Source organism: Halolamina salina, assembly GCF_054653455.1.
In genome coordinates this window covers 1-55,573 of record NZ_BAAIGE010000004.1, presented here as the reverse complement: position 1 = coordinate 55,573, position 55,573 = coordinate 1, and the positions used below count along the sequence as shown (strand labels likewise).

The window sequence follows — 55,573 nt, the reverse complement described above, 5'->3', positions numbered from 1 at the left end:
CGTTCAAGCGCTTTTTGTCGTTGCTCGTCCCAGTTGTCCCCGTACTCGCGCCATTCGTGGACTGGTTGTTCTTTCCAGTTGTGATGGTCTTGGCCGGCTGGACGGCCAACCGGTTCGTAGCCGGCAGCTCGGATCGCAGCTTGCCAGCCCTCCCAGCGAGTAAAGTAGGGTCGATGCGAGAACTCCCCGAGGTCTTTCATTTCCTGCGCTGTTGGGACCTTTCCTAATTCGTCGGCAAGCCGATGGATCTCTTCGAGTAATTCCGCATCCGAGATCCGATGCCGATGGTTGGGGTCGTAGCCTGCTGCTTCTAGCGCTTCGTTCCAGCTCCCAAAGCGATTCTGTGCGATTGTGACCGTGAACTCGCCCTCCGAGCGCATGTCGGCCGCCGTTGGCGGTGTCTCGTCCTCCGTTGCGAGCCGTCTGATTTCGTCGATGAGTGCGTCTTTGGATACCCGGTGTTGCTTCACCGGTTCGTATCCGGCTTTCTGGAGTGCCTCTGCCCAGCTGCCGAATCGATTTTTGTACGTTCCAGCCGAATACGCTCCCGACGTATCCATCTCTGTGGTCGTTGGCGAACGGCCTAGCTCGTCTACAAGCCGGTCGAGCTCGGCCAGTAACTTCGTATCAGAGATCCGGCGGCTGTGGCTACTGTTGTGGCCGCCCAGCGCGTCCCTAGTGTCGAAGGACTTTCCACAAACACCGCAGGTTAGATCTCCTTCACCCGTCATCTGTCTACTCCGGAGCGATTGTGCGCCCGCACCCTTCTGGGGGCTCGATAAACTCGCCCAAGTCGCACACTCCTTCCCTCGGTTTGCCGGATAAATGTTGGATAGGTGAGCGAGGTCGTGGCTGCGCGCGCAGCGACGTAGGAGCGAGCACGGAGCGGAGGGTGGGGCGGTGGGGTCTGGGTTGGTCCGGCACACAGCAAAAAAGAGGGTTGCCTCGACTGGCTATTCTTCCCACCACCGACCGCGCTCCGGGAACTCGATTCGCGACCACCCGGTCAGCGCGATTGAGCACCGGCCTTCGTACCAGTTCTTGGCTGCTGCCCGAAACCGGACCGTTTCGCCTTCCCGCACCACTGTCTGCTGCGATTTCTCCCAGCAGGTGAACTTGATTTTCCCGCTATCATCCGCTATCAGCCCGACTTGCTGGATGCTTGAGGAGGAAGGCTCCCAGAGCGTCTCGATGGTTCCTTCGACCGTCACCTCACCGACCGGGACGTCCGGCACGTCCGCGATGGGCACGATCGCCCCCGGCGCCGCCTTCAGTTCCTCGAAGGTCTCCAAGACCGCCTTCGTGACGTCCCGCCCGCGCTGCACCTTCTCGGCCAGTTGCTTCGCGACGACCGCTCTCGACCAGCCGCCCGTCACCTCGTCGCTGATCCGCATCGCCTGCTCGTTGACCTCCGCGAGTTCGTCTTGCGTCAGTTTCTCTCGGGGATCCGTGCGCTCCGCCGGCGCCGGCTCGTCACGGCCACACTGCTCGCTGACGACCTCCCGCGTGCGCTGCTCGCGACCCTCCTGCGTTCCCAGCTCGGCCTGGGCACTGATGCGCTCCAGTTCGGCTTCCCGCGCCCGAATGCGCTCCTCCTGTTCGAGGGTGACACCGTGAATCCGTTCTTCGCTCGTGTCCGCGATCCCGTCCGGGTGGTTCGCATCCACCTTCGCCTGCGTCTCCTGCTCGACCGCCGCCTCGAACTCCGGCGTCTCGTCGACGACCGGGAAGCCGTCTTCATCGACCGCCTGACCGCCCGCTTTCTCGAATGCCTGTTCATCGACCGAAACGACCTTTCCGCTAGCGTTGTTACTAGACATTGGAATCACTCACAAGGTGATTTCCGACGAAGGCGCTCACGCGCCGACACCGCGATGCTCCAACATCGCGGTTTTCCGACGACAACGACCGACAGAACCATCTGCGCGCTCTCGCTCGCGCCTTCGCGAGCGCCCTACCGGGCGCGAGCGAGAGCGCGCCTGCATGAGGTGGCTCCAACCAGCACCGCGCGCCGACCCGCCCGGAGCGAGCGGCCAGCGGAGTAAGCGTGGGGGGTGAGCAGCCACGCCGCGCAACCCCCCACGCTTACCCGCTGGCGCCGAGGGCACATGCACTTTAGCCCGGAACGGGCGCGGGCGGTGCGGAGAGCGCCCGCACGCCCGGAATGGTCGGTCGCGAGCGACGCGGAGGGCGGCAGCGGCGAGCGGGGCGGGCCGGTACGTACACATCTGTCGAGCTGGCCACGTCGCTCGGTGCGTCAGCTACCGACCTGGCGGACTCAGAAAGGGCGAGACCGTCTCGGCCGTCCCCCGACCCCGCAAGCACCGCAGGGACGAGGCGCGCAGCGGTGGTCGCGGGACGTCGAGCGGTCGAGGGCTTTCAGGAACGATCCCTATCTCGGACCCGCACGTCGTTATTCGCCGACGGACTGGGACTCGTCCTCGACGATGACGTCCACACCGTCCGGTGATACTTCGAGCGGGATCTCATCGACAGTAAACTGAACGGTGATGTTCTCATCGGCGGAGGCGATCACCTGTTCGAGCGCATCGGGGTCAACGTAATCGTGGAGCTGGTAGGAATCGTCCTCGAGTCCACACGTCTCCAGTGTCTCGATGATCTCCACGAGGAGGTCCCTAGAATCATCCGAACTGTCCGATGGAGAAGAGTGCATCTGAACGCTCGGGGCTAAGAGTTGCAGGCTTGTAAAAGGTTAAGAGTCAACTACAGGAGCGCACCGATTTGCTACTTGACTTAGCGCGTTCGGGATAGTGTCGGCGCAACCAGAAGCGATTATGCGCTTTGACGCCGACTGGATGTCTCGTGCCGATGACCGCATTCTAGAGCATCTTGCTGAAGCCGGCCCCGATACCCCAAAAGAAATGGCGGACAGTGACCGGGTTCGCTTCTCCCGTCAACACATCAATGCCCGCTGCAAGACGCTGGTCGAATACGGCCTCCTCGTCCACCTCGGCAACGGCGTCTACGATATCACGCGAACGGGAGAGCAGTATCTCGCCGGCGACCTCGACGCTCGTGACCTCGACCCCGAATAGCGTCAGCTGTCGCCGGCGACCAGGTCCTCGATGAACCGGAACCCGTTCACGAACGTCACCGAGTCACCGTACCCCTCACTCGCGAGTACGGTTTCGGCTCCCTCGCCGGCCGCGATGTCGGTCGTGTAGATGTACACCTCGGTCGCCGTCCCCGCACTGAGGTGCTGGGCAGCTAGGGCGGCGAGGGCGGCGTCGGCGCGTTCGACCTCGTCGGCGGGTCGGTCGTCGGCGTTCGCGATGTACCGCTGGACGCCATCCATCACCCGCGAGACGACCGACTCGGAGAACTCCAACGGTGGCGCAACCGTCGCCCAGCCCTCGTCGATCGCGGTGTCGATGGGTGGAGCCTCGACGTCGGACTCGTCGACGGTCAGCTCCTCGTACACCCGTTCGGGCAGGACGAAGGTGACGTCGTTCCGGCGAGCGAATCGCCGAACAGCCTTGTACCGGCTGTTCGACGGCTGTCCCATCGCGACGAACAGGCCGGTGTCGGCGATGTGGAGCCGGCTCACGCGTCGTCAGCCGCGTCGCCGACGTCCAACTCGTCGAGTCCTGCCCCTCCCTCCTCGATGTCGTAGTGTTCGTGGACGACGGGCCGGAGCGCCTGCAAGATCATCTCCGCAGCCAGCGGCGAGATGTCCAGATCCTCAGCCATCAGCCGGTGGGTCACCTCGCCGCGTTCACGGGCGACGGCGTAGGTGAGCGCGGTCGCGAGGCCGGCGACGCCGTGGCGGTCGATGTAGGTGTCGATGTCGGCGTCCGTCTCGCGGCGGCCAACGGCGTCGATCAGCGCCGGCGTGATCGTGTACTCGCGGTCGCCGGCAGCCGTCGTCACGGTCAGGTCGATCTCCCGAGCAGCGTACCGGCGCGGCTGCTCGTCGTCGGTGACGTCGACGACGCCGGCGTCGACGAGCCGGTTGACGTAGCTGTAGGCGGTCCCCTGGGCGAGCTCGAGGTCGTCCATCACGTCCTGGACGGTTGCCTCGCCCTCCCGAGCAAGGTACGCGTACAGCTGGGCGAGCTGTGGCTCCTCGAGGAGGTCCGCGACCGAGAGGAAGTCCTGGACGATGTCGCCGTCGGCGCGGTTTGAGGTGCGTGACACGATTCCTTCTTGATTACAGTTTACAGCGAATCAGTAAAGAGTGTTGGGGTCACTCCGCCGGCGCCGCGACGAGATGCTCCTCGAGGTCTCGCGTCCAGTACGTCGCGAGCCCACCCGGACTACAGCGGGCGCACAGCTGCAACGGGCCTTCCAGATGCCCGAGTTCCACCCGGAACCGCGTGAGTGCCGCGAGCGTATCGACGACCAGCCCACAGCCGTCACAGGCGACGTGATCGCGCTCGTCGGGATCCAGCCGCGTCTGAATCGCACAGTCGACACAGATCGGGTGGGTGACCCGCTCGTCCTGCCCCCAGGTATGGGCCTCGCCAGTCTCGGTACCAGGCGGGGCCTCACAGAACGCACAGCCAGTGATCGTCTGCTGCATCACTCGCCCTCCCAGTCGGCGTCGCGGCCAGCCGTCCAGCCACGGTGGAAGACGGCCAGCTGCGTCGATGAGTCGAACGCGGCGCCGCTCGGTTCGTGAACCAGAACTTGGTCTTCGGGAACCGGAGTGACGACGTCCGCGTCGACGAGGTCGCTGACCAGGCGTTGGGCCGTCGTGTCGTCGACGTCCGCCGTGTCGACGTCGGTGGCGTCGCGGTCCTGGGCGAGCTGTTCTTTCTCGAACCGTTCGTAGTCGCGACTCGTGTCGTCGTGCGGATCGGGACCAGGCATGGTGAGTCACGCAGCGCACGCTATTGCGCGCTGCACGCCTCCTGGCGCCGATAAACAGTCAGGGCCGACAGTATCAGTCCGGTCGCGGGTCTCGATAGCCGATGACGGCGACGTCGTCGATGAACAGGACGCCCTTCATGAAGTCGAGCTTGGTCAGACTGTGCTGGTACAGGTTATGCCGACCCAGGTAGTTTACTGGTACCACCAGACAGCCGAACTCGATCTTTGGCCGGCCGTCCTTCTGGGTGCGGTACCCTTTCTGGAACTTGAGGAGGTCGTCGCTGACATTCTTCCGCTCGCTCTTCTCGACCTCGATGGCGATACGGGCGTCGGCGTCGTAGAGATCGACGCTGTAGTTAAACCCCTGATGCGACCAGAGCTTGCAGTTCGGGTTATAGCCGCCGGCGGCGTCCCCTTCGTACTCGTACTGCGAGAGCTTGTCGGCGATCGCGGCATCGAAGCCGCCGACCTCTGTGTGCTTCGTCGAGCCGTCGAAGACGCTTGATGGGACGGCCTCGACGGCTTCCCGAATCGACGTCAACGAATCATCCGGAAACACCTCGGACGAGGTTTGGGTACGGCGCTCGCTCAGTTTGGTGACCTCCTCGACGACGACCATACTCGCTCTCGACGAACAGTGCCCGGATAAAACCCGTCGCGACCGCCGTTCGAGTCGCCCGGCCGCCAGGATGCACTCACTCGAGGAGTCGGGCGGTGGGTGGGGGCGAGGGAGTGGATCCAGCCCCAGAGTTAACCAACACGGTGTCGGTATCGGTTCGGAATGTTGGTTAAGCCTAACCGCTACGGCGTTCGGAGCTCTCGAACTGGCTTCACGACGAAGGTGTCTGGCTCGCTGGTTGCTCCTTCACCTGATCGCTCCGCCGACGTCGAGGGCGACTGCGTGAGCTGAGTGATGAGCTCGTCGCGAACGGTTCGTCGAGGGACGGTGGTCTCGTGCCAGCCCAGTCGGTCGTCGAAGTGCCGTTTCTGGAACTGCTCGCCGACGTCGTCGGCGGCGACGTACTGTGTCCGCGTCGACCGCCCGACCTGCCGTGAGACGAAGACGGCGCCCACGGCCTCGTGCGTGAGCTCGACGAGAGCACACTCCACGAGCGCGACGACCGACGCGTGATCCCGGTCGGTCGGAACCGTCATCTCGAGGTCCGCCCACGACGCCTCAGCGTCGGGTGTGGTTTCTGCGTGATGCGCTGCTCGTGTCTTGCTGCGTCGTTCCGAAGCCATCGTCTATCGGGGGCACGTGATGCGCCCCGCCACCCCCTCGCGGGGGCAACAGACACCACCGAAACGCACCGCTCAATCTATACGCTACATCTGATACTTTCTCGGCTCTACTACCCCTGTGATGGCCCCTCGGCCTGAGAGAGCCGGCGGCCTTCGCACATTGCATATCGCCTCTTTCTTTGGACGAAATCCGCGATATGCAAGGCGAAATGACGTTCTCAAATCGGAGAAGAACCCCGTCGGGCCGATTTGAGGGCGTAGAAAGTACCTCGACGACTTCCGAGGTAATGCTGTGATTTCAAAAATTGCTCGACGCCGGGGTAACAAAGGTTATTTCGGACGTATCTGGATACCTGAGGACCGCTGGTTTACCTGTTCTGCGTCTCTCGAGGTCCTCCGGCTCGCCACTTCGAATCGTGAAATACCCCCGATTCCCTCGATACCGGTCGTGTTAGCCGCTGAAAATTGCTCGACGGGAGTCTAGAAGAACCTGATTCTAGTCCGCAGTATAATTCTCGACATACTGAGAGGAGTGGCTCTGCTGAAGCCTTCCCAACTTACACAATCGGCTTGCTGAATATAGGGGATAAATGCAGAATGGTGTTGAGATTTGTCTCGCACCTTCGATGGAGAATTGACCGTTAATTAGGTGTGCGAACATACCGCTGAGTTACCTGTCGATAAATCTTCCATACGAATATTTATCCTGTTATCAAACAGCATAGCACACATGACCGGGAGTGGAACTATTGAACGGATTTTTATCGCACCTGAAGCCGAAGCGGAGATGGAAGAACAGACCGACGTTGAAGCAGTTGCCGGACAGGGACTCCGAGGTGATCGCTACTTTAGTGAGATTGAGACGGGAACCTTCGTTGAGTGGGAGCCAGATGAGGAACGCCACGATGGGTACGACCTCACGTTGATCGAGCAAGAGGCTGTAGCAGCAATCGAACGTGAAGCGGGAATCGAACTCGCACCGGGAGAACATCGACGAAACATCGAAACCCGTGATGTAGCACTCAATCATCTCGTTGGACAACGATTCCGAGTCGGAGATGCCATCTGTCGAGGGGATCGACTGTGTGAACCGTGTAATCATCTCCAGCGCATTACCCAGGACGGCGTATTGCAGGCACTCACCCATCGAGGAGGGCTCCGAGCGGACATCATCGAAAGTGGGACAATTCGTCCCGGCGACGAAATCGAACCGCTCGAATAATCTGCATTCAGTAACGTCTTCGTCTGTACTTGCTGAAGCGGCTCATCACATCGAGGTGGATTCTCACCAGCTGATTTAGAGTGAAATAGCCGCCCAGTAGGTGTGCGAATGTACCTTGGCTGGAGTAAGTACCGCCCTCCAACAGGTCCGATCGCCCCCGAACGATCGAAATGGTACCACCTTTCAAGCGCCGTCGCATCTTGTCATCGAATATGCGAGCCGTACGCGTCTCCGAGCACGGCGGGCCAGAGGTACTGACTGTCGAGGAGATAGACCGCCCCGATCCCGACGAGGGAGAGCTGCTGGTCGAGGTCGCAGCCGCGGGCGTCAATCCCGTGGACACCTACTTCCGCGACGGCTCCTACGAGCCGGTCGGGCTCCCCTTTACGCCCGGCGTCGACGTCGCCGGGACCGTCGTCGAGATGGACGACCGTGTCGAGGGGTTCGAGGCCGGCGACCGCGTGTTCGGGGTCGGCATCGGGAACGGCGAGCACCAGGGCGCATACGCGGAGTACGCCACGATTCCTACCGACCGCGTCGTCCACCTCCCCGATGGCGCTGACCTCCAGGAGGCCGGCGCCGCGGGCGTCGCCGCGTGTACGGCCTGGCGCGCTCTGATCGATTACGCCGACCTCGACCCCGCGGAGTACTGCCTCGTCCACGGCGGCTCCGGCGGCGTCGGCCACGCCGCCGTCCAGATCGCAGACGCTGTCAGCGCACGCGTCGTCACCACGGCCGCGCCCGAGTACCACGAGGTCCTCGCCGACCTCGGCGCCGAGACCGCCCTCGACTACGACAACGGGGACCTCACCGACGCCGTCCTCGAGGCCTCCGACGGCGGCGTCGACGCGATCCTCGACCACCGACTCGACAGCTACCTCCAGTTCGACGCCGACGTCGCCGCCCAGAACGGCCGCGTCGTCGGAATCGGCGAGAACGCGCCTAACCCCGCGTTCACGAACGACGGCGCCGCACGCTCGAAGGACGTCAACTACCAGTTCATGCTCCTGTTCAACGCGCCCGACCTCCGGGAGCCCCTCCGCGGCGTCGGCCACCTCATGGGGATCGGCGAACTCTCGATCGAGATTGCCCGCACCTACGACCTCGACGAGGCCGACCTGGCCCACCGCGACGTCATGGAGGAGAGCTACCTGGGGAAGCTAGTCGTCACACCATAACACCTTTTTCTCGTCGGGTTTTCGAGCGCCGCCCGAAGCGGCGCTCACTGCACCCTTCTCGAAAAAAATCTGCAGCAAAAACGCCGACCCTGAGACCCACACGGGATTGTAAGAATCGCTGATACTGCCGCGATTAACCTTCGCCAGAATCGCCGCAAATATTCGTATACCACAAATTGATGGACGTGAATGTCGACTAACCAACTTCATTTCGTGGATGTATTCGCCCAGGGGAAGTACACAGGGAACCAACTGGCGGTCGTCCGTGACGCTTCGAACATGTCTACTGAGGAGATGCTCGCGTTCACTCGTGAGACGAACTTCTCCGAAGCGACGTTTATCGAATCGTCCGACACGACAGAGGGGGGATACGACGTCCGAATCTTCGACCCCGCCGAGGAGATCCCCTTCGCCGGCCACCCAACACTCGGAACCGCATTCGTCATTCGCGAGTACCTCCGAGACGACTATCCGGAAGAAGTTCTGCTCAACCTCGGCGTCGGCCAGATTCCCGTTTGGGTCGAAGCCCACGACGGCGACGAGACCTACTGGATGCGCCAGATCGAACCGACCTTCGAGGACGAATTTTCCCCGGAACTGCTCGCAGATATTCTCGGGCTCAACACAGCGGATATCGACGACTCCTACCCGATCAAGCTCGTCTCGACGGGACTCCCTACCGTCATTGTCCCTTTGACCTCCCTCGACGCTGTCGAGCAAGCCGAGACGCAACCGGAGCCGTACTACAATCGGCTTATCGACTCCTATGGCAACGTGAACCTGCTCGTATTTGCGCCGGAGACAGTCGAAGACAACGACCTACACGTTCGCGTATTCGCCGACGCTGCCGGTGTTCCAGAGGACCCCGCGACGGGCTCCTCGAACGGTTGTCTCGCCGCGTACCTCGTCAAGCACAGCTACTTCGACACGGACGAAATCGAAGTCACTGTCGAACAGGGCTACGAGATGGACCGCCCCTCGCTCCTCCACCTTCGAGCGGAAAAATCGCCAGACAGTATCAACATCGAAGTCGGTGGCCGGGTGAGTCCCGTCTTAGATGGACAGCTTCGATAAACACCACGAGCGTCTCACTCACCACTCTCATCTTCTCGGTTAGGAGACTCGAGAGAGCTCTAATTATTGGCCTGTTTGTGCTGATTAGCTGTAGTTTTCGATGTGGGGACCTACTCGTTCGAGGCCTCCCACAAGCTCCTCTGTGTGAAGACGGAAACTAAGGCGGAATCGGTCGGGATGGCTGAATCCACTCTCTCAGTTTAGCACGCCAATTCTGACAGGCTCTGAGGGTTTTAACAGAGCGGTGTGACCCTACGGTAGCGCCGTCCGGAGGTCCTCACAGAGGTCATCAGGATCTTCGAGGCCAACCGACACTCGGACCAACGTCTCAGGGATCTCTGCGGTAGCCTCCCCGTGGCTCACCTCGTCGGGAGTCATCAACGATGGCACTTCGATAAGGCTCTCAACCCCACCAAGACTGGCTCCCGGCGTGAATAGGTCAAGCCCCTCGATAAACGCTTCAAGCTCGAGAGGTGTGCCGTCGAACTCGAAGGACAGCATCCCGCTGTACCCCGACATCTGCTCACTCGCAAGGTCATGTTGCGGGTGACTCTCGAGACCTGGGTAGTAAACGCGGGCGACCCTATTATGGCTCTCAAGGAACCGTGCAACCGCCATCGCGTTCTCTTCGTGGTGTTTCATACGCGCCGGCAACGTCTTCACTCCTCGCGCGACCAGATAGCAGTCGAACGGCGAAAGCATATTCCCAAGCCCGACCTGCTGGGCAAACGCCAGCTGCTCGAATACCGTCTCGTCGTTGGTGATAATAGCACCGCCGATCGAGTCGGAGTGGCCGTTGAGATACTTGGTAGTGCTGTGGACAACGACGTCGGCACCTAACTCGAGTGGGGCTTGGAAGTACGGGCTCGCAAAGGTGCTATCCACCCCAAACGAGATGCCGTAGTCGTCGGCGATGTCGGCTATCGCTCGGATGTCGCACAGCCGCATCAGCGGGTTTGTTGGCGTCTCCGCCCAGATCAAGTCGGTCTCCGAATCGACTGCTGCGGAGACGTTTTCGGGGTCACGGGTGTCGACGAAGTCGACATCGACGTCGAAGTGGCCCGCCAGCATCTCCGTGAGTAGATTTTCGGTTCCGCCGTAGATGGAGTCTGAGGCGACGAGATGGCCTCCTGGGGGAACCAGCGACAGCATCGCCGTCGAGATAGCCGCCATTCCGGACGCAAAGGCCAACGCATGATCGCCGCCTTCGAGGCGGGCGAGCTGCTCTTCGAGGGCCGCCCGTGTCGGATTGCCCGCGCGTGAGTAGACGTGTTCATTGGCTTCGTCCCCGCTGGCCCACTCGAATGTGGACGAGAGGTGAATCGGCGGGACGACGTCGTTTGTTCCACCTCTGTGAGGGTGCGTCTCGATTTCTGCTGCGCCGACGGCGATAGTTGCGAATCGGTTCTTGCTGGACCGGTCATCGTATTGTGTCATAGGTTACTCGGACTCACCTGTTTAGCATACCGAGGCATTACAAAATCCGCAGACAATAGAACGGGTCGACTGGCGGAACACAACTTGTTGTTCCATCTATCGGGGATTCTCTCTTACCCATTCGAGGACTTCACTTGCGTGTTCGTCCGGTGGGAAGATCGGATAGAAGATGTGTTCAATACGTCCATCAGAGACGACCAGCGTTAACCGCTTCAGGTACTCGTCCCCCTCGATGGTGAAAGTCGGTAAATCGAGTTCACTCGCCAGTTCCCATTCAGCATCGCTGAGCATCTCGAAGGGAAGGTCTAGCCGATCACGGGCCTCACGCTGGTACTCACTCGACTGCGTAGACAGTCCAAATACTTCTCCCACTCCGTTATTTCGGAGTTTATCGTAATGACTGCGAAAGCCTCGTGATTCGGGAGTACAGCCACGGGCACCTGGAACGTCTTCCCATCCTTCTGGAATCACGTCTTTATCTGGCCGTCCCGTCAGTGGATAGACGTAGATAACAGTGCGGGGAGGGAGTTCTTGGAGGTTAACCGTAGCTCCGTCGGTGGATTCTAGAGATACGTCGACCATCTCCATCCCGGGGAGGTGGTCTGCCGCTCCATCGTCTTCCGGTTCTGGAAGGTCGTCCGGTAGCGGAAAGTCCTTTGACATCGTACTAATCAGACCACGTTACACAAATAAATATTCTCCAGAGCCTATATTTTCGAATTGAGTCCAATATACGGGGCCCTTCCCGATTTCAATTCAATATGTATAATAATTGTAAATCCCGGGTGAAATGAGACGGTCCGGTTCAACTCAGCAGAAGAATTTTTCCGCCAATGTTCGACCTTTGGTCTGGGAGAGAAAGCGTCTTGGTTGCCGAGTGAGAGAATCGGAGTGATGTATCTCGTTACGTTTCGCCTTGATCCGGGGGATTATGACGAGGAGTTCCATGAGTTAAATGACGCGATACAGGAAGCTGCGGAGGGCACAGAGGGTTACCTCGGGAAGCGGACATGGCATGATCCAGAAAGTGAGGAGGTTCTCGTCGCGTACTACTGGGAGTCCTTAGACGCGCTTGAGACGTTTGGCGCCTATTCAGAGCACAAAGAGGCGAAACGGCGATGGACAGAGTGGTACGATGCCTACGAGGTCACCGTTACGGAAGTCATCGAATCATATGGAAGTGGATTTGGTGACGACGCAGACCCGCCCGCATAGGAGTATTAATTGTCTCGTTTGATTGGAGTACGGATGCGATAAACAAGCTTTCTGTACTTAGCGATTCAACGCGATAATCGATCCGCTCTCTCTTATCAGCAGAGGCGCCAAACCAATCACTATCTAAGGATTCCACAGATTCGGGGTTGTCTATGATTCAGAATTGCTCAGTGGGGCCAGCTGATTCCTCCTCTACCTGCTCGTACATCTCATCCGGGAACGGGAGACTGCCCCAGATCGAGTAGGGGCACTGGTCTTGGCCGATGCAGTAACGCTGCAGATCGTCGTTATCGCAGTTCATCGGCAACGGCGTGTCACCGCCGATGGTGTTCGAGAACTCGTAGCGGACTTGGTACTCGGTTTCCTGCTCGTCGTACCACGGCCACCGGGAGAAGACGTCCTTGAGGTCCGCAACGATCTCGTCGAGGCTGCTGTACTGCGGGAGCCACATTACCATCCGCGCGAAGTTGTAGAGGTCCTTCCTAACCGGCTTCTTCTCGTGCAGTCGCTCCTCCATATTCGCCATACAGGGGAGTTCGAAGAGGTCCTCGATCTCTCGCACCTCGATCTGTTCGGCGCCGGTTCCGGCTCGCCCGATTCGGTACGTATTGACGCGGCCGTCGCGGTCGATCGTGACTGCCGAGTGGGACTCGTGGTCGGCCAGCGTCTTCGCGAGACTGCTCGGACTCGAAATCCAGTCCGTTACAGAGGATTCCCAGTCATCTTCAGTGTCGTATGCCTCGACGGCTCGGTAGAGCTCTTTCGCCGTGTGGAACTCGCCCGTTTGCGCGACGTCGTCCGGGGCGTCACTCAGCGCCCGTCTGAGGACGCGGATCGTCCGTTCTCCACGGTCCCAGTTCTGCCAGATTCGCTCGTGATGGCCGGTCTCGAGGAAGCGGTCGATCCGCTCCGTAATCGCCGACTCGTTCGTGGTCAACCACGATAGCTGGTCGTCGGAGAGGCCGTCCTCCTGAACCCGCAGGAGCTTCTTGAATACCCGCTCAGCATAGTCGCGATACTTGCTGTCGAAATCACCCACTGGGACGTACAGGTTGTTGTCCTTAACTCGCGTCAGTATCTCTCCGTCGTCGTCACTCCCCGTCGCCGCTTCGTTCTCCCGAACAAGGCATTTGCGTGACGCCGCCGCCATCGGGATTTCGAGGTAGAGGCCATCCCCGAACTCTGGCATCTCTGTGATACCCGTACAGACCCGACCCGGATGCGGGCCATCCTCACCGGGCTCCTTGCTGTACAGCACGTCGGCGATGTCCTGTTGGAGCGACCCATCCCCGTGGGCTCGAAGGAGGGAGGCGAGGTTGTTGACGTACAGCTCTCGAATGTCGTAAAGCACCTGGATGTTCCGGGGCGACGCGTGCTCGAACTTGGGGTGCTCTTTCACACAGATCGCACTTAGGGTCGCGAGCACAGCGAGCGTCCCCGGTTCGTCGACGAACGGCTCCTCGGCGGCGTCGGCGCGAACCTGCTCTTTGAACGCCGCTGTGCCGAACCGCTCGACGTCGTTCACGAGGTCCTCGGGTTGGTCCTCGCCGTCAACGACGTATCGATTGTAGCCACGCGTAAACAGCTGGTTGATGCGGGTCTCACCGTACTCCAGCGGGAGTGCCGCAACTCGATACGCCATGTCCTCGTCGTCGGTGGGCGTACTCGGACTCATTCGTCGATCACCTCAGGTTTCGCCGACCGAACGTCGAATGCCGGGCTCTCGATGGGTTGAACGATGCTACAGACGTCGGCGTGCAGCGAGTAGGGCAGGCGAGCGACCCGCCGGCGGTCAGCGGTCACGACGGGGTCGATCGGGATGTCGTACATCTCGAGAAGGAGGTCGTTCAACACCTCGCGACTCTGCTCGTCGTACCGGTGCGCCGGGTCGGTATCCAGCAGGTAGACGTGGACACCCTGCCCGCTGTAGACGACCATCGTCTCCTCGGCGTCGAAATCGTCCTCGAAGATGTCGCGCACTTCGAACCCGTACTCGATGGCGCGGTCGACGTCTTCGAAGGCGTACGGATACCCCTCGGGAGCAGCGTCGAGGATTCCGGCGGCGTCGAGGAGCGCATCGTCGTCCCTATCCTCGACGTCCGCCGACACCATCTCGTCCGCTCGGTCTCGGGCAATCTCTTTCGCGTCGATGTCGACTAAGAGAACCCAGGGACGTTCCCAGTGATCCAACGCGTAGTAGACGGCGTCGGGCCGTGGGTCCGGCTGCTCCAGCACCTCCGGATCAGCAAGTGCGAACTCGCTCCGCCCCAATGGGTCGTTGCGAGCTGGGTGCCGAATGAACTCAACGACGTCCTCGAGGTCGTCGAATTCTGGCGTCGTTCGGTCCCCCGAAGCATCTGTTTGCCACGTATCCCGCCGGATGAAGTCCTTGTCCGGGACCTCGTCTTTGCGAACCGGGTGGGACTCTCGAAAGGCGATGGCGTACTGTTTCGGGCCGGTCGCTGTGATGAATTCCGGCAGGTCATCCAGATAGCGGGGGAACTCCTCGGCGTAGTAGGCGTAAATCTCCTCGCGGGTCGCCTGTCGCCAAGTCATTGGTTGAGTTCTTGATCGAGATTTTTGAAGCCCCGAACGGTGGTCAGGCCCGCAGCATCGAAGTCGTCGACGGCGTCTCTGATGGTCGCGAACGACCGTGCCGCCCGCCCGCTGACCCGCTCGTCGATCCGATCCGCGTCGGCAAGGCTATCCAGGACGTCGAGCGCCGTCTCGCGATTGTTGAAGGCCCAGATCGCGTCGGCGTCCACCGCGCTGAGTTTGTCGTAATCCTCGACCGGGGCGTGCCGGTTGTTACTCGCGAGCTCTGCTTCGCCGGCCCAGACGAGATCGCTGTCCTCGTCGATGCCGGCCACGTCCAGTACGGTGCCGTCGTCGGTTTCGTAGTACGGTTCCACCCGAACGACGTCGTCCTGCTGGTGGAGCCACAGCTCGAGGAGCCGGACGCCAACCTTGTGTGGCGTTTTCTCGCCGAGATCGCCCGCTCCTGGACCCGCCTTTAATTCTCTCCCGAGGAGGTCTCGACCGTCGGGGAGGACGGTGTAGTACTTGCGCCCCGCCGCGGAGTCCGCTTCTAGGAGGTCCTGCTCCGTGAGCCGCTCTATATGGAGGTCGTCGTATTCGTCCCGGAGCTGGCTCATCCTGTCCAGTAGCGTGTACTCGTCGTCCTCTCTGTTCATCACGTCGAGGACCCGATTCAGGAACCGGACGTCGTCACGGCTGAGCCCGCGTTGTCGGAGTTCGTCATCGGGGACGGGTACGCTGCTTTCCTGGACGGGCGTTGCCCCGTTCTCCGGCTGTGTTGCTTGGTCACCAGTTGGTTCCTCGTCCGTCTCGGTGGCCTGCCCGAACAGGGGGCTCATCTCTGACTCGTCTGCATCTGGGTCGCTGTCCGTCTCGGGCTGCGTGGGCGACGTCGATGCGTCCTCGGTCGTCGATTCGCTGATGAACGCGGATTGCGTCGGGTCGGTCGCTGCATCGCCGTCGGCAGCCGAGCCCGTCGTCTCAGCCCCCGAACTCCCCCAACCAGACTCTCCCGGAGCAGTGTCCGACTCATTCGGCTCTGTCAGCCCGTACTGGGCCTGTGTCCGCTCGACCATCCGTGGCCGGGACACGGACTCGAAATGGTCTTCCTGGGGCTCTGTGAGCGGCTGGTCGCTTTCTGGATGCCCCGGCGCAATCGGGAGCGGTTGCAGCGAAAACGGCGGCGGACCAGTCTCGCCGAACGATGGACTCGGGAGTTGGGCGATCCACTCGCCACTTGGGAGCGTGTTGATTCGGTTACGGAGTTCGGTCGGGCTGAGGTCCTCATGGGCAAGCGACTCCGCGAGGTCGCGCTCGATCGAGATGTTGCCGATGAGCTTCGTCTTGATGTTGTTCAGCACCTCGTCGTAGGCCCGCTCGTTCCGGTTCCGCACCTGTTCAGGGAACTGCATCACGAGCCCCATACTCAGCCCGAACGATCGGCCCTGCGGCAGTAGCTGCTCGGAGACCAGCTTCGTCGACGCGACCGGCGCCGCCTCCTCGATGATGAGGTTCGTGAGCTTCTCGTAGTCGGTCTGACCGTCGCGACGGCGCACCTGCACGGCGTCCCAGAGGTTGCTCAACAGCAGGAGTGTGATCGCTCGCTGTGCCTCTGGCCGAAGGTCGCCGAGGTCGAAGATGATGGTGGCGTCTTCGTCGAGGAACTCGCGGAAGTCGAAGCGGTTGTCGACATATTCGCCGGCGTCGTTCTGTTCGGGGACGTGGCTAAAGATCCGCCGGAGATGCGCGTCCTCTTTGAGCTTGTCGAGGCGGTTCCCGACGGCGTCCATCGACACCTGGAACTGGTGGTTGTCCTTCGCGAAGTGGCGCGTCAGCGATTCCTCGATGTTCTGGTTGTCCGCCGAGACCGGGGGAATCGTCTGGTCGCGCTGCATCCGGAGCGCGGCGGCGAAGAGATCGTCCAGCCCGAACACGTCGCTCCCGTACTCCTCGTCGAACAGCGCCTTGATCAGATAGCTCAGAATCTCGTTCGCGACGAACGCCTGCCCGTACTGCTCGCGACCCATAATCATCCGAAGGATGTCGTGGAAGTGGTCGACCTTGTCTTGAATCGCGTCCTCACGGTTGCGACCAGCCTCGAGCGCCGGGCGGATGTCGAAGAACGAGAACGCGGGGATGGTCTCCGGGACGCGGAAGTGGTAGACGTCGTCGAGGCCACCGAACCGCTCGTAGTGGCAGCGCAGGTAGTTCTCACACATCCCGTCCCCCTTCGGGTCGACGAGGACGACGGGGCCACCCGTCGTCTCGCGGAGCGAGAGGGCGTCGTTGATGATGGCCTTCGACTTCCCGCCACCAGTCGACGCGAACCGCCCGTAATGCGTCGGCAACAGGTCCGCCGGGATCCGAATGGGGTCCGGCCGTGGCTCACCGTTTTCGTCGAGCGCGTAGCCGATGGCCATCCCGTCCTGGAACTGCTGGATCAGATCCGGATTGGGCCACGGGAGCGGATTCCGACTCTGCTGTTCGGCCCTCGTTCCCCGCGTCCCTTCGACGGTCAACTGCTCAGAGGAGGGGACGAGGACGAAGTTCGCGAGCTCCGTCCCACAGAGGACCAGCTCGGGGCGGGTCTTCCCCCGGCCCGTCGTTAACTCGCGATTGAGGAGGCGATGGAGAGCGGCCCGTGCCTTCTTCTCCTTCGTTTTCTCACGGAAGCCGCTGTCCCGGAGGCGTTGCCCCTCGACCTCGTAGAACGGTCCATCAAGCGGGTCGAACACGGGGAGGAGCGAGTCCATCCGGCCATCGAGGTCGTCGCGGGTGTCGTCGGTGGGGACGCCGACGGCGCGGATGTTGACCGTGAACGACCGTTTGGCGTTCTTCGCGTCGATGTACTCGATCCGCTTCTCGACGGCCTCGCTGAGCTGCCGGTCGTCCTGGTCGGTCCGCTGCTCCTCAACCTCGAGCAACGATCCGACGACTTCCTGGAAGAACGTATCCCGGCCGTCGACGAGGTCCTCTTTCCGCACCTCCGCGTCGGACTGCCAGCTGGCACGCCGTTGGAAGACGACTTGGAACGCTGTCGGCGCTGTCGCCTCCATCAGGTGGTCGATCAGCGACGCCAGCGCCGCGCCCGGTTCGTCGACGGACGAGAGGTCGCCGTCAGTTTCCTCTGCTGTGAACGGCGTCAGCGAGGTCATCCAGTCCTGCTTCCGTGACGCGGAGCCACACCACCGGACACCGAGCGGCGAGACAGCGTCTTGGGCCGGGCGAGCCAGAATCGTTCCCGCCGGTGTCATCGTCGGCTTCTCGATGGCCCGTCTCTCTTCCTCCTCGTCTGGAAGTGCATCGGGCGGCGCTAGTTCGAGGGCTGAGCCCCCGACAATAACGTGATGATCGGGGACGCTCGTGGCTGCCGTACCGCCGTCGACAACGGGGTCGGATTCGCCCGGCTCGGAGTCCGCTGGTTCCTCGTCGACGACGTCGTACTGTTCTGCCGGGCCAAACTCGTACTGCAGCCGCCCGGCCTCGTAGTGTTCGACGAATTCTGGCGGTGTGAACTCGACTGGCTGAATGAGCCGGGCGGCGACGTCGACGTCGACGCGCTCGATGTCGAATGTGGCCGGGTAGATTGAGCGGAGGCGCTTCTCGAGCGTATCCAGGTGGGCATCGGCCCCGTAGAAGAACTCCACCGGGTCGTCCGGGCCATCACTGATTGCGAGGAACTCGAATCGGGGTGGTGTCTCACTGTGGAGCGGGTTCAGCTTCGCCCCGAGGCCCGACGAGCCGGGCGTGGTCAGCTTGTGGAGACTGTCGAGGACGCGGGAGATGCTCTCCGGGTCAAGTCGCTCGGATGTCGGCGTGACGCGCAGGTACTCAGCCATCGTTGGCCCCCTCCGTTGACCCGCCGTCTGGCTCAGCTTCGACGGCGTCTGATTCCTCGTTCAGTTCGCTCGTTTCGTTCGTTCCGTTCGTTGCTCGGTGTTCGAGCTCTTCCTGAAACTCCTGCATCTCGGTATCGACGGCGTCGTCGCCGGCGCCGGGCAGCGAGGACCGAACTTGGGAGGTCGGGTCAAAGTCGATGACCCGCTTCTCCTTGGGCATCGCTTTGACCTGAATGCCGCGCCACTCGCCGTCGACGCCCACCAGCGCCTCGGAGAAGCCGGCGTCCTCGTTGCCGGGGACAGCGTCCTGAACGAACCGCATCTGCGCGTAGTTCAAGCCGAACTCGTCGGCCCATTCTTCGTCCATCCCGTCGAGGCGGTGGAACTGCTTAACCGCACATTGGTCCAGAATCGCCTCGGATTCGGCGTGCTCGAAGAACTCGTCGACCGTCTGGGTGACCAGACGGATCGAGAGGTCGTGATGCCGGTGGTGGCGGAACACTGTCTCGAGGAACGCCAGACTTGCGGCGTCCTGCATAATGTAACGCGCCTCGTCGATGTAGAACACGACCTCCTTCTCCGAGACTTTCGCCCGCTCATACACCAGCGAGATCAGCAGCTGCATCGTCAGCGCCGTGCTGCTGTCGACGCTGCCTTCCTGCTGGGCGAGATCGAGGTAGATCACCTTCTCGTCGCGGATGTCGAAGTCCGATTCTTGGCCGAGGTTGGCGTGCCGACCGTCGTCCTCGAAGGGGCGGAGCTGGTCGAGGAGCCACGTCGCGTCCTCCTTGATCTTCCCCGCCTCCTCGTCGGACCGGACGACGAACTCCTCGGGGTCGTCAACCATGTCCTCGAAGACGTCCATCATATCCCGAATCGTCGGGCTCGGATTGTCGTGCGTGGAGATGTCGTCGGTGATTCCGTTACGCTTGTACGCTCGCTTGAGCGCGAGTTCCAGCGTCGTCCGGCGGTCGCCCAACGAAATGCCGCGGAGCGCGAAGAAGTTCGTCAGGAAGCTCATCGCGTCGTCGAGCTTCTCGTTGAACGGGCTGGCGTCCTCGCCCATCGCGCGCTGGACGTGCTCGGGCGTCTCTCGAATCTCCAGGGGATTGAGGCCGAGCGTCCCGCCGACCGTGATGCGTTTGGCGTCGAGGGCTTCGGCGACGCCGGCCCAGTTGTTCAACGGCTCGAGGATGATGCCGATACGGTCCTTGCTCTGCTCGATGGAGCGGATGAAATTCTGCTTCGAACTGAACGACTTCCCCGAACCGGTGTCCCCGACGGTGAACATCGCGTACCCGTTGTCCCGCGCGAACGGGTCGATGACCACGGGACTCTGGTTGTCCTTGTGAATCCCGAATTCGACGCCACCTTCCTCGAGAATCGTCGCGTTGTGCGGCGAGGAGAGTAACGCACCGACGGCGCCGCCGAGCGCAATCGACGTCCGCCCGAACTCGTTGTCGCCGATGGGCGCGGCGGACTGGAGGGCGAGATCCTGGCGACAGATGGCCGTCTTCGGCGTGAGGTTCGCCGGATCGTCACGGAGCGCGCTCTTGACCTTCTGGACGGCGTCCCGGAGGTCCTCCTTCTCGTCGGCCCGGACCGTGATGAACATCCCCTGGTCGAAGACATTCGCGCCGTTCTCGACGGCCTTGTACGTCGCTGCGGCCTCGTTGGCGCGTTCCTGTAGGTAGGCACTCCGCACGCTCTGTTCAAGGTCAGCGTCCACCTGAAGGTCGTCAGCGATATCCTGCAGTTCGTTCCGGGCCCGCTCCTGGTTCTTCGGCGTGATGTGGGCCGTCAGATCGAACTGCACGTCCGTCATCTCGAAGAGCTCGGAGAGGTAGCCGTCGTTGGGGTAGTCCGGGTAGTCAGCGATGTACAGCGTCGTCGTCCACTGCTCGCCGACCCGTGCCGCGCGCGTCTCCCACTCAATCGCCGCCGGCGCGGTCACCGTTTTGTGTGACTCGGCGATGTCGTCGAGAAGTTGGCGTTCGGCCGCGCCCTGTTCGATGGTCTCCTCGTCGAGGAGATCCGAGAACTCGACCTCTTCCTCGTCGTCGTCGGTGTACCAGTCCCAGAGGAGTTTCCCGCCGATCCCGACTAGTACCGCGAGCAGGATGTAGAGAGCCGCACCTTCAGCTGAGGTCGGATTCGTGACCCACTCCGTGAGCTGGCCGACGGCTCCGCTGCCCGTCTGGAGGACGAGGTTACGCATCGTGGGCATCCTCCCGGCGCGAGTGGCCGATGATGGGTTGTTCGCGAACGACGCTCTCTGCGTCGTCGTACTCGTGTTCGCGGCCGTTCCAGAAGTCCATATTCAACACGAAGAGCTCGACCGTGCTGAGCCGGCGTGCGGACCAGCCCGACGCCTGCTGGATGAACTCCGACCGCACGTCGTTGACTCGGCTATCGAGTTTTTCGAACATCTGTGCGCGGCGCTCGACGTCGGTGAGGTCCTCGCGGCGGGTTACAAACGGGTTGAACAGGAACCCGATGACGGGGAACTGCGTCAGCTTCTCGGCCGGTGTCCCCTCGTCGCGGAAGCGGTCGTAGACCTCCAGCGGCGTAACCTCGACGCCGATGTAGTACCGCACCTGCTGGATGCCCCGTTCGCGCATCTCCTTCGGCCGCGTCTCCCGATACTCCTCGAGGAGTTCCCGGAAGATCGGGTTTTCTTTGACGTCCTCGTCGTTCAGGCGGTCTTCGATGTTCTCCGTAATCTGTTCGACCGGGAACGAGCGGGTCGTCGCGTGGAGTTTGAGCTTCGAGTCCAGTTCCTTGTTGGCGAACTCCTCGCCGGCGTCTTGGAGCTGTGCCCAGTCGTCGGACATCGCGAAGTCCATGTTTCCGGGATCGATCTCGATGAACGCCTCCATCGTGCCGTCCGCGCGCTGGATCGCGCCAGCCCCCGGCCACGCCCGCTCGATATTCGTGAGGTCCTGCGTCCGCTCGTCGGGCTTGAACGGTGTGTAGTTCGCGAGCCCGCCCTCGTTCCGCTCTGTCTCGTTGGTGCTACTGTCGGCGTCCTCCGGGGCGCTGAACGTGATCTGGGGGCGTTTGACGTAGCGATAGACGTCTTTCGTCCACGTCCACGCGTTGAGGTGGTCGGGCGAGACGTAGACGATCGCGACGCCGAACCCGAACCCACCTGCGACGAACGGGAGGGCGAGTGATTCGATGCCGGTGAGGCCAGCGATGAACAGGCCGACGATCGGGAAGGCGATCAGGACGCCGACGTCGCCTTCCTCGATGTTGAGGTAAGGGATGCGGCTCTCCTCACCGAACTGGTCCATGATGCGCCGTGCGGCTGCGTCTTCGTCGATGGACATGGATTGTTAGTAACCTCCAGGGTCGTTCTCGGTCCGCCGGTACGACGGCGTCCCGCTGTCTTCGTCGCTGTTCGCGCCCCGGGCTGCAGCTTTCTGCGCCACAGCGTGTCCCGCTGCGGCCTTCGGTCCCCACCGGGCCGCGGTCGTCGCGACGCCGGCGCCGCCGATGTAGGCTCCAGTGGCGACACCGCCGATGAGGGCCGCTCCTTTCGTCGCACCACCGATAACCTTCGCCGTCAGCGGGGTCGCGTACTTGAACGTCTTCCACGTGACATAGAGCGCAACGAGGGGAAGTGAAGCCGCAACGAGATACCTGAGGAACGCTGATCCCGGCGTCAACGTCCCTCCAGAGTAGAGTAGGTCGTATCCTTTGAGGACTATCGCCGCAGGCAGGGGTAGGATGGCCAATGGGACGAACCGTTTGCTGAACCCCATCGCGACATCAGAGAGGACAGGAATGTTGCCATAGGCGACGGCGAACGCGATGGGCATCCCGTACAGGTAGACGTAGAGGAGAATCTGCCGGATGTAGAACAGCGCCTCCAGTGCCCACATCGAAATTCCTCCGATAAGAGCAAAGAGGAGACCAAGACCGGGGTTGGTAATCGACCCCGTTATGAACTGCAGCATAGCAGAGCCCAGCGAGGACAGCTCCGGCATCAGGGCAATCGTGAACCCATCAACAAGGTAGAGCGCGAGCGCCCCAATCCAGTACCAGGTAATAATCAGAAAGGCTCCGACCCAGGCAGTCTTCTTGGTCTTCCGAGCCTCGTACGCACTCCCGATATTGAAGATGCGGATGGTGTGTCGTCCCTGAACGCTCATCACAAGTAGCAGCAGAGAAATCAACATGATCTCGCCGCCGATGAGCCCTTCTTGGATTGCTGGCCAAGGGGCGTTACTTGGTTCTCCGAAAATGAACGTCCCATCAGTCTGGGGAGTCGGAGTGCCAAACATCTCTTCGGTCAGCGTCTGATACCCCGACCGAAGCCCGTCCATGAACAGACCGATGAACCAATCGACGACGTCTTTGAATCCCTCGAGAACGACGTCTATCAGGTCCACCATCGTTAGGCCTCCGTGATTGAAACCTCGCAGTCACTCATCTCCGTGGATCCGGAGTACTGTACATCGAAGGATTTCGACACCTGGTCGCCGCCAACCTGGGTTCGGACTGTGACGGTGAACTGGCCGCTGTTCCCATTCGGGGAGCACCCCATTCCCTCCTCAGATTCGGAACCAAACGGGAACGAACTACTGAACAGGTCTGTAGTTTCTCCCGGCGAGATCACCACCTGTTCAGTTTCATACATCCCGCTACCTCGGGGATCTTCGACCGGGTTTGGAACATCACCGGTGAAAATTAACTCAACAACCGCTTCTGGTCCGCTTCCGGTGTTTTCGACGGTGACGTACGCTTCCCCGTTCTTTATCCGATCCGTCTCAGTATCTCCGTAGACTTCGTCCCACGGCTTCTCAGGGTTATTCCGGTAAAGACCGACCCCCAGAATTCCAATTTCCGGCTGAATCAGTGAGGAACTCTCAGCTAGCGTTTCTTCACCGCTGAGAGCCACGACAGTATACTCTCCAGGCTCATAGGAAGTTCCGATCTCGAAAGAGACCTGTTGTGACCCAGCAGCGGTTTCTCGTTGACCGAACAGCTCCCCATTCGGCTGGACGAGGTTGATCTGGTCGACTCCCTCCTCTGAGGAGTATTCAACGACGAGTTCTGCCCCCTCTACGGTGACTTGCTGGATGATTCCCCTTTCATCAGACGGTGTTGAGTTCCCGCCATCCGGGGAATCGTCGTTGTTGAGGCATCCGGCCACGCTCACGAGAGCGGCGCCGGTGACTGTTCGGAGGGCGGTCCGTCTACTGAGGTGGGGATTGTCCTGAGTCATGGTTTCTGTCCGAAGATGTCTTCTGGGCCGAGCATCCGCAGGAGGCGCTTGCCAGCGTAGAACATCACGAAGAACGGCAGGAGCTGCCAGCCGACCTCGAACACCAGCGCAAACCAGCCGTCGATCGTCCCGAGTGGGTGCCACCGGGCCGTCGCGGTATCACTCACGTACGCCGGGTCGTGACCGAGCCACGAGCCCGGATGGTACCGAGCCGTGTAGATGCCCGGTTCGTCGATGGTCACGATCGCCACCCCCGAGGCGTTGGTCTCAACGCGCTGATCCGCGACCGTGATGTACCCGTTTCGGGTGGTGCCGCCGATTGGATACTGACGGCTATCGTCGAGCCCGATCGGCGCGCCGGTCTGATTATCCCGCAGTTCGACCCTAAGCGTCGCTTGCGACTGATTCTGATGGATGACCTCAACAGTAAGATTGCTGCGGCGGAGCTGCCGCTCGGAGCCGGCGTCCGGCTCGACGATTGACGCATTCACGCCCCGGACGATTCCCGCAACGTGCAGCGCCTCTCGATCGACGTTCTCAGCTCGAACGGCGACGCCGTACGTCGTCGTGTACGACTGGTTGACGATGTCGATATTGATGTTCTCACCGATGGTGCCGACTGGTGACGGGCGGTCAGTCCCCCAGGTCTCGATGAGTTCCGGTCCGTCTCGAACCGGCTCGGCACGCGGCCCGATCCGTGAGGGATAGGCGTGGACGTACACCGGAATCGCGTCTGACTCGACGGTGGCGCTATCCGTGCGATTCGACCGGACGAGCGTGTCCCAGTTGGTGTTCCGAGCGGTGTAGAACCGCCAGATGCCACGGACCCGTGCCTCACCGTCCTCCGTGAGCGTGTACCCCTGCCACGGCCGCGACTGGAAGATGGCCACGCCGGCATCGCCGTTCGGATACTCGGCGTAGTAGGGGTACGCCGAGAGGTCGTAGATCTCGACGGCGATCGAATCGGAGACGTTCCGTGTTTCCGTCCGATAGGTGACGTCGACGTCCGTCCGGTCACCCAGGTCGGTCCTGACGGTCTTCTTCAGCCGCACGCTAATCTCCGCTTCCAGCGTGAGATTCGCACTCCAGTCGTCCTCGATCTGGTAGTCGAGGGCAGGCGTATGGGCCCCGTCACGCTCGGCGATGGTCTCGCCGTCCTTCTTCAACCGGACTTCTTCGATCTCGTGCTCCGTGAGCGACCACGAGATAGTCGTGTTGCCGGAGGAACTCCCGTTGGGGACGCGAACGCGGTAATCAACGAACCCGCGCATTGTCCCATTCGGCGCGATGTAGAGTGGGGTTTCACCGGACTCGAGGTGGCCACGAGTAGATGGCTGGACCGCGAAGATCGTCGCGTGAGCATCTTCGATGAAGACGCCGTCCTCGAGGTCTGCGTGCGGTGGATGCACGGACGTATCTGGGCCGCCGGCGTCGAGGTCCTCGAAGTCGTTCCGCGTCCACGTCGCCGCTGTCGCGGGCGGCCGTTTGAACGTAATGTCCGTCCCGTTCGCGACTTGATGGACAGCGGAGCGGTCCTCGCCGTAGCGCTGGCGGTACTCCTCTTGCGTGATGTAGTTGTCCGCATCACGTGACCACAGCGTTGCCGACTCGTTTTCCGTGAGCCCGTTCCCCTCCGTACCTGGTCGTGGCGGGTCAGCGGCGACGATACCCGTGACTAGGCTCGTCGCGAGCAAGCCGGCCATGAGCACGGAGAGCTCTCGATGGTTCATAGGGCTCGCACGGGGACTGCGGAGTGGTTACCAGGGGACGAGGTCGACGCACTGCGCCAGCGGGAGGCCCATCATCGACCCGGCAACCGTATAGAGCGGGCCGAGCACGACGAGGACGACCGCGGACTTCATCGCCGAGCGCTTGTGGCGCTTGAGGCCCTTCTTCTGCTCGGGATTGAGGGTGAACATCTCGATGAGGGAGTCAGCCTGCCAGACGATGGCGAGGCCGACGATCCCCAGCGCGGTGGTCAGCTGGAAGAACCCCTCAATCATACTCGGGAGGTTGTCTGCGCTACAGACCGCGTTACTCTGGGCGGCGACCGGCTGGACAGCTAACAGGCTCAGGAGGACGACAGTGAACGCTGCCTGTCGAGGGATCTTCCCGGTCAGCGGTGACTGGTTTTCGACGCTACGCTCAGGGTCGGAGGGAGTCTGGTCCTGTGACATAGCGGGCTAATCATCGGTGGCGTCTTCAGCCGTTGGCTGGCTTTGCTGCTCTTCGACGAGCGACTGGAGATCGTCGAATCGGTTGGTGTCCTCTGCGATCTCTTCGAGTGTGTAGCCCTGCTCGCGGGCCCGTTCGAGGAGGTCGCGGAGTTCATCGGGGTCAACACCGCGGACTTCCATTTCCTCGCGGAGGGCGCGGCGATAGAGGGCGGAGGCGTTGATGTGGTCGTTCCACATCAGGTACAGGTCATCGATGTCCTCGATGGTGACTGACCTCGTAATCATACATGCGGGTATGGGTATGCACCGGCTGAGTCCCGGTACATATTGGCGCGGTAGCTGGATGATACCTAAATGCTTTCTGGCTATCAACTGGTGCAAGTTTGTCGAGTAAATTATAACCAAATTACTTGTTTCTCTCGTAGAAAAAGGACTTAACCAACGAAGGCGCAGGAGGAAGAAGTCTGTTGGTTAAGAGTGAGAATCAGCTCGCTTACTCGAGCTCCACAACTTCGCCGCTCCCCTCGTCGAGGATCTCTCGCACTTCGGCCAAGAGTTCCTCACCTTCCTCGTGGAGGGCTGTACCTTCATCGAGGTCCCACTCGTCCGCGTCGAGCTGCTCAATAATCTCCTCGACGCGACTCACTCGATCGTGGATTTCGGAGTCGTTTGCCACGGTTAGATCACCCCCAGCCAAAGTCCGGTGATGACCAGCAACAGCAACAGTAGCACTACGATGGCGACCTTGTAGTAAATCGGTGGGAGGCCCTCGGGTGCGGTCGCTTCATCGACTGCTTCGGCGAGCTCCTGTTCGTGTTCGTGGTCCTGCTGGAAGGTCTCGTACGCGGCGTCGAGCTGTTGCTCCAGCGGCTCGATCTCACTCGCAAGGAACTCTTGACGGGAGTTCACGATATACTCGCCGGCGGCAGTCGGCGTGATCGTCGCGACGTCCGCCACCTGATCCGCGATGAGTTGGTCATCAGTGTGTCCAATCGCGGTGACCACCGGGGTATTCGCGGTGAAGATCGCCTCCGCAACCCGCTCGGTGTTGAAGGCCTGGAGGTTCGAATCGCTCCCACCGCCCCGACCGACGATGATGGCGTCGACGTCCTCCGAGCGGTCGAGATGGTGAATGCCGTTCGCGATGGACGTCGGCGCGTTCGACCCCTGGACGGTTGCGTCCTTCACCAGGATGTCGACGGTGGGGTCCTGTCCGTGGATCGCGTTCTGGATGTCGTACCGGGCGTCTCCTCGAAGGGACGTGACGACGCCGATCCGCTCCGGGAACGCCGGCGGTTGCTGTTTCTGCTCGTCGTCGAACCAGCCACGCTCTTCGAGTTCGCTTCGCAGTCGCTCGACGGCAGCCGCCTGGTCGCCGTCGCCGACGACGATCACCTCCCACGGTTTGAGGTCGATTTTCCCACCTTCGACCCAGTAGTCGATATCGCCCTCGAGGATGACTTCGGTCCCGTCCTCGAGGTCGGCGTCCATCTCCCGGTAACGGTTCGCCCAGATCATACAGGGGAGCTCGGCGTCGCCGTCGGTGAGCGTGAAGTAGAGTGCCGTACTGTTCTTGTGGAGGTCAGTGACCTCCCCGATACAGCGGACGCCGTTGAGGGCAGGCGCGTCCTGGACGACCGACGCGATCCGGTCGTTCAGCTGGGACACGCTAAGGACCTCTCTCGCATCGGGTTCGACCGCCTGCCGTTCGGTATCCGGTGCGTCCGCCATCTCCGTTTCCTAACTTCTGATCAGGAACCTCAAAAAGCTACGTTCGAGTGCCTGGGTGGGCTGCGTTACGCAGGCCTACAGGTCGCGGGGCTGGACCGTCTTCCGGTCGTTGGCCTCGGCACGCTCTGCGGCGTCGTCGAGCAGTTCGGCGACCTCTTCGTTGAGGGCGTCGTAGAAATCTGCCGAGACGTTGTGGTCCGAAAGTGCGTCCTTCACGGCTGCTTTGACGATTAGGTCAGACATTCCATCGCGGACTTCTCTTGTCCACCATATAAAGGTTCGAAGATTTTACGCCGAATCTCGTTCAGATACTGACGATGGGTACTGTACCCACTGGAGCAAACTTATACGGGCTATTTACACTATTTCGATAACAACACTCACACGATGAGTGATTCCGATGATTCCCTCTTTGGACTATCTGAAGATACGCTCCGTGCGGCGACAGATGCCCTCCCCTCACAGGAGGAAATGGAAGAACTGGTTGAAGCAGTCCGTCAGGGCCAGGAACGATTAGAGCGATCGAGACAACACGCAGAAGAATACATCAACCTCGGTCCACCTTGGGACTACGACCCAGCGGACTACTCTCCAAGCGAAGAGGCTTCCTTCACAGCAATGAAGTGGACCTATGAAGGACGCGAATATCTCGAATCCACGGGGGACCCAAATTTAACCACTATCGCAGGACGTATCGAAGAGGGATCTACCTCGCTCGCTGAAGAACTAGATGACTCTGAAACCGAGTACCCATACAAAGGACTCCACCTGCTACTCTCCTCCCTTGATGGCCTGATCACCTGGCTCTGTGAGAACGACCCAGATATTGACCCTGACTTCTACAACGACGGCGGAAACCCCGTTTACTTCGGCGGACGAAAAAAATGTGCTCTGGAGAAATGGTACGATGAACACGCCATTTTCGGTGTCGAAGATGATGAGGGGGAGTCATTCAAACAACAATGGGACGACTTTTGGAATCACCGTCACCGAATAATGCACGGCTCACCTGACGCCTACTATGATGAAAATGTCGGCATAGCCACCCTATTCTTCGTCGGACTCACGGCTCACGTCGTAAAAGAGAGATACGATCAGCTAAATCAGTAAAAGAAATCGTTTCCCAGAGACCATAGGCTCTTATTTCACCGCTGATATCCCCGAGTATGAGAAACGGCGTGGAAGAGACAGAAAATCAGGAGGAGTCAAATGAAGATTCAGACACCTCCTCAGAAGCTCGCCGCCACGCACTCGATGACGTTCGACGGGTACTCGATCAGGAACTCCAATCGCTAAACGATATTACTCAGAAAGCCTGGCGAGTCGTACAATTCAATGGACTTGTCGCTACAGTTTTCGCAAGCCTCGTACCCACCCAATCCAGTCTAACTCAGATAACACCAATCTCAGGAATCCTACTCGGAGGAGCCGTTATCTCACTTGGCTATTCCACATACAGGGCCTTCCAAACACAACAACGAGAGAGTATCAGTACAGGCCCTGAAACCGATATGTTTCGAGCGGTAGCTAAACACGACTACGATGAAGTCGATTATCTTTCTCGTGCAATCAATATCCACTCAGACTGCTTTGATAAGGTACAGTCAAAAACAGAGGACAAGTCTGAAGATGTCGATAACGCACTCATCACATCGATCCTCGGCGTCATCCTTTTAGTGGCCGGGACGATACTCCTATTCATACTATGAGTGAGGAAGGCAATTCTGGTGACTCCGGATCCTCCGGAGACGGAGAAGCCCCCGACCTGGGGCAGTCCGGATCCAACGAGACATTCAAGGGCAGCGACAGCCCCGACAACACACGGTCCGACGACTCATCGGACGAATAGAATCGCTGGAGACTGTTCTCGAGTTTTTGAATTCTGATTAGGAATACGGCGTGGAGGCGAGGTCTGATTCGGGACATAGAACACTAAATACTGCTTAGAAAATCCCTCCGTAGAGTCGGCCCTCGGACTCTAGCTTCACTTATCTAGGCCGATTAGCTGGGGGAGATACTTGCTTATTGAGATATTCTGTGGGGATATGCCCTTCCGCGGTCGTCGTGACGGTCGCCCGGTCGTCCCCGCTATTGTCGACGATGGAGAAGAAGTCACCTGTCCAGTATGCGGCGGGACGATGTACCCGCGATCGGCGCCGGGCAAGTCTCGACACTTCTACCACGTATCAGACGACGCCGGCCAGCGCTGCTCGAATGGCGGCGAGTCAGAGACCCACGAACGCGCAGTCGCCCGTGTCGAGGTCGCTCTGCACCAGCAATTCGGAGAAAACGCCCGCATCGAGACGGAGGTGGACGTCGACGTGGCCGAGGTGCCGACACCTGTGACCGAACGCCGGGCCGACGCACTCGCGACCTTTGATGATTGGAACCCTTATTTCGGGGAAGGGCTCGCCGTTGAGGTACAGCACAGCCACGAGGACAAAGACGTCCATCAGGTGACGCATGACTACTTGGCCGCTGGGTACTCGGTCGTCTGGATACGCGCGGCAACAGTCCTTCTCGATACGTTCAACTACGATACGATCGGTGCCGAATTTGAGCAAGACGACGGTTCTGGATACGCCCAACGAACGAGCAAAGCGAGCCGATTTACGAACTGCCAAGCGCTCCTCTACGACGGCGAACACGCGTGGGAGCGTGTGCCGCCCTATGCCCATCCTCGCGGACAGGATGACCTGATTACGTACGATATCTGTACTGCCCAGGGCTGCGAGCTACGCCGGCTTCACGAGTCCGACGGCATTTACACCTACACCGCGAGCGACGAGCACGGCCCTGACTTTCCCCTGAAAGCGCTTAAGAACGCGATTGTCCGTGAGTACGACCGAGATCCGTTCTGGAAGTGGGCAGGAAGCCAGTACCACTCCGCACAGGTGGAGAAGCTGCTTGCGACACGACCTGAGATAGAGCGCTGTCGGGGGCCGAAGGGGTTTCACGAATGGGGGCGGCGAGAAACGCTCTGGACGAACCATTCCGACCAGCCGTTAATCGAACTCCGCGAGTGCATGTACTGTCCCGTTCGGTTAGTGACGAACCATCGAGGGCGGTCAGGACACAGTACATTCTGTCTCTACGGTCGAGAGCCTGATCTCGACTGGGACGACGTGTATTTCCAAGCCAGCCCTCCCGAGTGTGATCACTATCTCTACGATGAGGATGCGATCGAAGATTACTGCCCCAAGTGCGGGGCGACGATGGAGACTCCCGAGACTACTCTCCGCGACCACACAAGTTGGATTCCTCCATAAATTGGGGATCAGTCACTCCGCCCGGCCCACAGGCCTAGTCCAGTACGTGGGAAGACAACCCATCAAACAATCCGAGTGGTCAATATCGTCGATAGCACCCCGGAAATCCAGGGGCGTCATCGGATTTATGACGACAGCGTTTCGAGAGAACCTATGTCCAGCGATGACCTCCAGGACCTCCCGAAAGTAGGACCAAGCAGAGAAACGGATCTCAAGGAGGCCGGATTCGAGACGATGCAGTTCCTTGCGGTCTCATCACCAGGGGAACTCTCTTCTATTATCGACGTGGGTGAGAGCACAGCGTCGGACATCATCAACGGTGCCCGTGAGGCTGCTGATATCGGAGGATTTGATTCAGGAGCCGCTGTCCTTGACCGTCCCAGCATTAAAAAGCTGGAAACGGGCCACAGTGGAGTTGATCGGCTTCTAGGTGGAGGTATTGAAACACAGGCGATTACAGAGTTCTATGGCAACGAAAACAGTGGGCGGACCACGATGGCCCACCAGCTCTGCGTCCAGTCACTTCTCCCCGACAACGCAGGCGGTCTCGGAGGGGACTCAGCCTACATCGACACGCGAGGGAAGTTCGATCCGGACAGAGTTACAGAGATCATCGAGGGGCTCGACACGGATCGGCGAGAAGCTCTGGGCGCCCGGTTTGAGATTCCACCTGGTGACGTAGAGGATCTCGCTGAAAAGGCCCTCAATCATATCCACATCGAGCGGCCAACGACCACTAATGAGCAACTGCTCACAACGGAGGAGCTCTCCAATCTGGCAGATAGGGTTGAATCAGCCGGGTCAGAGTTGCGATTGGTGATTGTCGACTCACTAACTATTAATTTCCGTGCAGAATACCAGGGGAGAGGCGAGCTTGCCGAGCGTCAACAAAAGCTAAACTCGTATCTCCACGACTTGCGGCGGTTCGGTGATATGAAGAACGCTGCCGTGGTGGTTACGAACGCGACTAATTCCTCAGGAGAATCCTACGGAGGAGCAATCGTCGACCACTCGGTTCCGTTCCGTCTCCAAATCCAGAAGACCTCGGGCGAGAAGCGTCGGATCAAGCTCGTCGATGCGCCGAACCTCAAGCATGGGGAAGTAGGGGCCTACATCGAACAAGGGCAATTCATCCCTGAGTAATTTGCTAGAGGTAGATTATGGCTCGCTCGAAACAGCACGATCAGCTGAATCGGAGTATGGGGTTCGATTGAAGTCCGCTGGTTTGGATCACAGACGGACAGATCGATACTCCAACGGTGGTATTTTCGTAGCTGCGTATCACGTCCAAGTATGACCCATCAGCGGATTCTCGCCTGTGGCGACAATCACGGGGATACAGAATCACTCGAGAAACTTGTCGAGGCCACCGACGGTGAGGAATTCGACTTCATCATCCACACAGGCGACATCACGAACGCCTACAAGACTGACCTCGAGACAGGGGTGGATCAACTCCAGGCTGTGGAACCGTATTTCGAGACATTAGCGGAACGCGGAACTCTTGTCTACATCTATGGAAACAGAGATAAGGAACGGGCCTTCGGCGGATCACCGACACACGTCTCAGAAGAATACGAACTGAGTGTCGGTCATCGTCTCCAGGCTGGCGGTGAACTAACGGTCGATGGACAGCGGTTTACAGCGGACCCAGCCGATGCTGGCCCCGAAGATATCCTCCTCACTCACGGCATCTCTCAGGAGGCATTCTTCCAATCCTCGGCAAATGCCTACTTTTGCGGTGATACACACCGAGCACGGCAGTTCAAAACCGCACTCAATACCGGATATCTACACAACGACAAGGGGTTCAACGGCGCCTACTTCACCGCCACCCTCGACGACGATGAATGGGAGGCAGCCGTTCACGGACTCGACGAACAGTGGAAGGGATTTGTCTGCCCGGATCACCAGTGGTACGGCCGGCAGTTCACTCCTGAAAAGTTCGGCTGCGGCCTCTGTAAATTCGGCCCTGGTCGTCAATTCAGTTCGATCGCTTTCATTGCATTCGAGAAGGCAACATCTGAAGAGGAAGAGACCGCAAGCATCGACGACCTCGTCGTCGCAGCTCGTGATGGAGTCGTTGATGACGAAACGTTTGCTGACCAGTTTCGTTCATATCTCGAGGAGCTTGCCAACGTCGATCGACCGCATCCAACTGACCCGCTTAAGCCCGCAGAGAGCCCTGAAAGTCTCAAACGACAATAAGGATTACCAGTAGACTCCAATCACGTTGGCCTCCAGGTGAGCGGTGAAATCACGGTCAGAATCGGCGGATTGTGAATGGGTTGCTTGTTGGCGAAAGTCCGACCGTAAGGAAGCAGAATCCTCCGAAAATTCATCCTCTGAATGAATTTCTGTGAATGAATCGTAGGCCTGTTTCAGGAGTTCTACCTCTTGTTCGACAGCAACCGTTGCGTCCGGTGAGTATGCATCCGCTGCGTGCTCGACAACCTCATCTAACTGGTCGGCCTGTATCGAACTCTCCGCTCTCTCACCGAGGAATTCAATGAACTCGTGGAGCTTCTGTTCGTCAAATCCCGTGTTTTCAGTGGTAGCCTCAACTTGTGCTTCAAATCGATCCATCGCTGCTTGTAGTTCAGATTCCAAATCATCGTTAAAATTCTCCGCCAGATCCGACGAAATGCTCTCCAAGACCCGAATCAGCTTCATCGGGTACCAATCTGGCCTAATGGACTCCACCCGACAAAATATCCGGAATTGCTTGTTCGAGGCCAACGTCTGGATTGGTTCAGTCCAGAGTTCAGTTTCGTCAAGCAATGCTACGACATTGAATGCATCTCCCTCAGAACTCTCAGAGATCCGTCCGTCTTCGTCTATAGATAGCCCATCTACCTCGATCTCTATTGGAATCTTATTCCCGAGACTCTCCTCAATAAGCTGCATCTCTCCTTCCGATATATCCGCTTCATCCGGGGCTGCCGTGTCTATATACTCTATTGCCCGGAACACTCTATACAACGGATGCAGTCGGATAGTACCCCTAAACTCCAATACTTCACCCCGATCTAGGGTAGATAACTCAAGCCCGTCTTGGAGGTCGTACGCTCCATCAGCAGTCAATGAGATCTGAGGATTGATGTCCTCGTGCTCGTACAGGCGTGTGAACTTCGATTGAATGAGATCGAATGAATAGACGTTCTCCGTCTCATTCCCCTGTTGCGTAGTTCGATTTGTTCCAACACCAGCATTCACAGGTCCTGAACCAGCACCCACGCTTGCGGAATTCTGTTTTGTGTCGACGTTGGTCTCTCGGTCTGTTTGTTCAGCTGCCACTCGACCAGAGTCCGTCGAAGCGAGGAGACTCCTCACACTTCGCTGGTCAATATAGACGAACTCGCGGAGCTGTGGGAATTGTTTACCCTCATCTTCGGATGGTTCACCCGATACCTTCCCGAAACGCCAAAATCGCCAGTAGTTCCGGATATTAGAAAAATTCATTCTTGAGCCTCCTGCCGCCGTGCCGCGCCAATTCGCAAGTGTTCCATTCTGACCGCCTCCTCACCATCTTGAAGTGCGAGGTACTTTGCCTGGTCAACGACCGCAGCTAAGTCTGCTCCAGTAAACTCCTCCGTCTGCTCAGCGACGACCGTGAGATTGACATCATCTGCGATAGGGGTATCGCCGAGACTAATCTGAAGAATCGCTTCCCGTGCCTCACGATCAGGTTTAGAGAACTCCAGCTGGCTATCAAATCGACCTGGTCGAAGAATCGCCTGGTCGATTTCATCAACAAGATTCGTTGCTCCAATTACGATGATATCCCCTCGCTCATCAAATCCATCCAATTCTGAGAGGAGTTGAGCAACAATACGGCGTTCTGTCTCATCCGCCTGCCCACGTGATGGCGCCATACTATCCAGTTCGTCAAAAAAGACGATACTGGGATTTCCCGAGGCCTCCGCTGCTCGTTCTGCTTCTTGGAAGACATCTCGAATTTGCCGCTCAGTTTCACCGTAGTACTTGCTGACGAGTTCCGGGCCGTCGACGATGAAGAGATCACCGTCGACGTGATTTGTGACAGCCTTGGCTGTTCGAGTTTTTCCAGTCCCTGCTGGCCCATAGAATAGCAGTCCTTGAGAAAGAGTCACATCCAGCGTCTCCCGTAACTCCTCGTTTTCAGTGTCGAGAGGCTGTATAATCTGTTCCCGAACGGCGCGCTTGACATGGTCCAAGCCACCAACATCCTCAAGCGTGACGGAGATATCTTCCTCGTACCGCCACTCATAATCGTCATCGCTCGTTTCTGACTCAGGAAGAAGATCGTCAATATCTGGTGGACTATCCGAAAGATGACCATGGTAGGTCATAGCTGCTGTGACTTGAATCGTTTCGCCAGCATTGACGTGGTCAGGAACTCGGGTGACTGTAGAAAGTCCATTATCAGTACGTACGATGGCTGTTCCATCAAAAACGTCTTCAACTACAGCAGGGATATTGCCCGAAGAGAAACCGTTGCGAGAATAGATATCAACTGCCCGGTCCTCATAAGAAGGGCGTTCCTCGATTTTTACGAGATCCCCTAATTCGACCGAGTCATAATCTGTTTCGTGCGGAACGGCGTTTTCTACCAGTACCTCAGTTCCGTTTCGCCGCAATACGACAAGCTCAGTTTCGGAGGGACACTCAGTTACACACCCTGCATAGAAGTCCGGCATTTATGACTTAGTTACCCATTAATCGGCACTCTGCTAAAGCTTGCTGTCGTACCTTTAAACGGAATCAATCTCGTTGAGTGCTTCCGTAGCAACATCACCCAATTCACCGGCTTCAATATGCGAATACCGTTCACGAACCATCTCCTCCGAGTTATCGAGATAGCGAGCCGCAACAGTGTACCCGAACGCGCGGACTAGCACCTCGCCCATTCCACGTCGACCACCGTGGGGCGCGAGATAGTCGTGTTTCGGATGGGCGATGTCGATCTCTGCAGCCTCTGAGAGCCGTTGGAGAATCGACCGTGCGCCGTCCGTCGTGATCGACGGCGGCCGAATGTCCTCATCGAGCGCCAGCAGCAGGTCGCGAGCGTACTCCGCACGGCGTTCAGTGATTGCTTCTGGGCGTTCCCCTCGTTCGGCTAGCTCTTCCCGGACGAGCTCCGCGAGCGTCCGTTGGTCGAACGTCGGAAACACCGGCCAGCGCTCCGTCGGTGGGTCCATCAGCTGACGATAGCTTCGCAGCGGCGAAATCACTGGGTCGGGGAGACTCGCAGCGTCCCATTGCTGTTTCTTCCGGTAGACGTCCATACTCCCGTCGTCGAGTGAGAGATCCTCCCAGCGGACGCCACGCCGTCGCGGATCGTTCGGATCCCGGAGTAGCTCCCCGACGCGGACGGCGGTGTACGCGAGGACGAACACCAGCGCTCGGTCACGAGCGGCTTTCAGCGCCGCGTAGCGCGCTCGCTGCTTGTCGAGGGGGTCAGTATCCTCTGGAAGGGTCGTGTACGTCTCGACGGCGTCGCGGGCCCGTTCGTCGACGTGGCGGGTGAGGGCGTGGCGCTGTTCGGACGTCCAGGCCTGCTGGTCGCCGGGCTTGCGGCCGTCGTCCTCCGGTAACGGCGCCATCGCACTCGCCCGCTGCGCGTAATGCGCCTCGAGATACCCTTCGTTGACACACCACCCACACCAGGCAGAGATATAGCGGTAATAGGTTTGTACCGTGTTCTGCTTGAGTCCCCGATCTCCACCGAGATGTCGGGCGTACTCCCTGAACACGCGTTCGTCGAGATCGTCGAAGGTCGGCTCGCGGTCGACGTCGTCGGAGACGATCCCGGTCCAGTCGTCGGCGCCGCGGTCGCCGGCGGCCCACTCGGCGAACCGCTCGAGTTCGCGGGCTGCGTTACGTCGATAGTTCCCACCGTCGCCGCCGCGGCCTTTCCCCTTGTCTTGGAGGTAGCGCTCGAAGCTGTCGTCGAGCGGCGTCGAAAGCGCTCGGTCAGGCATTCACCGGCCCTCCACCGTCCTGCGGGCCCGGTCTCGGAGCCTCTACCCTGGGGGAAGCGCCGTCGTGAGGCGGTTGCAGCATTCGTGCTTCACCGACAGCGCCGGGGTACTTAAAGGTGGTCGTGATTATTGGCATAATCAGGACCACTCCATAGTATCAATCTATCAGCTGAATTCGAGGAGCTGGGGCCACCTAGCGCCGGATTCCCAGAAAACTGCGGAGTCATATATCTTATTCCGCTATACACAATTTAGCGCTCCGCTGATCGAGACCCCCGATTGTAGGACATTAAGTGAACCCCGGGCTCAAGACGTAGTATGAGCGAGGACGACGGACTCGAGTATGAGCCGGTCAGCGTCAAGGAGGTACTCGGCGAGATGAAGGACATCGCCGAGTTGCTCATCGATCTCTCATATTCGTCGGTCCTCTTCGAAAATCCAGAGCTCGCCGAAGAAGTCCTCGCCCTCGAAGACGAGATGGACCTCCTCCAGTTGCAGGCCAGAATGAGTCTCGTGATGGCTGGCCGCCGTCCTGAGGAAGCGGAAGCTCTCGCCCCCGTGTTCGGAATCGTGGGGGCCGCCGAGAAAATCAGCGATGCTGCAGGCGACATCGCAAAGGTCGTCCTCGAAGACATCGGGCTTCCACCGGCACTCCGTGGAGCACTGCCCGAAGCTGTCGAGACACTCGCGCGAGCGACCGTCAGTGCAGACTCACCATACGCCGACCGAACGCTCGGCGACATCAATCTGGAGACGGAGACGGGCGTCCGCGTGCTCGCACTCAGGCGTGACGACGAATGGATCCTCAATCCGAGCCGTGAGACACGTCTCCAAACCGAAGATGTCCTGTTCTGTCGGGGGGCCGAAGAGGGACTGACACGCGTCTACGAGGCGGTCACCGGCGGGCGGTATACGCCACCCAAGACGGTTGAGCAGCCGATCGAGGATCTCGACCGGGCTGTCGAGACGGTCGCCCTCATGAAGAACATGAGCGAATTGGCCGTCGATCTCGCATATGGGAGCGTCCTCTTCGACAGTCCGGAACTTGCTAAAGAAGTTCGCGAGCTCGAAGTCGAGGTTGATGCACTCCAGTCACGGTTCGAGGTCTGGGCGCTTCGTGCAGCCGAGACGGTCGACGATTCAGTATCCATCCGAGGGCTACTCCATATCGCAACCAGTACAGAGGTCATCAGTGACGCAGCCCTCGAAATCAGCGAAGGCGTGCTTCGTGGCGTCGGAAGTCATCCCGTCGTCGAAGCCGCCGTCCAGGAATCCGACGAGATCATCTATCGAACGACGGTCACGTCTGGCAGTCGCCTCGACGGGACGACGATCAGCGACAGCGAAGTGAAGACACGAACGGGGATGCACATCGTCGCGATCCGCCGAGAATCGGCAGAGGACAATGGACGAACGAAGTACCAGATCTCGCCGCTGCCGGACACGACGCTTCGTGCTGGCGATGTACTCATAACGAAAGGGACGCGCGCAGGAGCTGAGCGACTCTCTGACTGGGCGGCGTGACAATGGTCGAACACTGGTCAATTCGATCAATCACGCGCGCGCTCTTACCGATCCTGCTCGTCCTAACTGTTCTCGAGCTCGTCGGCGGCCTCACGCTGGGATCGTTCGAGGCGACGCTCCTCCAGTACCCGACGCTCCTCGTATTGGTCCCGGTGATGATCGGGACCGCCGGGAATCTCGGCAGTATCTTATCCGCCCGGATGTCCACGGCGTTCCATCTCGGAATGCTCTCGTTCGAGCCGACCGACGACCGACTCCTCGGAAACACGATCACGACTGTGCTACTCGCCGTGAGCGTCTTTCCTGTCGTCGGTGCTGGTGGGTGGGGTATCATCGCAGTGACTGATGACCCCCAGCTGTCAGTCGGGATGGTTGTGACTGTCGCACTCGTGAGTGGACTTATCCTTGCGTGTCTCGCGATTGTGGTGACTGTCGTCGCGACGTACGCGGCCTATCGCTTCGAGCTCGACCCTGACGACGTCGTCATACCCGTCGTCACGAACGTCTGTGACGTCCTAGGCGTGCTCGTTCTCTTCGCCGTCGTGCAACTGCTTGTCCCATGAACCCAATATCGAGCCAACTGAAAGCGAGCAGCTTTTTCAGCCAGATGTCCGTCTATCAATAGAGATCAGTAACTGGACAGTCCTCGAACCAATACGTATGTCTACCCTCTCGGTCGTCAAGAATTCGTATCGAAGCGCGCTCCCGACAGTGCTGGTGAGCGCATTTGGCGGATTACTCGCAGGGACGATACTGGGGGGAATGGACGCCGAACTCAAAGCAGTGCAAGGGTTACTCGTGATGGTACCGGCGTTTCTGGCGATTCGCGGCAGTGTCTACGGATCGCTCGGCTCTCGGTTATCGAGTGCCCTCCACCAGGGGCTGATCGACCCGGTGTTCGAACCGGACGACCGCCTCGTGAACGCTGTCGCCGCTGCCTTGCTCAACGGGCTGGTTGCCAGCGTAGTCGCCGCAGTTCTCACCTACGCCATTCTCACAGCTATTGGGCACGCCGTCGCACAGCTCTGGGTACTCGTCTTCATCGCCTTCGTCGGCGGTGTGCTCGCCGGGCTCGTGTTGACCGCCGTCATCGTCGTCGTGGTGTTCGGGGGATATCGTCGGGGAATGAATCCCGACGACCTCGTCGGGCCAGCAATGACCACCGCTGGCGATATTTTCGGGATGGCGTCGGTGTTCGTTGCAACGAAGCTCGCACTTGCAATCCTGTGATCTCTCCCCGGCTGGTGAGCAGAGTAACGCTACAATTCTGAGAGGGGATGCGTTAGATCCAGTCCTGGCGACGGAAGTGGACGAGCATCATTCCCGCGAGAAGTCCCATTCCGACCATAACTGCTGGATAGCCGTACGTCCAGTAGAGTTCCGGCATGGCAAACGGTGTGTCGGCAAAGTTCATCCCATAGATCCCGACGACGAACGTCAACGGGATGAAGATGGTCGCGACGACAGTGAGAGTCTTCATCACCTCGTTCGTCGACTGAGAGACAGCGTTCAGATAGATGTCCCGAGACCCACCCGTGAGATCACGGTACGTCTCGATCAGATCGACGACCTGAACGAGATGGTCGTAGACGTCCCGGAAGTACTTTTCATTTTCATCGGCAACCTCTGGGATATCACCCCGAGAAAGATACGACATTGCTTCCCGAGCCGGCCAAGCGACCTTCCGGAACGCGAGGAGGTCCCGGCGAACGTCATTCAGGTCTTCGATCATCTGGGGGTTGGGTTCGTCGAGTACACGCTCTTCGATCGCTTCGATGTCGTCTTCAATCTCGTCGAGTAGATCGAAGTAGTCGTCGACGATTGCGTCCATAACTCGATAGGCGAGAAAATCCGTTCCGCGATTCACGAACCGTTGGCCGTTTTTCGTCCACTGCGAATCTGACGGGTCAACAATGTCGATATCCGTCGCCGACATCGTAACAAGCCAGTCCTCACCGATGAAGAATCCGACAGGGTGAGTTCCTACTTCTTTGTGAAACTCGATCTCGTCGCGCTGGCTCAGACGTGCGGTCTTCATCAGGACGAACGTGTGGGTGTCGTACTCCTCTGTTTTCGGCCGCGTCTCGTCGTGAAGCACGTCTTCGACGGCCAGTTGATGAATATCGAAGCGGTCTCGCAGTGCTTTCAGTTCAGTCGGTTCGACGTCTTCCGCGTGAATCCAAGTCTCACCGGCTGCTTCGAGCGCGGTATCGAGATCGTTGTGACGCTCAACGCCGTTATCCGTATACACCATAGCATGAAGGCTCATGTATCTCCCCTCGTGGCGGATCGACGTGCGATTGCGACGAGTGCGATGCCGATCATAAGTACGGTAATTGAAAATGCCCGACCAGGATAGGCGACAAATATCCCTGCGATATACCCGAGAATTCCTACGAGTATCAGGGCGATTCCAGCGATTGTACTTCGATCCATATGAGTGCGGAGTAGTTTCAGGTTAAAAGAGCGTATGGTACGGCGGGGTCGCGAGTTGGAGAGACAATGTGGTGTGTCGATAGAGGACACCAGCGATCCTATGTTCGCTTTGAGTGGGACGTATACATTGAGAATGCCGGTCCTCAACTTGAGTCGCGCCATATTCTGCGCCAAGGTTACCCGTCACCGAGTTCCGAAAGCCGTGCCTGGATTTCCTCAGCATCCGCTTCAGAGAGCGCCTCAACGCCGAACTGGACGAGTAGCGGGTAGAAGTGACGGTTCTTCTTGAACTCGTCCTGGCCTGCCTTTCGGAGTTTCAGCTGAGACTCCAAGTAGGTATCCTCCATCTCGTCGAGAATATCGTCGGGGATGTAGATCGTCCGTCCGTTCCACTCGTCCTTGATGTTCGTATTCGTTTCGCTCGTTTCGTTCGTTTCACTCGTTGAAGTTGATTCGGTCGTTTCGGTCGATGAACTGGTTTCCACCGTTTCACTCACCTCACTCGTTTCGCTGGATTCGACCTCATCGTCCTCCTCTTCGTAGTTGCCCTCGATGCCAGATGCATCGCCCCAGCCGTCAGTCATGCTTCCACCTCCTCAGGCGCAGTCTTCTCAAACGTCTCGTCGAATAGGTCGGCGATCTCGTTGAACAAATCGCGTGCATCCTCAACGCGCTGGTTCTCCTTGCCGAAGCCGAAGACGGATACCCCCTCGCCGATCGACTGGGAGAGGTCGGTCCGCTTCGGAATCTCGAACACTGGGAGGGAGTACGCCGACTTGATCTCCTCGATGGTGTCGCGGTGTTCGGCGTTCTGCTCGACACGGTTACAGACGATGGCGAGCCGATTGATATCTCCGTACGCCTGTTCGAGGGAACTCAGCTGCTTTGCGAAAATCTGGAGGCTGTTGGCGTTGAGCTTCTCGGGAATAACGGGGATGACGACGTTGCCGGTCGCGACCAGGGCGTTGTCGGTGAGGACGTTCAGGGATGGCGGCGTGTCGACGATGATGTAGTCGTAGTCCTTCTCGAGTTCATCGAGAGTCATCTCCAGTCGTTCTCGGCTCTTCGGTGCCTCAAGCAGGGTCTGGATGTTCTTGTTGTTCGCGAGCTTCTCGCTCGCGGGGAGGATGTCAAATTCCTCGTGCTCGACGATAATGTCGTTCACCGACTCCATCTGATCGAAGTCCAGGACGTCGAACAGCGTTGTACGGTCGGTATCGTAGTACAGATCGTTGTAGCCAAGCGAGCAGGTGAGCCCCCCGTGGTAGTCGATATCGACCAGGAGGACGTCGTGGCCTCGGGCAGCGAGTGCGCCGCCAGTATGAATGACGTCGGTTGTCTTCCCCGCGCCTCCCTTCTGATTCGCCACGGTGATTCGTGCGGTGTTGGTGTCGGTCATTTCTTTCGTTTACCTCGTTGTGTTCGTTCAGTTCGTTTTGGTCGTTCTGTTCGTTTGGTTCGGTGAGGGTGTTTCACTCGGTGAGAGGAATACTACGATGTTAAAACCAATTGTTCGTTTCGCTCGTTGAGGCAAACACTATCGTTTCCATCAATGTATTCGTTCTATTCGTTACGTTCGTTTCACTCGTTCTGTTCATCGAGTAGAAGCCGGCCAGCTCATCCTCAACCAGTTCGTTCCTCAGAATGCGTTCAATCCATTCATTTTTCCCGTTCTGTTCGTTTTGCTCGTTGAATTCGTTATAGTCGTTCCGCATGTTTTCAGCGGGGATCTGGACTACCTTCGAAACAAGTGGGGAGATCGTGCTTTACGGCCAGTCGAGTAAGACTTTTAACTGTTACCGGATTATTGGTAACCACCAGATGTATGAGGTGCTCGACGACACGGCGGCACAGACTATCCTCGCCATCGAGAGTGGTGACTCCATCCGCCGTGTCGCCCAACACCTCCACACGCCCTACGAGACAGTGAGACAGGCCGTCAATCGGCTGGAAAACGCAGGCTACGTTTCCTATGACGACGGCCTCACTATAGTCGACGAGCGTGTACACGACGCAGCGCTCGAGCTCGTCGCTGCCAGCGCCGGCGTCAGTCCACCCTCCATCGAGGAAACGTACGTCATCCCACAGTTCAGTGACTGGCCGTTCGCGTTCACGCGGATCGACGCCGTCTACGTGTGGACTCAGGGCGGCTACCAGGTCGGTCGCGAGCCCGACGACTATCCACTGTTCCTCGCTGTTCGTGAGCAGGACGTCGACGCCTGGGAGACATTTTTCGAGTGGTTCGACCTCCCGACCGCATTCGAACGACAGCCCCGAGACGAGTTGGACGGACCGCTGCAGATCGTCCTCGAGCCACACGCGTCACTCGATATCGAGCACGTCGAAGGGTACCCGGTGATCCCGAGAGCAGAGACAATCGAGTATATGCGCGAGAACTACGCCCAGTTCCAGTCGGGGCTGGCGATGCTCGACCGGATGTACGAGGACCTCGACCTCGGCGTCACGTATCGAGAGACCGAACGGGCACAGCTATGAGCTTCAACAACCGAAGTGACGCGCTCATCGAACTGCTCGAGGAGCTCACCCAACAGGGTCACGAGTACGTTCTTGTTGGCGGCTACCCTGTCTCAGCGTTCAATGCTCGCTTCTCCACGGACCTCGATATCGTCGTCGCGCCGGACTCCAAGGCTGACTTCGTCGAGTTCCTCGAACAGCAGGGATTCGAGGAAACGGACAGTCACGCCAAGAAATGGTTCTACGACACTGAGGTGATCGAATACGAAAAGCGGCTTACGCCGCAACAGCCGATCGGCTTCGATCTCCTGGTAAACGGACTCGGATGTCGCCAGACGGAGGCACAGTGGTCGTTCGACTACCTGTACGACCACAGCCACCAACAGGAGGTGAGCGGGGGTACAGTGACGACGGCGGCCAGAGTGATCGAAGGGGCAGTCCTCGTCGCGGCAAAGCTCCATAGCAGCCGTGAAACAGACCTTCGAGATGTCCTAGCAGTCGCAGAAGAAATCGACCTTGACGCTATCACGCCCCACCTGCGGCGAGGGAACGACGATTCGCTACGGGAGCAACTTGAGCGTGGCCTGGAGATCTTAGAGAGCGACGAACTCAAGCACGGATTTCGGAGTGACTTCGGGGCCTCAGCTGTCTCAGAAGAAACGGTCACCGCTCTCCAAGAGTATCTGTCTGCACAGATTGACCACCTGAGCTGAAGCGGTCAGGACCCCCTTGATCGGAAGTGAAGATAGGGCCCTTCAGCGGTGCTTGCAGTCAGTCAAAAAATTGGAGTGGCGGTGTCAGTCGACCGTCGCTAACACACGGACATCCGTAGCTGAGTGTCGTTCCCGTTCAGTACGAGCACCGTGCTCGCGGAGGAACTCATCAATGCGGTCGGCAAGGGCCTCCGCATCCTCCCTACCGACGTGGACGATCAGCGTCGGACGCTCCTCGTCGCTGTTCTCGATCACGAGCGAGATATCCTTGAATTCGCCCGGCTGTCTATACGCCTCGAACTCATCGACGACCTGGTCGGCCAGGTCGTCGAGTACCTCAATCGGTTCCTTTGTCATAGATTGAATATCGGCCTTGGAAGGTTGTGCCATCGCGAACGCGTGAAGAAAGCGTGACGTGACTTTCAGAACCACCTCCATCAGACAAACGCGAACGGAGCCTTCTCACACCGATGGTTTACCGAGAAGAAGACCGATCCACAGAATGGACAATGGGTTAGAGTGCTCGCGGATCGCTATCGACGATGCTCGCAAACGCGACGTTCTCCTGAACTTGTTCGATTTCGACTGTTGGCTCGTCGCCGGGTTGAGCGCCGGGAACGATCACGACGTACCCCCGTTCGACTTTCGCAATACCGTCTCCTTGATCACCGACGGTTTCGATTGTCACGTCGCGCACTTCTCCCTCATCAACAGGAGGACCAGATGAATCGTGGCTCGTGGTCCCCTGAGGGGCGGGATGCCGTGGGCCCTGTGGAGATGTTGATTCAGCTTCGGAGGATGAATCAAGAAGAGCGATGCGGTACGTTTCATCAACAGTCAGCGCCCCATGCTTGATCTCACTCGGAGGAATCTCGATGACGAATGTGCCATCCTCCTCCTTAATTTTCGCAGTGAACAGTGAACACAGGGAGTCTGAGATTTCGACCATAACTGGGTTTGATACTGGATACAATTAATCGGTCTCTTTGAGAAGGAGCGAACTGGATCAGCTGTCCTCAGCTGGTTCTTCCCAAGGAATGTCTCGCTTGTGGACTACAGCGAGCTTCGAGTCGTCATCATCTTCCATTGCACTAAGACCACGCTGGACGAGAGTGTGAACCTGTCCAGCAGACTCCGGGAACGAAAATTGGTCATCCTCCGCATCAGCACGGAGTTCCAGATAATGGAGGTACAGGCTGAACGTCGTATCTGCTCCGATAGGCCACCAAATCGTCCCTATCTGCTCATCTACCTGATTGTCCCAATGCTCTATGAGTTCACGGATATCGTCGACGAGCTCCTCCCCAGAGGTGCGAAGGCGGAGGGAGTATTCCCGATCCCGCTCCATATCTTCGATTATATCCTGAAGGAAAGGCTCAGCCTCCAAGGCGGTAGGTGAGGTCTGATCCGCTTCTAGAAGGTGTTCTAACGCCCGAATTTCTTCACGCCGAGCGGCTACAGCGTAGGCGACGTTGTACGTGTCTTCGGAAAAGATTTCGTGCTGGCTCGGTTGCTGTGCCTGAGGGACCGTATCCCCGGTGGATGAGCTAAATAAGGTCTCAAAGAGTCCCATACGTTTCGTCCGGAGGGCACCTATAAGTACTTCCTGTCAGAATGGACCTCAGTTCCGGCGACAGTGTACCTTCTAACCAGTCGTTGCGTAATCAGAAAATCTCGTGTGAATCCTGACCGACTTGGGAACGAGTATGAAACTCATCCAAAATATAGAGGATTGAAACATCAAATAATGACGTCAGCTGTTGCTGATATCGGACGATGTCTTTCTTATCTCCGGTCACAACACGCTGAAGCACATTGCGTTCTGCAAGCCCTATTGCGTCAAGAAGCCACTGAGAGTCTACTGGAGGAATTCGGGACTCTCGAATTCCGATGTGCTCTTTGACTAGACCGCGAGCGCGCTCCTGATCGTCATAAGTTGACGACATGACGTGGACAGCATCCATTAGTGCGTCTTTCCGCTCCTTTGCGTCATAGAGAACGCGATCTCGAAGATCTTCGACACACCGTTTCGCATTCCGCGGGGTGATTTCGCGCGAGGAGAAGTAGTTCTGGAAGTGCCGAACAAAGTGTGGCTTGGCCTGACTTCGAACCTCAATATTATCGAAGAAAATCTCTAAGATCCTCTCAAAGGAAAGCCCATCGTAGCGCTGTAAATCGATTTCTCGATTGTACATTGGGATATTATCCTCGACATTCTCTTGAAACTCTTCAAGAACGGTCCCGAACACGCCATCGGTATCGTCAGGGTCAACCTGTAGCTGATCGGGGTCGGACACAACTCGAGGCGCTCCTTGTGGACGGCTGCAATACTCGTAGATCACAAACTCACTCGTGAAGAGCGTGTTATGACCGTCTAGGATACGCTCTGCTTCTACGGCCCACCGGTCGTGAGAAAACGTGAGTCCAATAAGGACGTTAGTGTCTACGAAGTATCGAGTCATTGGCCCGGATGGAGATCTTCGTGCGCAATTCCCCGGCGTTCAAGAATCGGAGCAACAAGTTCGTCAGCTGCACTCCGTTCAGATTCGAGTTCAGTCGCTAATCCAGAAAATTTCGCATCAAGGTCTTCCTCTTCGAATTCGTCAAGTTTCTGGATCGCAGAACTCCGGGCCTCCTCAAACGAGGTTATACCGAGGTTCCCACGGACCTCTTCCGGAGACATTCCCTGGGCATGCCGTTGAGCAAGCTCGAGTGCAAAGATACGCCAGAACGTTACATTCACCGTCATCAATCTGGAGGGATCAGGAGAATGCGAATGGAGTTCTCGAGTGACCGCGTTATACCACTTGATTAGTGGTCGATCGTACTCCGGAAATCGGTTGTTTGGAAATGATTCAAAAGTGTCGTGGACGGAGCTGAGTACCGACTCTCTGCTTGGGTCAACCTCAAAGAAATCGTGGTACTCCGTATGTAACGTTCGTATTTTCTTATCTAACTCCCGAAAATCCCGCTGAACCTGATACGGTGCATCATCATACATTAGGTCTGTGAGCCATTCTAATCCATGTTCGTAATATTCAGAGAGAGCCTCTGAGACAACAGAACGTAGGCGATCTTCAAGTCCGGGCTCGTTAATACTCGCTGAGGGGACAGTCGAGGGCGTGGCTGGAGAGACGGTACCAAAGAGATACCAATAATACGGGATCGAGATATCCAGATTTCGCTCGGCAGATTTGACGTCAATACGGTAGAGGAGCTTGTGAAGCGACTTTTTCGGTAACGCATCCGCGGCCCCACGTTCGCGATTGAGGAGACGCAGAGTCGTTCCCAAGTCCTCGCGGTTCATTATCTCCAATATATACCGCTCGGATTATAGAAGTACCGTCGTATCCCAGTAGACTATCCAACGACTGAGGGAAAAGTAATTCACACGAGACTTCCTTGTAACGAGATACAACGTGCCCATCTACAATCTATATAAAGAGCGGGAAGGGACGGCGAGACGCGGGGAGGACTATAAGGAAGTCGTCATCGAGTACATGGAAGGGCTGAATTACATGGTCGAACGGGATTCAGCCTTCCACTCTACGCTTGACGATATTCAGTTTGTGAACAAAGCTACGGGCGATAAAGTGGTAGCTGAGGCAAAAGCGTATTCCACAGGCCTCAGCCCGAATGATTTTAGAGACGAACTCGCCCGGTATTTCCTCGAATACATCAAACAGCCCCAACCCCACCGTTTTGATTTCTATATTTTTACGGAGACACTCTCTAATGACCAGCTCTGGAAAGCCCTATTCGATCGTGATGTCACCGATAATCAGAAACTAGTCGACTTCTACGAAAAACTCAAAGACAGCGTTAACGATGAGGTCGTAGATCGGCTAGATGATACTGATGTAGATGAGTTCCGAGATTTTGCTATTGATACCCATGTTTTCGTAGGTACATACGATGACCTCCGTCAACAAGCTCATCAACTCGAGAAAACAGAACGGTTCCAGTACGAACCATATCTTCATTCGTATGAACCGGTTTCTGAGGAAACAGAATATGCGACGAATCTGTTTCAGGTAACCCGCTACCCAGAGACACTGTACATCATAGAGACGACAGAGGATGCCGAATCTGCTCGAGTCTATAATTACAACAACGAAGCGTTCCCCATCAAGCTTCACGAGCGGAAATTATATTCGCTCGTTCATCCGGACCATCTTCCGGGGTCTACTCGTCATTACATACACGAGGACCGTTTCGAAACACGAGAGTTCGAGGAGTTCCTCCAAACGCGGGCTCAAGAAGAGGAGCGTGAAAATATCGTAAGGTCCCTTCTCAGAGGGATTTTCACTCTCGTTGCAAGAGATAACGATTGTCTCATCGACCGTGAGAAGGGAACAACCGTATACCCGGAACTAGACCGCAGACAGCACGGTACCGAACGAAAACTAGGTCGATCATGGGTTGCAAAGGAGTTAGACTCCTACCCCGATGTCATCCACCGCGGTGTCAAAGTACGAGTACGGCGCTATGCGGGAGAATACCACTACGTTCTGCTACCCACACAGGTTTTCACTTCAGATGGTCGTCGACCTGTAACAGGCGAGCGTAAATCACGGCTCCAAAACGACTTCTCGCCAAATCGTTTCCACGCCCAGAATAGTAAGTACGACCGCCAGCTGCGTGTCTGGGAAGAGTTGCTGATGTCGGATCAGACCCAGCTTGACCGGTTTATGGGTGAAAAGATACCCGTCGTAAAGGAACTCGAAGTAACCAGAGTTGACTCGCTGTCCCTCAATGTCCGCCCGCCCAAAGACGGAGACGAACGTGATGAGCTCATCGAGTCAGCTTCTGATCTCGAAAGCACAGGTGGAATTGAACAATGACGCCTGAAGCTTCCCCGTTCACGCTTCGTCACCTCGAGGAGCCAGAGATTCAGTTTGAAGGAGGTACTGAAACCTCCCCCAAACGAGGCCTTATCAGATATGGTCCCCGGCTCTATGAGGAAGGACACCATACAATCAAACTCGGGATTATCGGCGATCGAGATTCGATCCGCCGGTTGACCGAACTACTTCATGATATGGAGGTCGGGATCCATCCAGGAACAAGTGATAATCCGTGGCAGGTTCCGTATCCCGGCCTAGGTAAGAGTTCCCCGCTCAATCTCTCTATTAATGCAAAAAAGGGCTGGAGACGCCAGATTCGTCGACGAGACATCCAATCTGTTACGAGTAAATCAACCCCCAGAGACCGGATGGAGCGATTCCTGAAGCTAGTGCGGAAAGACATAGAGATAATCGAACGGGATTCCGTTCAGCCGAACGCAATCATCGTCTGTATTCCGCAAGAAGTGATGGACGCGTGTACTCCAGAGAACCAAGACCATGCGCGAATCCAGTCGGAAGGTTCTGACCTGCGAAACCGAATCAAACTGATCGGGATGGAGGCTCGAATCCCCACACAGCTGATTAAGCCATCCACACTTTCGATCCGTACTGACCGACAGCGAGCATCTCGGGCCTGGAATCTCACAGTTGGACTTCTATACAAGTCTCAACGAGGGCATCCCTGGAAAACTCGGCAAATCGAAAATGGGCACTGCTACGCAGGGCTCTCGTTCTACAGAGAGCGAGACGAAGGAGACGATGTAATTCGAGCTGCTCTTGCTCACGTCTTTCACGGACGGGACCATATTATCCTTCAGAGCGATCCGCTCCCGGATATCACCGAAGACGAGAATGGATCTCCCCATCTCTCATATGAGGCGGCTAGACAGGTGGGTGAGCAGATTCTGGAATACTACGAAGCTCAGAAAGGGACCCTTCCCAGCCGGTTTGTCCTACATAAACCATCTGTCTTCTGGGAAGAAGAACGTGAAGGGTTGCTTGATGCCACGGACGGTGTTCGCGATTTAGACCTTGTATGGGTTCGTAGGCGGCCAAAGGTCAGGTTGTTCCCACCTACAGATTATCCCGCCATGCGGGGAACCCTCCTGAGCGTCCCTGATGACGACGTTCACTATCTCTACACATCCGGATATGTCCCGGAAGAGACGACCTATCAGGGGAGTGGAGTACCATCACCGATTGAGATCCGACCTGATGAGATTTGTGAGACACCCTCGTTAGAGATCTGTAAGGAGATTCTCTTTTTCACTAAACTCGATTGGAATACATCGGACTACGCAATTCGGATGCCAGCAACCGTGAGTGTTGCAAAGCGTGTCGGCACGATCCTCTCCGAAGTAGATACTGAGTCCATTTCAGAGGTTCGGCCACAGTATTTCTACTATATGTGAATCGGTGAGTGAGAGGCTTATTCGTCTGAATCAGAGATTGAATCTAGCTGATAACCAGCAGACCGCAGAAATTCGCGGATATGCTCAATCTCCTGCTTCTCCTCAGGGGAACTCGTCCCGAGTAGTTCTTCAATTACCTGCTCTCCATCTTCACAGAGAGTAATTGATTCATTGAAGGAAGTATCCTCGAGTGGGTCTCGTCGCTCATCAATAAGGATCGGCTGCCACCCGCCCTGGTACTGGTATCGATAGAGAGTGATCGTGCGGACGGTATCATCGTCGACGAAGAAGCTCGTTTGTTCGCGCTGTGGAGCAATAGTGAGTTTCCCACTATCAATCCCCTCAGACAAAGAGTCGAACTCGTGAAACTCGGCAGGAACAGGGCCGTCGACGACGTGGGTAATGACTCCTGGCCAAGTGAATCCGCAAATCTGCTCGAAGAAGTTCACCGAATGACTCTCACCGGATTCGAAGACCAATAGGAGATCTCCGAGTTGTACTTCAGTTTCGTCAACTCGGATGTGGGAAGAGTAAGGATAAGCATCACCGTCGTCAAGAACTTCGATGTCGGGCTTAGACATATCCCAGAGTTGAGGGTCTAGTGGTATGTCGCTTTATACTCCTTGGCACTCGGAGAAGATACGGATTATCATAGTATCGACAGACATCGACAGGTATGGTAGCCACACGAGAAAGAGCTCTTAGCGAACGCGAGTTCGAACTATTGTTAGAAGGGGCTGGGCGGATAACAGATACGCAAAGACGTCTTGAAACACGAGTCGCTATCCTCCTTGGGGGACGTCTGGGACTTCGACCAGGAGAGACGACGCACCTGTCTACTTCGTGGATTGACCTGGAGCGTCAGATGATTCAAATTCCCACACACGAAGATTGTACAAAGGGACGTGACGGCGGTATCTGCGGCTACTGTCGACAAGCGGTGAAACAACGGATGGACCATAATCCCAAGAAGGATTTCCAGAGTTTTGCGGATCGCTATTGGCTCCCGAAAACAGAGGCCGCGTCTCGAACAGTTCCGTACCATTTCTCGTATCGAGTCCGAATCGCGATCGAATTACTACTTAACGAACATGGCGGTTGGCCATATTCGTTCTCGACCTTACAGCGACGGCTGGAGACTGCGCTTGAACTGTCTCCAGAACTGTCCAACGACGCAACCTCGTTACACGGACTACGTGCAACAGCAGCGTCGTACCATGCAGGAAGAGGCTTGGATCTCCCCGCACTCCGAGCAATGTTCGGTTGGGAGGACATCACGACTGCACGTCAATATCTGAATGTCGATGGAGCGATGACCCGGCGAGCGCTGGACAGTATTCATCAGTAAAGCTGAACCCACTGATGTCCGGAAACCAGGCGTAGCGCTAATTCAGTAGTTATTCCATCGGCCCTACGTCCCCAAGATGAGTGTATTTCTCAGCAACCTTCTCGAAGTACGCTTCTGTCATAATTCGAGGATTAGACACCCGATGGAAGTCATCAAGGACGAACTGCATTTCCTCTTCATCCAGCCCATATGCGTGGAACACGGCCGCGTCGACTTCGGCTTGTAGTTCACGCCGAGTCTCCATATCCGTCGCCGGCTCAATCCCGCCGAGTCGCTCACGCATCTCAGCAAACTCCTCACCATAACAGTTGAGCTTCGCCGCTCGATCAGCGATGTAGTGGAACCAGTCGTCGCCGTCAGTGAGACGAGGAGCCTGTGACTCCTCAAACTTGTACTTCGAGGCGTGGGAATCAACCTTTGTCCGCATCAAGAAATCGAACGGGATACTGTTGATCAGCCCAAGTGCGACGAAAAGCTCCTTATCAGAGAAAATACGGTCGTAAGCACTGTGCATCGGGAATTCCGAAAGATCATCCTGGGTAGGGTTTGCCTCGAATGGCCGAACCGTGTACAGCGTATGGACGACGACTCCACCCGGTGGGATTACAGTCGCAATGAGCGTCCGTTCGTCGGTTGCACGAGCGACCTCACGGAGCACAAGCCGGTACTCAGAACTATGGAGACGGACGTCCTCCAAAGAAAGTTCGGGGCGGTCGAATTCCTCTGTTAGCAACCGATTGACGAAACGCTTCTGGGAACTTGTCGGGAGATGGCGGAACTCAGGATCATCAGCGAACTTGTTGAAGATAGCCTTCTTGAGGCTGATCGCATCGTCCCGGGCACGGAAGTTCTTCTCTCGAACGCGACGCTTCGCGCTCAGCTCCTCGTTATCCTCATCGACACTCCACAAAGAGATTGGTTCAAGGTCGTCGACGTAGGTCGACTCATAACAGAATTGGTGGATGTTCTTTCCCTGATAGACCGGATAATCCCCTTTGGATTCGTCTTCGATGAATCTATCCCGATCTCGTCCCCGATCCAGTTCCTTGTACAGGACCGTACGCCAAGCACCTTCAATTTCAGTCGCCAATGGAGGTGTCTGGAGAATTTTATCCAGCACTGAGACCTCCCGCTGTTCCTCGATGTTGGGGAAAATTCGAGCTCCGGGAGAATACTCTTTGAGGATGCGCGCTGGAATTTCTAGAGCTACATCGTCAATCGACCGAAGAGCGTCAACGGAAGTCTGATGAAAGATTCCGTGGACAGTATCAGTGCTTCCCTCTGTTCGGAACGTGACGATACCGAAGTTATACCGAGTGTCTATGTCGGAGAAGATGCCTCGGTTTTCAAATCCGATGATACTCTGAATCTCAGACTCTTCCAAGGCATGTACTCGCAAATCCTTCCCAGCTGCGGCGTTAAAGAACGGACCAGGAAGTAGCTGAGAAACGTAACCACCATCTCTGACGATATCATAGACTCGCTCGAAAAACAGTAGAGATAGGTCGTTCGTCCGTGCAACCTGTTGTCCTTCCACGCTTGGCGTTTGGTACTGATATTCTCCACTCTTGTTGATATAGGTCGCTTGCCGTTCCTTGTCGCGCTGGAACTTCTCCCATTCGGCAGCGATTTCAGGGATCTCTAAGAGCTCCTCTACCTTCTTATCCTTTTCACCTGGCGGGCGGCTACGAAACTCAGTATCGTACTTTGGGAAGAAGTCCGTCCGGTATGGCTTCAGCTCATCCCACGGTGGGTTTCCAATGATGACATCAAAGCCGCCTTCGCGATAGACTGTCGCGAACTCGAGCACCCAATGAAACGGTGAGAACTCCTCTAATTCCTCAAGAGAAAATTCCTCGTCGACAAATTCGTTGAACTGATCGCGAATCTTCTCATTAAGCTCCTCGCTGTGGGTGTCGATTTTTCGCTCAGCCATTTTACGAGCATTCTGCGCTTCACGGGCTGAATCCGCAGCTCGATGGCGGTCCTGTTCCCGAATGACATCTTCATAGAGATCTTTGACTGCAGTTCCGACACCCCAATTCGAGAGTGACGCGTCGCCGGCATCCTCCCGTGCGACTTCTTGGAGCTCTGTGAACCCGATTAGCGAGTTACCCTGACGGATGTTGAAATCAATATTCGGGAGTGGTTCGACCTCGTTCGGTTCGTCCTCGATATCAGCGACCATCGACAGCCACAAGCGTAGTTTGCAGATCTCAACTGCTCCGTCCTCGATATCGACCCCATAGAGATTGTTAAGGATGATAGATCGCTTTGCGAAAAGTGACATCCCCCCGTGCCCCTCTTCGATGCCCTCCAATTCTTCACGACTCCGACTCTCTAGCTCCCAGCCTTGCCCTTCAGCTTCGAGCCGCTGGAAATACTCAATGCATTGCATGTATAGGTCCATCAGCACCTCCTGTGCGGCGAGCAGGAAGGCGCCACTTCCTACGGCGGGATCGAGAATGTGTGCTTCCTTCAGAATGTCGTGGTAGAGAATCTCCACATGGCTGGTCTGGACATTTTCCGTTGGAACTTGCTGAGTTATGGTTCCGCCATCGGCAACAGCTTCTGCGCTACTATCTGCCTCGGGCACGGGGAATCCGAACACATTGTCGATCTCGTCGTAGTCTGCGTCCACAGCCTCGTTGAGTTGATCGAGCAGATATGGATGGATCGTCCGGCGAGCCATGAACCCCGTGATCTCTTCCGGTGTGTAGTACGCCCCCATCTCCTTCTGATTGACCGTTTGCTCGAAGATGTGGCCCAAGATCGCTGGGGAGAGGTTCTTGGGATCGACGATGTCGAGTCGTTCGTCTACGTTCCAGTTCCAGTCGGAGAGGAAGTCGAGGATATCGTCGAAGAGCTCGTTCGTTTCCTCGGCAGGGCCACCTAACTTTGCGTCCTGGAACTCCTCTTCGACAGGATTCCTTGCGAACAAGCCACCGTTCAGGTACGGAAGACTGCCGAAGTCAGGGTTCTGCTTGTCTTCTGCGAGGTATTCGAAGAAGAGCGGTTCGTAGAACTCCTCATAGTGGTCACCACCCTCGTCAACAACTTCATTCGGCTGTTCGTGAAGGTAGTTCGGATTCCGATCAAGGAGGCGCTTTTCTTGGATGAAGTATAGGAAGATCATCCGATCAAGAATGACCTGCACATATCGTTGCTTCGCATCACCACGATCGTCGGGAATGCCCGTGACCTCTTGAATGAGATCTGTCCGGAGTTCCTCGAACTGCTCATAGAACTCCTTGACGACCTGTTGCGTGTCGTAGAGCGTATCGTATATCGCAGCAGAGGAACCGTACTCGATCGAGTTCAGTTTCTGGAGAATAGTGTTCTTCTCTCCGCTGTCCCGCGTGAACTGCTCCTTCGAGAACGAAATCTTTTGATGCTTAATTCGACCGTGCTGCTGCCCCTCCCAGCTTCGGACTCGCGTAATGAAGGTGAAGGTCTCGAAATCGTTGGTGGCAACGAGGTTGGTGTGCCGTGAGCGATTTTCCGGTTTGAAGTCTGTGGCAGTCTCACCGGGACCAGCATTGACAATGACGATGAATTCGTCATCATCAAGCTGGACTACGAGTTCGTTATCGCCCCCTAGTTTCGGGCGTGGTTTGAGCCCGCGTTTTTCAAAGGTGTTAGCTATATTCTGTAAAGAGTCCCAGCCCGCGATATCGGATGCGGTGATCTGCTGGAGAGTCATACCACCTGAAAGTTGCTTTACTCATATGAAAATGATGGATACGAGGGTGACTTTCGACTGTACTGGTCAATACACTTGTTGAATAGAGTGTGAGAAGCAGCTCGCATTTCACTAGCATTCGTAGATCAAGTCGAAAATAGCCAATAGCGAGACGCTCAGTTGAT

At 57.7% G+C, this 55,573-nt stretch carries 55 protein-coding genes (1 of these 55 cut by a window edge); 18 read left to right on the top strand and 37 right to left on the bottom strand.

Annotated elements, in window-relative coordinates; genetic code table 11:
- From ACYQZ5_RS14625 to ACYQZ5_RS14615, 3 genes are all read right to left on the bottom strand, one after another.
- Positions 1-731, bottom strand: partial view of a homing endonuclease associated repeat-containing protein gene (locus ACYQZ5_RS14625; RefSeq protein ID WP_379730260.1) — the 5' portion only. It extends 232 nt beyond the left edge of the window; the window shows 731 of its 963 coding nt (coding positions 1-731); it begins with the start codon at positions 729-731; its stop codon lies beyond the left edge, outside the window.
- Between the two features lie 222 nt (positions 732-953).
- Positions 954-1,820 (bottom strand): DNA-binding protein, encoded by an 867-nt coding sequence (locus ACYQZ5_RS14620; RefSeq protein WP_379730259.1) that lies wholly within the window; start codon positions 1,818-1,820, stop codon positions 954-956.
- Positions 1,821-2,413: 593 nt separating this feature from the next.
- On the bottom strand, positions 2,414-2,674 hold the full coding sequence (locus ACYQZ5_RS14615) for a HalOD1 output domain-containing protein (protein ID WP_015299328.1): 261 nt from the start codon (positions 2,672-2,674) through the stop codon (positions 2,414-2,416).
- 121 nt (positions 2,675-2,795) lie between these two features.
- On the opposite strand from ACYQZ5_RS14615, the gene ACYQZ5_RS14610 reads away from it, so the two are divergent.
- Positions 2,796-3,056, top strand: a complete 261-nt coding sequence (locus ACYQZ5_RS14610) for a MarR family transcriptional regulator (RefSeq protein ID WP_191452461.1) — start codon at positions 2,796-2,798, stop codon at positions 3,054-3,056.
- 2 nt (positions 3,057-3,058) lie between these two features.
- On the opposite strand, the gene ACYQZ5_RS14605 is transcribed toward ACYQZ5_RS14610, so the two are convergent.
- The 6 genes from ACYQZ5_RS14605 to ACYQZ5_RS14580 all read right to left on the bottom strand — a co-directional run bounded on the left by ACYQZ5_RS14605 (position 3,059) and on the right by ACYQZ5_RS14580 (position 6,075).
- A complete protein-coding gene (locus ACYQZ5_RS14605; protein WP_379730347.1) occupies positions 3,059-3,568 on the bottom strand; it encodes a PIN domain-containing protein in 510 nt (169 codons plus the stop codon).
- A complete protein-coding gene (locus tag ACYQZ5_RS14600) occupies positions 3,565-4,158 on the bottom strand; it encodes a DUF7437 domain-containing protein (RefSeq protein ID WP_095637975.1) in 594 nt (197 codons plus the stop codon). The genes ACYQZ5_RS14605 and ACYQZ5_RS14600 overlap by 4 nt, the downstream gene beginning before the upstream one ends.
- Positions 4,159-4,207: 49 nt before the next feature.
- Positions 4,208-4,543 (bottom strand): DUF7558 family protein, encoded by a 336-nt coding sequence (locus ACYQZ5_RS14595; RefSeq protein ID WP_379730346.1) that lies wholly within the window; start codon positions 4,541-4,543, stop codon positions 4,208-4,210.
- Positions 4,543-4,833: a DUF8069 family protein gene (locus tag ACYQZ5_RS14590; RefSeq protein WP_379730345.1), complete on the bottom strand. Its 291-nt coding sequence runs from the start codon at positions 4,831-4,833 to the stop codon at positions 4,543-4,545. The genes ACYQZ5_RS14595 and ACYQZ5_RS14590 overlap by 1 nt, the downstream gene beginning before the upstream one ends.
- A gap of 73 nt (positions 4,834-4,906) precedes the next feature.
- Positions 4,907-5,452 carry a hypothetical protein gene (locus ACYQZ5_RS14585; RefSeq protein WP_379730344.1) on the bottom strand — a complete coding sequence of 182 codons (546 nt, stop codon included), beginning with the start codon at positions 5,450-5,452 and terminating at the stop codon, positions 4,907-4,909.
- A 182-nt stretch (positions 5,453-5,634) separates the two neighbouring features.
- Positions 5,635-6,075 (bottom strand): DUF8030 family protein, encoded by a 441-nt coding sequence (locus tag ACYQZ5_RS14580; RefSeq protein ID WP_379730343.1) that lies wholly within the window; start codon positions 6,073-6,075, stop codon positions 5,635-5,637.
- 730 nt (positions 6,076-6,805) lie between these two features.
- Here ACYQZ5_RS14580 and ACYQZ5_RS14575 point away from each other — a divergent pair.
- The 3 genes from ACYQZ5_RS14575 to ACYQZ5_RS14565 all read left to right on the top strand — a co-directional run bounded on the left by ACYQZ5_RS14575 (position 6,806) and on the right by ACYQZ5_RS14565 (position 9,549).
- Complete coding sequence (locus ACYQZ5_RS14575; RefSeq protein ID WP_379730342.1) at positions 6,806-7,297, top strand: MOSC domain-containing protein; 492 nt, start codon at positions 6,806-6,808, stop codon at positions 7,295-7,297.
- Positions 7,298-7,509: 212 nt separating this feature from the next.
- Positions 7,510-8,475 carry an NADPH:quinone reductase gene (locus tag ACYQZ5_RS14570; protein WP_379730341.1) on the top strand — a complete coding sequence of 322 codons (966 nt, stop codon included), beginning with the start codon at positions 7,510-7,512 and terminating at the stop codon, positions 8,473-8,475.
- A 189-nt stretch (positions 8,476-8,664) separates the two neighbouring features.
- The gene (locus tag ACYQZ5_RS14565) at positions 8,665-9,549 is read left to right on the top strand and encodes a PhzF family phenazine biosynthesis protein (RefSeq protein ID WP_379730340.1); all 885 of its coding nucleotides are present in this window, start codon (positions 8,665-8,667) and stop codon (positions 9,547-9,549) included.
- Positions 9,550-9,801: 252 nt separating this feature from the next.
- On the opposite strand, the gene ACYQZ5_RS14560 is transcribed toward ACYQZ5_RS14565, so the two are convergent.
- Together ACYQZ5_RS14560 and ACYQZ5_RS14555 are read right to left on the bottom strand one after the other, a co-directional pair.
- On the bottom strand, positions 9,802-10,986 hold the full coding sequence (locus ACYQZ5_RS14560) for a trans-sulfuration enzyme family protein (protein ID WP_379730339.1): 1,185 nt from the start codon (positions 10,984-10,986) through the stop codon (positions 9,802-9,804).
- 96 nt (positions 10,987-11,082) lie between these two features.
- Positions 11,083-11,649 (bottom strand): peroxiredoxin, encoded by a 567-nt coding sequence (locus tag ACYQZ5_RS14555; protein WP_379730338.1) that lies wholly within the window; start codon positions 11,647-11,649, stop codon positions 11,083-11,085.
- A gap of 231 nt (positions 11,650-11,880) precedes the next feature.
- On the opposite strand from ACYQZ5_RS14555, the gene ACYQZ5_RS14550 reads away from it, so the two are divergent.
- Positions 11,881-12,201 carry an antibiotic biosynthesis monooxygenase family protein gene (locus ACYQZ5_RS14550; protein WP_379730337.1) on the top strand — a complete coding sequence of 107 codons (321 nt, stop codon included), beginning with the start codon at positions 11,881-11,883 and terminating at the stop codon, positions 12,199-12,201.
- A gap of 157 nt (positions 12,202-12,358) precedes the next feature.
- Here ACYQZ5_RS14550 and ACYQZ5_RS14545 read toward each other — a convergent pair whose 3' ends face one another.
- From ACYQZ5_RS14545 to ACYQZ5_RS14485, 13 genes are all read right to left on the bottom strand, one after another.
- Positions 12,359-13,876, bottom strand: a complete 1,518-nt coding sequence (locus ACYQZ5_RS14545) for a primase-associated protein (RefSeq protein WP_379730336.1) — start codon at positions 13,874-13,876, stop codon at positions 12,359-12,361.
- Positions 13,873-14,757 (bottom strand): bifunctional DNA primase/polymerase, encoded by an 885-nt coding sequence (locus ACYQZ5_RS14540; protein WP_379730335.1) that lies wholly within the window; start codon positions 14,755-14,757, stop codon positions 13,873-13,875. Before ACYQZ5_RS14540 ends, ACYQZ5_RS14545 begins: the two co-directional genes overlap by 4 nt.
- Positions 14,754-18,578 carry an ATP-binding protein gene (locus tag ACYQZ5_RS14535; protein WP_379730334.1) on the bottom strand — a complete coding sequence of 1,275 codons (3,825 nt, stop codon included), beginning with the start codon at positions 18,576-18,578 and terminating at the stop codon, positions 14,754-14,756. Before ACYQZ5_RS14535 ends, ACYQZ5_RS14540 begins: the two co-directional genes overlap by 4 nt.
- Positions 18,571-20,805, bottom strand: a complete 2,235-nt coding sequence (locus ACYQZ5_RS14530) for a VirB4 family type IV secretion system protein (protein WP_379730333.1) — start codon at positions 20,803-20,805, stop codon at positions 18,571-18,573. Before ACYQZ5_RS14530 ends, ACYQZ5_RS14535 begins: the two co-directional genes overlap by 8 nt.
- Complete coding sequence (locus tag ACYQZ5_RS14525; protein ID WP_379730332.1) at positions 20,789-21,910, bottom strand: TraC-like domain-containing protein; 1,122 nt, start codon at positions 21,908-21,910, stop codon at positions 20,789-20,791. Before ACYQZ5_RS14525 ends, ACYQZ5_RS14530 begins: the two co-directional genes overlap by 17 nt.
- A 6-nt stretch (positions 21,911-21,916) precedes the next feature.
- Complete coding sequence (locus tag ACYQZ5_RS14520) at positions 21,917-22,978, bottom strand: TrbL/VirB6 family protein (RefSeq protein WP_379730331.1); 1,062 nt, start codon at positions 22,976-22,978, stop codon at positions 21,917-21,919.
- Between the two features lie 2 nt (positions 22,979-22,980).
- Positions 22,981-23,811, bottom strand: coding sequence for a hypothetical protein (locus ACYQZ5_RS14515; protein ID WP_379730330.1), 831 nt, complete (start codon positions 23,809-23,811; stop codon positions 22,981-22,983).
- Positions 23,808-25,541: a DUF8186 domain-containing protein gene (locus ACYQZ5_RS14510; protein ID WP_379730329.1), complete on the bottom strand. Its 1,734-nt coding sequence runs from the start codon at positions 25,539-25,541 to the stop codon at positions 23,808-23,810. The genes ACYQZ5_RS14515 and ACYQZ5_RS14510 overlap by 4 nt, the downstream gene beginning before the upstream one ends.
- Positions 25,542-25,568: 27 nt before the next feature.
- Positions 25,569-25,988: a DUF7985 family protein gene (locus ACYQZ5_RS14505; protein WP_379730328.1), complete on the bottom strand. Its 420-nt coding sequence runs from the start codon at positions 25,986-25,988 to the stop codon at positions 25,569-25,571.
- 6 nt (positions 25,989-25,994) lie between these two features.
- Positions 25,995-26,273 (bottom strand): hypothetical protein, encoded by a 279-nt coding sequence (locus ACYQZ5_RS14500; RefSeq protein ID WP_379730327.1) that lies wholly within the window; start codon positions 26,271-26,273, stop codon positions 25,995-25,997.
- 208 nt (positions 26,274-26,481) lie between these two features.
- Entirely contained in the window at positions 26,482-26,664 is a 183-nt protein-coding gene (xseB, locus tag ACYQZ5_RS14495; RefSeq protein WP_379730326.1) for an exodeoxyribonuclease VII small subunit, read from the bottom strand.
- A 2-nt stretch (positions 26,665-26,666) separates the two neighbouring features.
- Positions 26,667-27,719: an exodeoxyribonuclease VII large subunit gene (gene xseA / locus ACYQZ5_RS14490; protein ID WP_379730325.1), complete on the bottom strand. Its 1,053-nt coding sequence runs from the start codon at positions 27,717-27,719 to the stop codon at positions 26,667-26,669.
- Positions 27,720-27,794: 75 nt separating this feature from the next.
- Positions 27,795-27,962, bottom strand: coding sequence for a DNA-binding protein (locus tag ACYQZ5_RS14485; RefSeq protein ID WP_004048632.1), 168 nt, complete (start codon positions 27,960-27,962; stop codon positions 27,795-27,797).
- Positions 27,963-28,106: 144 nt separating this feature from the next.
- Here ACYQZ5_RS14485 and ACYQZ5_RS14480 point away from each other — a divergent pair, with 144 nt between their 5' ends.
- The 5 genes from ACYQZ5_RS14480 to ACYQZ5_RS14460 all read left to right on the top strand — a co-directional run bounded on the left by ACYQZ5_RS14480 (position 28,107) and on the right by ACYQZ5_RS14460 (position 33,196).
- Entirely contained in the window at positions 28,107-28,829 is a 723-nt protein-coding gene (locus tag ACYQZ5_RS14480) for a hypothetical protein (RefSeq protein WP_379730324.1), read from the top strand.
- 56 nt (positions 28,830-28,885) lie between these two features.
- Positions 28,886-29,428, top strand: coding sequence for a hypothetical protein (locus ACYQZ5_RS14475; protein ID WP_379730323.1), 543 nt, complete (start codon positions 28,886-28,888; stop codon positions 29,426-29,428).
- Between the two features lie 336 nt (positions 29,429-29,764).
- Entirely contained in the window at positions 29,765-30,988 is a 1,224-nt protein-coding gene (locus ACYQZ5_RS14470; protein WP_379730322.1) for a competence protein CoiA, read from the top strand.
- A gap of 153 nt (positions 30,989-31,141) precedes the next feature.
- Positions 31,142-32,131 (top strand): DNA repair and recombination protein RadA, encoded by a 990-nt coding sequence (gene radA / locus ACYQZ5_RS14465; RefSeq protein WP_379730321.1) that lies wholly within the window; start codon positions 31,142-31,144, stop codon positions 32,129-32,131.
- Between the two features lie 150 nt (positions 32,132-32,281).
- Positions 32,282-33,196, top strand: a complete 915-nt coding sequence (locus ACYQZ5_RS14460; RefSeq protein WP_379730320.1) for a metallophosphoesterase — start codon at positions 32,282-32,284, stop codon at positions 33,194-33,196.
- 3 nt (positions 33,197-33,199) lie between these two features.
- Here the strand turns inward: ACYQZ5_RS14460 and ACYQZ5_RS14455 are convergent, their stop codons facing one another.
- Genes ACYQZ5_RS14455 through ACYQZ5_RS14445 form a run of 3 tightly spaced genes read right to left on the bottom strand, consistent with a single transcriptional unit; the run spans position 33,200 to position 36,951 of the window.
- Positions 33,200-34,450, bottom strand: a complete 1,251-nt coding sequence (locus ACYQZ5_RS14455; protein WP_459076958.1) for a DUF6414 family protein — start codon at positions 34,448-34,450, stop codon at positions 33,200-33,202.
- Positions 34,447-35,667 carry an ATP-binding protein gene (locus ACYQZ5_RS14450; RefSeq protein WP_379730318.1) on the bottom strand — a complete coding sequence of 407 codons (1,221 nt, stop codon included), beginning with the start codon at positions 35,665-35,667 and terminating at the stop codon, positions 34,447-34,449. The genes ACYQZ5_RS14455 and ACYQZ5_RS14450 overlap by 4 nt, the downstream gene beginning before the upstream one ends.
- 54 nt (positions 35,668-35,721) lie before the next feature.
- The gene (locus tag ACYQZ5_RS14445) at positions 35,722-36,951 is read right to left on the bottom strand and encodes a site-specific integrase (protein WP_379730317.1); all 1,230 of its coding nucleotides are present in this window, start codon (positions 36,949-36,951) and stop codon (positions 35,722-35,724) included.
- A 318-nt stretch (positions 36,952-37,269) separates the two neighbouring features.
- Between ACYQZ5_RS14445 and ACYQZ5_RS14440 the strand changes: the two genes are divergently transcribed.
- From ACYQZ5_RS14440 to ACYQZ5_RS14430, 3 genes are all read left to right on the top strand, one after another.
- Positions 37,270-38,475 carry a potassium channel family protein gene (locus ACYQZ5_RS14440; RefSeq protein WP_379730316.1) on the top strand — a complete coding sequence of 402 codons (1,206 nt, stop codon included), beginning with the start codon at positions 37,270-37,272 and terminating at the stop codon, positions 38,473-38,475.
- A 2-nt stretch (positions 38,476-38,477) separates the two neighbouring features.
- Positions 38,478-39,038: a magnesium transporter gene (locus ACYQZ5_RS14435; RefSeq protein ID WP_379730315.1), complete on the top strand. Its 561-nt coding sequence runs from the start codon at positions 38,478-38,480 to the stop codon at positions 39,036-39,038.
- 97 nt (positions 39,039-39,135) lie between these two features.
- Positions 39,136-39,705: a magnesium transporter gene (locus ACYQZ5_RS14430; RefSeq protein WP_379730314.1), complete on the top strand. Its 570-nt coding sequence runs from the start codon at positions 39,136-39,138 to the stop codon at positions 39,703-39,705.
- 52 nt (positions 39,706-39,757) lie between these two features.
- On the opposite strand, the gene corA is transcribed toward ACYQZ5_RS14430, so the two are convergent.
- From corA to ACYQZ5_RS14415, 3 genes are all read right to left on the bottom strand, one after another.
- Positions 39,758-40,744 carry a magnesium/cobalt transporter CorA gene (corA, locus tag ACYQZ5_RS14425; RefSeq protein WP_379730313.1) on the bottom strand — a complete coding sequence of 329 codons (987 nt, stop codon included), beginning with the start codon at positions 40,742-40,744 and terminating at the stop codon, positions 39,758-39,760.
- 343 nt (positions 40,745-41,087) lie between these two features.
- Positions 41,088-41,495, bottom strand: a complete 408-nt coding sequence (locus tag ACYQZ5_RS14420; RefSeq protein ID WP_379730312.1) for a DUF8160 family protein — start codon at positions 41,493-41,495, stop codon at positions 41,088-41,090.
- Complete coding sequence (locus ACYQZ5_RS14415; protein ID WP_137711726.1) at positions 41,492-42,310, bottom strand: ParA family protein; 819 nt, start codon at positions 42,308-42,310, stop codon at positions 41,492-41,494. Before ACYQZ5_RS14415 ends, ACYQZ5_RS14420 begins: the two co-directional genes overlap by 4 nt.
- A 422-nt stretch (positions 42,311-42,732) precedes the next feature.
- Here ACYQZ5_RS14415 and ACYQZ5_RS14410 point away from each other — a divergent pair, with 422 nt between their 5' ends.
- Together ACYQZ5_RS14410 and ACYQZ5_RS14405 are read left to right on the top strand one after the other, a co-directional pair.
- Positions 42,733-43,407 (top strand): helix-turn-helix domain-containing protein, encoded by a 675-nt coding sequence (locus ACYQZ5_RS14410; RefSeq protein ID WP_379730351.1) that lies wholly within the window; start codon positions 42,733-42,735, stop codon positions 43,405-43,407.
- A complete protein-coding gene (locus tag ACYQZ5_RS14405) occupies positions 43,404-44,099 on the top strand; it encodes a nucleotidyltransferase family protein (RefSeq protein ID WP_379730311.1) in 696 nt (231 codons plus the stop codon). The genes ACYQZ5_RS14410 and ACYQZ5_RS14405 overlap by 4 nt, the downstream gene beginning before the upstream one ends.
- An 84-nt stretch (positions 44,100-44,183) precedes the next feature.
- Here ACYQZ5_RS14405 and ACYQZ5_RS14400 read toward each other — a convergent pair whose 3' ends face one another.
- From ACYQZ5_RS14400 to ACYQZ5_RS14380, 5 genes are all read right to left on the bottom strand, one after another.
- On the bottom strand, positions 44,184-44,456 hold the full coding sequence (locus ACYQZ5_RS14400) for a hypothetical protein (protein WP_379730310.1): 273 nt from the start codon (positions 44,454-44,456) through the stop codon (positions 44,184-44,186).
- Between the two features lie 157 nt (positions 44,457-44,613).
- Positions 44,614-45,048, bottom strand: coding sequence for a TRAM domain-containing protein (locus ACYQZ5_RS14395; RefSeq protein WP_379730309.1), 435 nt, complete (start codon positions 45,046-45,048; stop codon positions 44,614-44,616).
- A gap of 57 nt (positions 45,049-45,105) precedes the next feature.
- Positions 45,106-45,672, bottom strand: a complete 567-nt coding sequence (locus tag ACYQZ5_RS14390) for a hypothetical protein (protein WP_379730308.1) — start codon at positions 45,670-45,672, stop codon at positions 45,106-45,108.
- Between the two features lie 91 nt (positions 45,673-45,763).
- Positions 45,764-46,441, bottom strand: coding sequence for a hypothetical protein (locus ACYQZ5_RS14385; RefSeq protein WP_379730307.1), 678 nt, complete (start codon positions 46,439-46,441; stop codon positions 45,764-45,766).
- Positions 46,442-46,557: 116 nt separating this feature from the next.
- Positions 46,558-47,406 (bottom strand): hypothetical protein, encoded by an 849-nt coding sequence (locus ACYQZ5_RS14380; RefSeq protein WP_379730306.1) that lies wholly within the window; start codon positions 47,404-47,406, stop codon positions 46,558-46,560.
- Between the two features lie 112 nt (positions 47,407-47,518).
- On the opposite strand from ACYQZ5_RS14380, the gene ACYQZ5_RS14375 reads away from it, so the two are divergent.
- Together ACYQZ5_RS14375 and ACYQZ5_RS14370 are read left to right on the top strand one after the other, a co-directional pair.
- On the top strand, positions 47,519-48,943 hold the full coding sequence (locus tag ACYQZ5_RS14375; protein ID WP_379730305.1) for a hypothetical protein: 1,425 nt from the start codon (positions 47,519-47,521) through the stop codon (positions 48,941-48,943).
- Positions 48,940-50,358: an argonaute/piwi family protein gene (locus tag ACYQZ5_RS14370; protein ID WP_379730304.1), complete on the top strand. Its 1,419-nt coding sequence runs from the start codon at positions 48,940-48,942 to the stop codon at positions 50,356-50,358. Before ACYQZ5_RS14375 ends, ACYQZ5_RS14370 begins: the two co-directional genes overlap by 4 nt.
- Positions 50,359-50,375: 17 nt before the next feature.
- Here the strand turns inward: ACYQZ5_RS14370 and ACYQZ5_RS14365 are convergent, their stop codons facing one another.
- Entirely contained in the window at positions 50,376-50,939 is a 564-nt protein-coding gene (locus ACYQZ5_RS14365) for a hypothetical protein (RefSeq protein WP_379730303.1), read from the bottom strand.
- Positions 50,940-51,034: 95 nt separating this feature from the next.
- Here ACYQZ5_RS14365 and ACYQZ5_RS14360 point away from each other — a divergent pair, with 95 nt between their 5' ends.
- Positions 51,035-51,706 (top strand): tyrosine-type recombinase/integrase, encoded by a 672-nt coding sequence (locus tag ACYQZ5_RS14360; RefSeq protein WP_379730302.1) that lies wholly within the window; start codon positions 51,035-51,037, stop codon positions 51,704-51,706.
- Between the two features lie 49 nt (positions 51,707-51,755).
- Here ACYQZ5_RS14360 and ACYQZ5_RS14355 read toward each other — a convergent pair whose 3' ends face one another.
- Complete coding sequence (locus ACYQZ5_RS14355) at positions 51,756-55,409, bottom strand: Eco57I restriction-modification methylase domain-containing protein (protein WP_379730301.1); 3,654 nt, start codon at positions 55,407-55,409, stop codon at positions 51,756-51,758.
- Positions 55,410-55,573 lie beyond the last annotated feature (164 nt).

What these genes read in the sequence shown, in the direction of transcription:
- ACYQZ5_RS14620 (WP_379730259.1), bottom strand. Translation starts at nt 1,820, where the DNA reads ATGTCTAGTAACAACGCTAGCGGAAAGGTCGTTTCGGTCGATGAACAG.
- ACYQZ5_RS14615 (WP_015299328.1), bottom strand. Translation starts at nt 2,674, where the DNA reads ATGCACTCTTCTCCATCGGACAGTTCGGATGATTCTAGGGACCTCCTC.
- ACYQZ5_RS14610 (WP_191452461.1), top strand. Translation starts at nt 2,796, where the DNA reads ATGCGCTTTGACGCCGACTGGATGTCTCGTGCCGATGACCGCATTCTA.
- ACYQZ5_RS14595 (WP_379730346.1), bottom strand. Translation starts at nt 4,543, where the DNA reads ATGCAGCAGACGATCACTGGCTGTGCGTTCTGTGAGGCCCCGCCTGGT.
- ACYQZ5_RS14590 (WP_379730345.1), bottom strand. Translation starts at nt 4,833, where the DNA reads ATGCCTGGTCCCGATCCGCACGACGACACGAGTCGCGACTACGAACGG.
- ACYQZ5_RS14585 (WP_379730344.1), bottom strand. Translation starts at nt 5,452, where the DNA reads ATGGTCGTCGTCGAGGAGGTCACCAAACTGAGCGAGCGCCGTACCCAA.
- ACYQZ5_RS14580 (WP_379730343.1), bottom strand. Translation starts at nt 6,075, where the DNA reads ATGGCTTCGGAACGACGCAGCAAGACACGAGCAGCGCATCACGCAGAA.
- ACYQZ5_RS14575 (WP_379730342.1), top strand. Translation starts at nt 6,806, where the DNA reads ATGACCGGGAGTGGAACTATTGAACGGATTTTTATCGCACCTGAAGCC.
- ACYQZ5_RS14570 (WP_379730341.1), top strand. Translation starts at nt 7,510, where the DNA reads ATGCGAGCCGTACGCGTCTCCGAGCACGGCGGGCCAGAGGTACTGACT.
- ACYQZ5_RS14565 (WP_379730340.1), top strand. Translation starts at nt 8,665, where the DNA reads ATGTCGACTAACCAACTTCATTTCGTGGATGTATTCGCCCAGGGGAAG.
- ACYQZ5_RS14560 (WP_379730339.1), bottom strand. Translation starts at nt 10,986, where the DNA reads ATGACACAATACGATGACCGGTCCAGCAAGAACCGATTCGCAACTATC.
- ACYQZ5_RS14555 (WP_379730338.1), bottom strand. Translation starts at nt 11,649, where the DNA reads ATGTCAAAGGACTTTCCGCTACCGGACGACCTTCCAGAACCGGAAGAC.
- ACYQZ5_RS14550 (WP_379730337.1), top strand. Translation starts at nt 11,881, where the DNA reads ATGTATCTCGTTACGTTTCGCCTTGATCCGGGGGATTATGACGAGGAG.
- ACYQZ5_RS14545 (WP_379730336.1), bottom strand. Translation starts at nt 13,876, where the DNA reads ATGAGTCCGAGTACGCCCACCGACGACGAGGACATGGCGTATCGAGTT.
- ACYQZ5_RS14540 (WP_379730335.1), bottom strand. Translation starts at nt 14,757, where the DNA reads ATGACTTGGCGACAGGCGACCCGCGAGGAGATTTACGCCTACTACGCC.
- ACYQZ5_RS14535 (WP_379730334.1), bottom strand. Translation starts at nt 18,578, where the DNA reads ATGGCTGAGTACCTGCGCGTCACGCCGACATCCGAGCGACTTGACCCG.
- ACYQZ5_RS14530 (WP_379730333.1), bottom strand. Translation starts at nt 20,805, where the DNA reads ATGCCCACGATGCGTAACCTCGTCCTCCAGACGGGCAGCGGAGCCGTC.
- ACYQZ5_RS14525 (WP_379730332.1), bottom strand. Translation starts at nt 21,910, where the DNA reads ATGTCCATCGACGAAGACGCAGCCGCACGGCGCATCATGGACCAGTTC.
- ACYQZ5_RS14520 (WP_379730331.1), bottom strand. Translation starts at nt 22,978, where the DNA reads ATGGTGGACCTGATAGACGTCGTTCTCGAGGGATTCAAAGACGTCGTC.
- ACYQZ5_RS14515 (WP_379730330.1), bottom strand. Translation starts at nt 23,811, where the DNA reads ATGACTCAGGACAATCCCCACCTCAGTAGACGGACCGCCCTCCGAACA.
- ACYQZ5_RS14510 (WP_379730329.1), bottom strand. Translation starts at nt 25,541, where the DNA reads ATGAACCATCGAGAGCTCTCCGTGCTCATGGCCGGCTTGCTCGCGACG.
- ACYQZ5_RS14505 (WP_379730328.1), bottom strand. Translation starts at nt 25,988, where the DNA reads ATGTCACAGGACCAGACTCCCTCCGACCCTGAGCGTAGCGTCGAAAAC.
- ACYQZ5_RS14500 (WP_379730327.1), bottom strand. Translation starts at nt 26,273, where the DNA reads ATGATTACGAGGTCAGTCACCATCGAGGACATCGATGACCTGTACCTG.
- xseA (WP_379730325.1), bottom strand. Translation starts at nt 27,719, where the DNA reads ATGGCGGACGCACCGGATACCGAACGGCAGGCGGTCGAACCCGATGCG.
- ACYQZ5_RS14485 (WP_004048632.1), bottom strand. Translation starts at nt 27,962, where the DNA reads ATGTCTGACCTAATCGTCAAAGCAGCCGTGAAGGACGCACTTTCGGAC.
- ACYQZ5_RS14480 (WP_379730324.1), top strand. Translation starts at nt 28,107, where the DNA reads ATGAGTGATTCCGATGATTCCCTCTTTGGACTATCTGAAGATACGCTC.
- ACYQZ5_RS14475 (WP_379730323.1), top strand. Translation starts at nt 28,886, where the DNA reads ATGAGAAACGGCGTGGAAGAGACAGAAAATCAGGAGGAGTCAAATGAA.
- ACYQZ5_RS14470 (WP_379730322.1), top strand. Translation starts at nt 29,765, where the DNA reads ATGCCCTTCCGCGGTCGTCGTGACGGTCGCCCGGTCGTCCCCGCTATT.
- radA (WP_379730321.1), top strand. Translation starts at nt 31,142, where the DNA reads ATGTCCAGCGATGACCTCCAGGACCTCCCGAAAGTAGGACCAAGCAGA.
- ACYQZ5_RS14460 (WP_379730320.1), top strand. Translation starts at nt 32,282, where the DNA reads ATGACCCATCAGCGGATTCTCGCCTGTGGCGACAATCACGGGGATACA.
- ACYQZ5_RS14455 (WP_459076958.1), bottom strand. Translation starts at nt 34,450, where the DNA reads ATGAATTTTTCTAATATCCGGAACTACTGGCGATTTTGGCGTTTCGGG.
- ACYQZ5_RS14450 (WP_379730318.1), bottom strand. Translation starts at nt 35,667, where the DNA reads ATGCCGGACTTCTATGCAGGGTGTGTAACTGAGTGTCCCTCCGAAACT.
- ACYQZ5_RS14445 (WP_379730317.1), bottom strand. Translation starts at nt 36,951, where the DNA reads ATGCCTGACCGAGCGCTTTCGACGCCGCTCGACGACAGCTTCGAGCGC.
- ACYQZ5_RS14440 (WP_379730316.1), top strand. Translation starts at nt 37,270, where the DNA reads ATGAGCGAGGACGACGGACTCGAGTATGAGCCGGTCAGCGTCAAGGAG.
- ACYQZ5_RS14435 (WP_379730315.1), top strand. Translation starts at nt 38,478, where the DNA reads ATGGTCGAACACTGGTCAATTCGATCAATCACGCGCGCGCTCTTACCG.
- ACYQZ5_RS14430 (WP_379730314.1), top strand. Translation starts at nt 39,136, where the DNA reads ATGTCTACCCTCTCGGTCGTCAAGAATTCGTATCGAAGCGCGCTCCCG.
- corA (WP_379730313.1), bottom strand. Translation starts at nt 40,744, where the DNA reads ATGAGCCTTCATGCTATGGTGTATACGGATAACGGCGTTGAGCGTCAC.
- ACYQZ5_RS14420 (WP_379730312.1), bottom strand. Translation starts at nt 41,495, where the DNA reads ATGACTGACGGCTGGGGCGATGCATCTGGCATCGAGGGCAACTACGAA.
- ACYQZ5_RS14415 (WP_137711726.1), bottom strand. Translation starts at nt 42,310, where the DNA reads ATGACCGACACCAACACCGCACGAATCACCGTGGCGAATCAGAAGGGA.
- ACYQZ5_RS14410 (WP_379730351.1), top strand. Translation starts at nt 42,733, where the DNA reads ATGTATGAGGTGCTCGACGACACGGCGGCACAGACTATCCTCGCCATC.
- ACYQZ5_RS14405 (WP_379730311.1), top strand. Translation starts at nt 43,404, where the DNA reads ATGAGCTTCAACAACCGAAGTGACGCGCTCATCGAACTGCTCGAGGAG.
- ACYQZ5_RS14400 (WP_379730310.1), bottom strand. Translation starts at nt 44,456, where the DNA reads ATGACAAAGGAACCGATTGAGGTACTCGACGACCTGGCCGACCAGGTC.
- ACYQZ5_RS14395 (WP_379730309.1), bottom strand. Translation starts at nt 45,048, where the DNA reads ATGGTCGAAATCTCAGACTCCCTGTGTTCACTGTTCACTGCGAAAATT.
- ACYQZ5_RS14390 (WP_379730308.1), bottom strand. Translation starts at nt 45,672, where the DNA reads ATGGGACTCTTTGAGACCTTATTTAGCTCATCCACCGGGGATACGGTC.
- ACYQZ5_RS14380 (WP_379730306.1), bottom strand. Translation starts at nt 47,406, where the DNA reads ATGAACCGCGAGGACTTGGGAACGACTCTGCGTCTCCTCAATCGCGAA.
- ACYQZ5_RS14370 (WP_379730304.1), top strand. Translation starts at nt 48,940, where the DNA reads ATGACGCCTGAAGCTTCCCCGTTCACGCTTCGTCACCTCGAGGAGCCA.
- ACYQZ5_RS14365 (WP_379730303.1), bottom strand. Translation starts at nt 50,939, where the DNA reads ATGTCTAAGCCCGACATCGAAGTTCTTGACGACGGTGATGCTTATCCT.
- ACYQZ5_RS14360 (WP_379730302.1), top strand. Translation starts at nt 51,035, where the DNA reads ATGGTAGCCACACGAGAAAGAGCTCTTAGCGAACGCGAGTTCGAACTA.
- ACYQZ5_RS14355 (WP_379730301.1), bottom strand. Translation starts at nt 55,409, where the DNA reads ATGACTCTCCAGCAGATCACCGCATCCGATATCGCGGGCTGGGACTCT.